The sequence below is a fragment of the Bradyrhizobium sp. WSM4874 genome, from assembly GCF_055811835.1.
Map to the genome: position 1 here is coordinate 1 of NZ_JBVVPR010000021.1, position 57,671 is coordinate 57,671.

Sequence of the window (57,671 nt, forward strand, 5' to 3'; positions counted from 1 at the left end):
CGGTCGCGCGCGACCACAGCGATCTGTGGTTGCCCCGCGAGCCAGGCCTGCGCAGTGGCTGGCTCTCTGTCGGGTAAGAGAGTGATCGGTCGTCGCCGCTCGAGGTCGCAGATGATAGTTCCATACCGCTGATTGCGCCGCCAGGCCCAATCGTCGATGCCGATAACGCTCGGCGCAGCAAAGGGTGGACACCCGCGCCTTCTAACCACCCGAAGCAACGTGTCGTTGCTCACGGGCAGCATAAGTCGACGGGCAAAACTCGCCGCTGGGCGGCCACCCAAGGCGAGGCCAAGGTGATGGACGATCAGATCGAGCCGGGTCGTTCGCCGCGCCCACGGTGCTAGAGCGCCGTCATCGAAGCGCTCGGTGAAAATACGCCGACCGCAGCGAGCAGTAACGCAGCGGAAGCGGCGCGCCACGACCACCAAGCGAACCTGCCGCCCCGCAAGCGGCAGATCGGTTAGGCGCCGCTGATATCGGCTATGGATCCGCCCAGAACTGGTCCCGCATCCGGGACAGAGACTCGTCCCGCTCGTGGGACGCACGGTGATCACGGTCGTAGCGCCATCACAAAAGGCGCTTTCCACGTCAAACCCGTGAGGGACCAGAGCCGACGGACGTAGGGCTCGCTGCATCATATTGATTCCTTTGTGAAACCAACACGAGCCGGCGCTTGAACTTCATCAAAAGTGAGTCAGAGCCAATATTGCAGGCCGAATGACAGTTCGAGGGGCCGACCGGCCAGGACGACACTGTATGCAACACCTTTTTTTCGGGGCTAGTGCCGCTCGAAAATATAGCTTTCGTTCTCGAGGATATGTCGAGCGATCTCACGACTGTTTGCCATCTTAAGCGCGGTGGGTGCCGGCCCGATGAAACCTGACTTCAAGCGACTGGGCGAGACGAAGAGGCTTTTAAGCGAAGCCAAGGATAACTCGAAAAGTGTCTGGCCGATTTGGAAAGAATCGGCTGACGCTCGCGAAAGCGAGGGCTCGAGGTGGTCGGCTGCCAGCCAGGCACCAGGCAAAACCACCTACTTCTTCGAATGGCAACGAGAGTGGTGGCACGTCGGCGACCTAAACTTTATACAAGAGGACGCCGCTTTCTGATCATACCTGAGGAGTCTCATGGTGCGGCTCGGATCTTCTTTGATGACGCCGAGAGGGAATATATCGGACCCAACTACAAGTGCCCGTTCATCGATCCGTATTGGGATCTTCAAAAATTGAAAACTACACTCAAGGCGCCACAGCAAACTAGAAGGAGGCCACTTCTTCAACGTCCAAGAGCTTGTAAATCCCCGTTCGCCCTTGGGGAACCAAGTCGATCATGTTGTTCAACTTGGCGCGAAGCCTTGGCACGAAGACGTCCAGTCGAACGTGCTTATCACCTTTCTCTCTACGCAGCACCTCGATGTTGAAGACTTCGCTATCGATAGCATGACCCTCCACCGCACAGAGATGGCGCAGGAAAATGTGTTCGGTTATCGAAAGCCGCTTGGAGATCCCCAAACGATCGGTAATCTGACGATCACCAATCGTGAACGTCCAATTCCCGATCCGAAACCTCCGGCCGGAATGCGATTGCTTGGAACGCCTCTCGGTATGCGTTCTTCGCCAGACCGACATTGCCCGGGGTGCGATTGCCATGAAGCCGTAGGATTTTTCGACGTAATCATCTGCTCCATACTCGATGAGAGGTGGCGCCTCCTCGTCAATCGGCAGATTAGAACATACGATGATGCCAGCATTCGTATTGTTGATTACAGCTTTCACGAAAGCTTTGCCCGTTTCCTTGTCGGTCGGCTTTCCCCAGTATTCCGAGATATCAAGGTCAAGGAAATACAAGTCGATATCATCTTTCTCGAGATATTGGCGAGCGCTTGCTACGTCGTTGACCCACTCTATCTTGCAATCAAGCTGCCCAATTTTCGTCAGGGGATTTTTTAACGCCGTTCCAATGCGATCTGCATCAGCCTTATCGTCATCGACGATTAGGATGCGGGGGGCGCGCATCACATCGGCCGGACCGGAAGGACTCTTGTCTGCGAGATCGGCAGGCTTTTTGGTCGAAGCCATCACTCGGTCAGCCGCCCCTGCATCAGCATCGACAACAGAAAGCACGGCACGATCGCGATCTCCGGCTTGTGCCCAGCGTGAAGCAAAACCGTGGAGAGCGTGATTACCGTCAAGAAGGCGATCAACATCTTCCAAGATGGCTCGTCCGCAGTCATAGCGACCTCCACAATTGGGGCACATAGCCCACATACCCTACATAACGCACAATTTCTTACCTGAGATTGGTAAACGAAACACTAAGCTGCCGGCGCATCGAGGACATGACCAAGCGGCAAGCGTGCGGCTATCGAAGTCGGTTGAGGATGTCGTCGTATGCGACACCGAGCGAGAAGCGCATCAAGGTCGGCAGGACGCTCGGAGTCGAAGCGAAATTTGCGCGTGCCACTCGAGTTTTGTCCGATGAACACCGCAATGGGGTTGTCGGTGAACTGATCCCCCGTGAAAGACGATGAGCGAACCGCGCCCGAGAAAACTGCTCATGGCGATACCCTAGATATAGGTGAAGTCGCCCGTGCCCTACTAGCGCTGCCGACTTGCTCCAGCGGTCTAGAAAAGTCGGAAGCCAGTAGGGCGGAACATTCGTACGCAAGGCCAGCGCGGCCCCACTCCTGTTCTGGACCCATCATCGAGAAGACGCCTCGCAAGTCCGACCGTAGCCCCGGCGCCCGGATATTTATCCAGCCGCCCTCCCGAGCATACGAAGAGCATGACGACGCCCGCTCCCTCGTATAGCGTTTCCAACTATTGAAATTCACGACTTGCTGCATGAAGTGGTGGTAAAGAATTCGCACTCGTGACTGCGGCAAAGTGCATTCCAGTCGGCACTTCGCTCGGCCGATCCCGATGCACGTCGATGATGATGACATGGCCGTTGGGGCGGCGGCAACGGCCTCACATTTCAAGGAAGGCTGCCATTCAACTCATTTCGAGAGAGCTTGAATCGTACATAGCGTCATATTGTACGCTTTCGATCGCAGTTGCGCCTCCGTGGTGCCATTGCGAAGACAGTTATCGCGGATGTGTCGGCTTATGGACAATACCGCCAATGGCATGAGTGATGCTTGTTGGAACAAGCGAGAGGTTAGATCGACGCCGTCGATGCATGTGCACTCGGCAGCCACCAGGTCCTGCTGGACTGGGGGCGCTAGGGTGAGTGAGCCGTCGGCGCTGTCTTCATCTATCGCGGCCGCGGCTTGCGACCGTGAAGTGTCGCGGTGATGGGCGACGAACCGAGGATGATGCATGAGCGAACCGACATGAGGGATGCAACGCGAGGGTACCCCCTCAAGATCTCCTTGTTCCCAATGGCGGAGCGCGGACGTGGATAATATACAATCGATGACTGCACAGGAGCTGCGCTCTGCAATTAGTGGCGGCAGGGTCTTGGAGGTAACCACGACAACGGGCTGTGTCGTCGGATGTTCTTATTGCCCGCAGGACAAGTTCGCCGAACGGCAAAGAGCTATATCCGACGTGAAGCATCTTTCTTTGCAAGATTTCAAGCGATGCCTGGCGCGCGTACCAGCAACTGTGGACATCAGCTTTTCCGGGTATTCGGAGCCTTGGCTCAATCCGGCTTGCACCGAAATGGTTGAGCATGCCTACGCGTGTGGCCATGGAATCCGGATTTTCACAACCCTCGTAGGAATGAATGGGCGGGATCTAAGACGCTTGCGTGCGTTGCAGTTCCGCGGTTTCCTGGTGCACGTTTTTGACGACGGCACGCATATGGACAGTGGTCTCGTCAGACGCAACTATGTCGATTTGATGCGCCAACTTGTTGATGCCGGCATTTCGTCACTGCTCTTCATAGTCATGGGCGAGGTGCATCCTGAACTACTCGACATAATACCTGACGAAGCGCTCGTTCGCTCGCGTCCCCCGCGCAGCAGGCCTGCGAGCGGCGAGCTTAGGATGGTTGAAGCACGACAGCCAATCCTTGGAGCGTTGAGATGTCCAGACGAACGGCAATATCGGAATGTTCTTCTGCCAAACGGCGACGTTACCTTCTGCTGCATGGATTTTGAGCGACGCCACGTTCTGGGCAACCTTCTCCGCGAGAGACACAAGGATCTCTTCGAAGGGGCGACATTTGGCAAGATTGCCAGTCGCATGAACGGCGCGGACGGTTTTCTGCTTTGTCGAACATGTGAATTCGCCGAGCCACTGAGGTCGGAATGCTCATCCTTGAGAGCAGTTGACCCTGACTGATCGAAACGAATCGGGAGCCCAGGCGAGGACGGCCTTGCCGCTCATCATCACATCAGCCGCGGGGACGACCCCGTCATGAACGGAGGGTCGCCATGGCCTGGAGCATTTTGTTGGTCGCCGGCCTCCTGGAAGTCGCCTGGGCAATTGGCCTCAAATACACCGAGGGCTTTACCAAGCTCGTTCCGTCCGTGCTCACGCTCGCGGCCATGGCGGGCAGCGTGATCCTGCTCGGCCTTGCTCTGAAGACGCTGCCCATTGGAACTGCCTATGCGGTCTGGACCGGCATCGGTGCAGTCGGCACTGCAGCGCTTGGCATCATCCTGTTCGGGGAGCCAGCCGCCGCGTTTCGCTTTGCCAGCATCGGACTGATCGTGGCCGGCATTGTCGGGCTGAAGCTCGTGTCCTGACGAAAACATCGAAGCATTGACCAACAGCAGGTCAGCGCCGCAACGATCGCAGAGACTGGCCGCCGTGTTTGTCGACCTGGGCGCGTTCCAGCGCACCGCCGAGGGGCGCGGCGCCGAGAAGGGAGCAGTGATGATGGCCGAAGAAAGTCGCCGTGAACGGGATGCCGATTCAGGCCCTCTGGGCCGAGACCTGTTGACCGCGAGCCTCAGTGTCGTAACGCGAACGCCCATGGTGAGGACGATACGCCCGTCGGCAATCGGCGTGCCCACGGCCATGGCGTCTGGCACGATGTAACACCCGGAGCGGCACAAACAATTCGCCACCGAACTCGCGAATACGAATAGAACAGTAATGGATCCCAGGTATGCCGCTGATGCTCCGGGGCGCCGGCCAAGAAAGGTCGCTTGCCCGAGTCATGCGATGTCTGCCCTACGGAGCTGCAGGGAGAAGATGCATCACAGAACGATATGATCGACAGAGCGTCTTCGTTTGCTCCGAACTGCTTCCGACCATCCCGCCCAAGAGTACGAGACCATCCTACTCGTTGAGCATGGTTGGGCGGCAGTGGTGAGCTTGACTCACTCCCGATCGAGCCAGCTCGCCCGTGACTGTCACCTCACGCGGAGCAACCGCGTATTCTGGTGTAGGGGTAGCCATCAAGGATGTGCGTTCGCGTCGTCAGAACAGCTGGCTGGTCGACCACCCAACCGAATGCACGCTCGATATAACCAAGGTACGGCAAAGCTGCCCGCCCATAAGCCCAGCCCGGCACGATCGGCCGCGCGTTGCGCAGCATAGTATCGTCCCCTGGAGTATTGCTTCCAATCGAGCACGAGACCGTTGCGCACCAACCATTCTCCAATATCGGTGCCACCAGCTGAACAGGTCGCTATCGTCCGTCCACACTCATCCTCCAGGACTGGAACGCAACTGACTTCGCGATCTTCAACGAAGCTTTCAAGATCGCGCGCGGCCCTGAGGCCACATTGATAGAGATTGCCCATGATATCTCGGCACATTTGGGTCTCATCCGGCGCGTCAATGCCCCAGAGTCGAACGCGTGTTCTGTTGATTTCAAGCGTGTCGGTGCTGATGACCTTTGCCGGCCCCGTCAGCCCGCCGGCCAGGACGATGCTGAACAGTGCGAGCATGGTCAACACCATGATCAATCCTGGCATGGCGATTTTCTTTGTCGGACCGCGACCATTCCCGATGAGCGCAGCAGAGCGCTGCCAAGTGGCCAAAGGCGCTCGATCGCAGTGCCCAGAAGGGTGCTAATGTTGAATAGGTAAGCTCGCTCGACAGATGAATGTCCCTGAATGAGCAGCGCAACACCTCCCTCGCGTCCAACCTCGCCCACGATGCTGTGTGACCCGCCTGCTGCGCTGACCGAATTAGGCCATTGTTCCACGTCATTGCGGCAGTCCGCCTCGACTGCAACGCGCGCCGGCAGGACGAAATCCGTCGTGCGCGTCCGCTGATTAGCGACGAAGCAGGCGCAGACGGCCAGCCGCAAGTCGGCGTGATAAGATTTCCCGGCCTTGTCCGAAATGAGCATAAGCTCGCCCGCCTTGCTGGCACCGATAGCGAGCACGCGCCGTGCGCGGTCGCTGCTCACGGCAACTATAAGGGAAAGCGTATGCATCGCTTGAGCAAAACGGGCGCTCCGACGAGCCGTCGTCGTTATCAACGGCAACATGCCTTCTACAGGCGGTTGGCGACAACTCCGCCCGCAGTCACGCCGCCCAACTTGTTTCGCGAGCGCCAGCACAGCCAGGTCAACCTCTAGTTGGACCAGGGCCACAAGTGCGTAGGAAACCGCGAACCATGCGATGTTATAGAGATTGGCGGCGCCGAAGCCCGCGCCGTAGAGGGCCCAAAACGTGACGCAGACAACGATACCAGACTGATACGCACTCGAGAGGGCAGGCGCCTTGCTGTACTGCAGATCGCGATGCGCGGTGTTGGACGGGACGAGCCGATTGGCGAGCGCCTGGATCGCAAACAGCGGCACTAGAAGCGTCGTGGCATTCATACCAAATTGCGGCAGGTCGGCCGGAACAAAGAGTATGTTTTGCAGCAACAGGCCGAGCGCGAGACCAAACGCAGCCGCCGCCGCGCCGAACAACAGAAACAGCATCGAGCCGGGGACGAAGCGCACCTCGGAGACCCCAACCGCAACGTGCGGCAGGATCTCGAAGAACATGAACACAAGCGTCGCAGCGATGGCTTGCAGGGCAAATGACAGAGCGCCCCGCTCGCGCATAGTCTCGACCAGAATCTTGGCGGCGACGCAGCACGTCGCAAGGCCTATCGCGTAGCTTAACACAAGCTTGGCGCCCGTTACTATTCCCGGTTCGATATGCATGGTCTCAGGTCCCTCTTGCCTTTGTACTCGGGCCTTGTGTGGTAGACCGCTCGAAACCGCATTTCAATTTCCGCACCTCGGTCCACCGCTAACGTCCTGCTTTCGCCATCTCGGACGGGTGTGCACTCAGCCTCCGCTCGGTCTGCGAGATTTCGATAGCAACAGCTATGCCAGCCCCGTCACCGCGCTTAAGCCTCTGATTGCGCCTTGAAACGTTCCGCCCCCGCAAGGCTCGCCGTGTGAGCTAGCTGACATACTCTGGATGAAATTGAACACACATGGGGACCCCGTCTTTGCTCAACCTGTGCCGTTTCGAACAATCGTTCTACCTCCCCTCTTGCATCGGAAATCCTGCGGCCGCCGGCGCGAAGAGACCCTTTGCACTTGAACTAGCCGAGCGCGGCCGACCGCGCGGGGGCCCAAGGGCATTCTCCAGCTGATCGGCGATGCGCTCCTGGTCCAGCAGCGTGTCGCGGGGAGCGCAGCCATTGCCGATAAGCCCGCGCACTCTGGGGTAAGCCGGAGCTGGAGCGGCTCTATTCGTGTCTGAAAGACGAATACGAATTGAAGGAGCGTCTTGAGATGCTCCAGCGCAAACTGCCGGCCATCTCCGGAACGGCCAACGCGCTGACGGGCATCATCGAGACACGGCGCTCGCTGCGTCTGGAGGGTTATAGTCGTGCTGATCGCGATAGAAGTTGCGATCGGATGCGGTCAGATTATTGCAGCAGCTCAGTGAAGTGCGGCTGAGTCACAGCACGCGAGGCGCTTTCCTGGCCTCTGAGCGGGCTTACGAACGTATCAGGCCCGGTAGTTGCGCGGAAACACGCTATTCGGCGCACGCAGCGGCGTGTTTTGACCAAGCCTTCGCCGTGCTCGTGCACGCGAGGTTCGACGAAATCCCTGTGCGGTTCGCGACCGAGCAAATAGGCGAGGCGACTTCCGGCGCAGTTCTCCGGAGATCGATCAACGATCATGCGTGTATGGCAGACGCGCGGCAGAGCGTCACCCCGACGATCCAGCGTGGCCCGAGAAGACCCTTTGTCAGGTTGCGGCGGACCGCAACTGAGCTTGTCCACTGTTGCCGAGTAGCTCGCGGAATACTTGCCTGGCCTTCCCCCGTCGTCCGCCGGCGCGCGGCCAGTGACGACCGGAAACAAGGACGGCCGATTTCACCAGAGCGCCTCGCTATGAGCGAACGCCTTTCGCCGCTTTGACACATTGCCGCGGCTCGCTCGACGTCACCTTCGGTGATTTCCCTTGCTTCGCTGTTAGCGAAAGGCTCCATGATCGACGAGCGCATCGCACCCCGCGGGCTACAACTGAACATGAAAGCTCCGAACCGCGGTTCTCGGGTTCACGAACGCGACGGTCGCCGAGCTATACGCGCTCGGGACTGCAATGGAGCGTGCATGGCAGCTCCGCGTCAGCGATAAACGGATGACAAGGAACTGCGCCGCGAATTTCAAGCGATTTTGACCTCGCAAGCAGGCGCCGAGATATCCGACGTCCCTGTTGCCTGTAGACATTCCATCTGCAGGGATTGTCCTCAGAGCGCCCTCGCCACTCAGGTGCCGTCGGCAGCTTCCCTCAAATCCACTTCTGAACCGATCCCGTCATGGCGATGCTTAGCTGGCTCGTTCAGAAGGCCGGCGAGCCTGAGGCCTTCAAGGACTCCTTCGAGCCGCTGTTCGCGAACGATTGCGGCGAGCAGCGAAACGGCCTCCTCCCGATGGACGGTGAAGCCGACGTCAGGCGCTCGCTGAACCAAGAGGTCCAGCAAGGTCGGAAGTTCAGCAACATGGTCGCGTAAGGTCGAGACCACATCATTGGCGAGATAGGTCGCCAAATCCCCTTTCGCCGGCGGACCAAAGTCCAACTCGACCGCGGCGCGCTTCTCGATTGCCTCTCGTATCAACTCGCGCTGGCTTCGTGCATTCATCGAGAGCATGAACGCCGCGTCCGCGAGCTTCTCGCGCGGCAAGCTTCTCAGTTCGACTATGCGAGCCTGGATGTCGCCAACCGAACTCTCACGCCCTGCATCTGCTCGCCGCGCGTTAGCGGCTGCCCTGCTCTTTTGCACCCGAACCATCGTCATGCTCTCCGGCGGACGATATATCCCGGCGATACAGCGGAATGGAAGTGCAAAATTGTGTGGTGCATGCGCGCAGTCCGCCTGACGAACGCGGAACCGGCGGTCGCGCGAAGGACTCAGAATGCGCTATTTTCGTGATGCGCTCGTGCTTTTCTAGTCTACAAGGCGCGGGATGGCATGTTGTCGGGTCGGTGGCTACGGCCGAGCGAAGGCCTACTTCCAACATTCCGTCAGTAGGTGATAGGCAGCGAGGTGGTGGCGGCGGGCGGATCACCGCCAGCCTTCCAGGGAGGACGAAACCGGCCAGATATTCCGGAAGACAACCAGACTGTGGACCAGATCCGAGACGGACGACGTTGCGTTTGCACCCTTGCTTCGGATCCGCTCGCTTTGGCTATCTTCGGGAATATTATAGCGGAAACCGGAAACTGCGTTTGTCCACCATGCAAGGGCCCGCCGGGTAGATGGAAAGACTGGGACACCGGTTGAACGTGCCCGGGTTAACCCCGATTTCATGCGTGATCTCGTTGGATCGCGAGAACGACGCAGCCGCCGTGGCAGGGCCATCACCCGAAGTTTTAACCGAACTTGAATAGGACACCGTAACCGCCGCGTGGGTAACTCCACTCGATATCACCACTTTCTTCGCAGATCACCCTGCAGGTGCCGCATTCGATACACCCGTCGACTGTCACCTCAACATGACCTTTATCGCTGAGCTCGTAGCACCGTGCAGGGCAGGCCTTCAACATCGACAAGAGCCGCGAGGATGGCGTGGTGTGCGGACGCACCTTGATATGGGCACGGCCGGAATCGACAAGATAACGGTTGTAGAAAAGTTTATCCTCGACACGTTGGGATGGCTCGCTCGGCATTGTTTCTGGCTCCGTCGTTCGTCGTTGTCTTAGGTTTGGATCACCGCCAGGCCCGGGCAATGCGCAGGGCATCGCTAAACAGCCCACTCCAAGACCGCGCCTTGATGAACGAGCTCAGCATCAGCTTCTCTTTCTCGAGCTTTGGTATGCCGTCGACGCGCACGTAATCCTGCATCGCCTTGGAGAAGAGCTGCGGATATGTGAGAAAGAAGTTCTGCGAGTGGGTATGCATGAGTGCCGGCATATCCTTGTACTTCTTCAGGTCCTTGATCACGAAAGAATCAGTTAGCATTTTCTTGTAAAGTGAAAGATTTTTGGCCGTCATCGGATCTTTTCGCGATCTGATAAGGCAGATCGCTTCCGCCGCGATACGGCCCGACGTCATCGCCAAATTGGACCCCTCGCGATGGATGGCGTTGTTAAGCTGAGCGGCGTCTCCGACGACCACCCAGCCCTCCCCGCAAAGCTGCGGGATCGCCCTGTACCCACCTTCGGGGATCAAGTGCGCAGAATATTCCTTGACTTCCGAACCCTCGATGAGCGGCGCGACGGACGGGTGACGCTTGAAACCCTCGAGCAGGCCGTAAGGCGTCTCGCCGGTACGCTGGAAGTCGGCAACAAGACAGCCAATACCGAGCGAGATGCATTCCTTATTGGAATAGATGAAGCCCATACCGGTCATGCCGCGGGAGATGGTTCCTGCCGCTTCGATGACGAGCCCCTCGTCCCCTTTGAGATTGAAGCGAGCATCGATTGTCTCACGTGACAAAAAATGCATCTCCTTAACCGCGAGTGCGACCTTGTCCGGTTTCGGCCGCCCTCTTAAGCCCGCACCCGTCCCGAGCACTCCGTTCACCCCCTCGGCCAGCACGACAACATCTGCATGGATTTCACCCCCATCGCGGTCTGTGCGCACCCCGACGACCCTGCCATGGGAATCCTGGAGGAGCTCGGTCACCGTGGTCTCGCACAGCACCGTAGCGCCGGCCTCGCGGACCTTCTGGGAGAACCATTTATCGAACTGGGCACGGATGATGGTGTAGCGGTTCGGCTTCTCCTCGTTGAAATCATCGGATCGATAGTGAATCCCGGTGTGCGAACGCTCGTCCACGAACCAGAAGCGTTGCTCGACTAGATGCCGCTCAAGCGGGGCATCTTCTCGGAAATTCGGGATCAGCTTCTCCAGCATATCGGCATAAAGGATGGCCCCTTGCACGTTCTTCGACCCGGAATACTCGCCGCGTTCCAGCTGCAGCACTTTCAGACCCCGCTCGGCCATTGTAAGCGCCGCCGCGTTCCCGCCCATGCCAGCACCGACGACGATGGCGTCGAATCTTTCCTGAATCATAACAAGCTCCCCTAGCCAGCGATGCGGTCGTGCGAGTGCGGCGATAGCTGCGCGCGGAATGCAGAGGTCAATGCTGGCAATAGTCGAATGGCGTCGGTGACGATGCCGATATGGGCAAAGTCGAAGATCGGAGCGTTCTTGTCAGTGTTGATGGCAACGATGAGGTCGCCGCCCTCCACGCCGACGCGATGCTGGATAGCGCCAGAAATGCCGGCCGCGATATAGAGCTTTGGCCGGATGGTTTTCCCGGTCTGGCCGATTTGTCGGTCCGAGGTGGCCCAGCCCTTCTGGACCAGCGGCCGCGAGCAGCCATATTCGGCGCCAAGCACGTCCGCGAGCTGGTGTACCAGTTGGAAATTTTCAGGCGATCCCAGACCGAGCCCTCCAGCGACGACAACGTCGGCATAGGCAAGGTTGGACTTTGTAGAATCGCGGTCTGGCAGGAAGGACAGGACCTTTGTGACGATATCTTCTTCTACAAGCCCGAGCGGATGCGAGATGACGCGCGAGACGGCGCCTGTCACGCGCTCGGGCATCGGCATCACGCGCGGACGGACGGTTGCCATCTGTGGACGATAGTTGAGTGTGTAGATCGTGCACAACAGTGAGCCGCCAAACGTCGGCCGGGTCGCTGCAAGCGAGCCGTCGGCATCGACATCGAGCTCGGTGCAGTCGGCAGTTAGGCCGGTGAGCAGTGTGGTGGCCAATGAGCCGGCGAGATCACGGCCGAGTGTTGTTGCCCCTAGGAGTAGGATTTCCGGCTTGTAAGTGTTGACCAGCTCTGACAGGGCCTTGGTATAGGACTGGTTGCGATAATCGGCCAAGAGATTGTCCGCGACGATATAGGCGAGGTCGGCGCCGTAGCAGAACGATTCGGCGACCGCCTGCTGCGTTGTCTCCCCGACCGGGCCGATGACAACCGCGGCGAGGTCAACATTGAGCTTGTCGGCGAGCCGGCGGCCGGCCCCCATCAGCTCCCATGAGACGGGGTGCACAACCCCGCGTTCCTGCTCGATGAAAACCCAGACGTGCTTATACGGCTTAAATCGCTCGGGCAGTTCCCTCTTGGTCGCCGCGCGACCACCACCCGCGGCCGGAGCTGCACTTTTCGGTGCGGTGCTCATCATCTGTACTCCCATTCGCATTCAGTAGCGGCTCGCCAGCGGCGCATGCTCCGCCTCCAGGTTGGAATTTGCGCTTGAAGATTTCTTCAGTTAAGCGTCGGGCCGGATGCCGGCCGGCATCGCGTCAGCACGGCCTGGCAGCCGCGTGGGGCCGATACAACCGTTGCTGGACCTTGACGACGAGCCCGGAAGCACGCGCTTCCGGTTCGTTCCGGATGCGGCATTCTGGGACGACGGTTTGGTTCCCGGCACTCCTAAGGCACCGACCGGGCCGGTCAGGCGTGCCGATCGATTGGTCCTCCTCATCTTAGAGATGCAACCGAGGTGCAACAGATCAAGGACCTGCGAGGGGCTCGGCTGGTACGATTGTCGGCCGCGTCGTTGCCGGTGGAAGCGCGATCTCATTGCTCCGAGTGCGCTTGTTTCTTGCCGATCATAGCGACAGGCCCGCAACTCCTGGCGAGGACAGGAGGGGCGGCGCTCAAGGCGCCCGGTCAACAGCGCCGCACGGCCGGCGCTGTTGAGCAACGGCTCTCCGCGCGAAACCTCGGCCAGGGATCGGCCAACGGGGGCGCACGAATCAAACGCACCTTTCAGCTCAGCCAGGTATGCGACCATCGCTTTGGCGCCGCGACGCATTATGGTGCCGGCAGGCAGCGCGCGCGAACCTGCGCGGCGTCAAAAATAAAATCGATGCGAACCAAGACGTGCATGCGCTGCTCCAAACTAGCTGAGCATATGTCAGCAATTGTCGTACCAATTGCGCAGGCGATGAAAATTGGCCGCTATTTCAAATCTTACTGAAGAAGTAAGTCGGATTGGCGGCCTCTCACGAGGTCGAAACATTCGAGACCGTACTGACCCGTGTCCGGAATGCGACAGAACACACTCATCTGAACCTTGCTGAGTTTTCCGCGCAACATGTGCGGTCCCGCTGCCGGCGCATGATTGCAGGAGATAGGCACACCTGCGTACCAGCTCGAAAGGATGGAAATATCGGCGGCGAGTCGTGATTGGCCCCTAAGGAGCCGTGGTGATGAACTGCGGATCCGCGAGGCCGCAACTGCAGCTTTCCGCTCGAATTCGAAGCCATGGCTTGCTGTCAGGCTCTCGGGACCTTCACGGTCCAGAGCACGACATATAAGCTCAATTCACTCCAACAAATCGAGCTGGACCAATGCGGGATGCATGTTCGCTTGTGGTGCGGTCGCATCCTTCAGCACCTTGAATACGCGCTGTTCGATCGGGGAGGACGTGACGAAGTCGGCATAGGCGCGCTCAAGCGTGGTCTTGCAACGCGCGGTGATCTCAGGATCAGATGCACCAGTCAACTCCTCGCCTGCGAGATATTGGCCCATGCGACGCAGGATGTGAAGCCGCGCCACATCGACGATTTTCGCATCGTACTCGACGCCGAGCAGTGCAAAAAAATCCTCTGCCGCCGAGGCCTTGTTCAATCGCGCAAGGATCCCATCCGTCGTCATTCTCAACCTCCATCTCGATCCGCGCCCAGAAACGACCAGGCTGGAATGTTTCAACCGATCGCGCGACGCGCGTGGCTGATTCGCTGTTGACGAGCGAGCTCTCGTGAATGTCGCGCCAAATCGCCACCACCGTTTCCTGCGCAACCAGACCTTGGTGCTCGATGGCATGCTTGCGGACGGGCGCGGGGATGGTTTCGCTTTGCTCGGCGCCGAAAGAAAGTTGCACGATAGCAGCAAGGTAATCGCGGCGAACCCTGAATGCTTGCCGATCATAATCCGGGGGGAGCGCTCGAGCAGCCCCGGGTCTAGCCCTTCGTAGCTGCGCCAGGTCCTTTAACAGCCCGTGGACGTGGATGCCGGATTCATTGGTAAAGACATGCTCGTCGACCATCGCCTTGTTGAGCGGGACGGTACGGGACGCAGCGGCTGCAACGACGACCGCGACTTTTTCCCAGTTCGGATAGCAGCACGCCGGTATCAACGCAACAGAGCTGTCTGAGTGCGACGGCAACTTCCTTCAGCGGCGCGTTGTCGGCTCCGCCAGATATCAACCCGCGATCATCAGACGCCGCCTCGGCCCGTGGGTCGGGTACGCGCAATCGTTTGCCCCGGTCTGTTTTCACCCCATGCGACAGGTGGCCGAAAGCTCGTAGGATATACCCGCAATGGCGCCAAAGAGGGGTATCAATAATGAACTCAGCCTTTCAAGCTTGGGACGGCTTGGACGGTGTCATCAAGGCGGCGCAGATGATCCCGCCGACGTCCGGCCATCCGGCTCTCCCCGCTCTCTTCGCCGAAGCAAAGATCAAAATCATTGCATTCCGTGCAGACCGGCGTGGTACACATCACCAGGCCGTCATCTTCGCATAGCATGCGATAGAAGAAGCGCTTCCAGCGCATGTTCTTCGTATTGCGAGCCGCCAGCGGCCTGAAATGGCGCATGAGGACACGGGACAATTCATCCCGCTTCCGCAGACCGAGATCTTCCCACAAGTGATTAGGCTCCATGGCGCGCCGCGCGATCATCGTCGCGAGCCAGCCGCCAACCTCGCCATGAGTGGAACGTTGCGCAAGCAGGAGGTCGCGTACCATAACTGTCTCGTCAGGCGCCGGTAAGGCGGACTGATCGCGCCAGGTACAGCTCCTGACCGGGGTGGATGGGAAGTATTGCACCAACAGCGCATTGAGCTCCTGGTTGGTCAAGCCAGCCCGCTCGGGAAGTTGGCCGCCATCCATGGCTGATGTGGCCAGAATGCAAGCGAGCACATGGTGATCGAAGTCATCATTGTCGCTGATGTCGACTTCTGCCGGATGGCGCCCGGTCAGAAGCTGGTAGAGCTCACTCGCGTCGCGCTGCTCGGCGGCGTGAGCTACCGATACGCGAGATGAGATCGTGTCGGCTGTTTTTCCTTGTGTGCCGATCATAACTTTCGCACAGCTTCTGAGTGGACGATGTCGGCCTTCCCGGATCGAGAAGGCCGACAACATGAACTATGCCGAAATAGCGGCGAGCTCGGCAGCGGTCTTGCCGACCTGGCTCTCGTCGACGGGCTTGATGATGCCGTGCTCCATGAGCATATCTTCGAGCTCGTCCATGCTGATTGGCGTCGGGATAGCGCCTTGTCCGGCATTATTGTGGATCTTGGTCGCGAGATTGCGATAGTGATCCGCCTGCTTCGAGTCCGGCGCGTATTCCAGCACCGTCATTCGGCGCAGCTCCGCGTGCTGCACGACATTGTCGCGCGGCACGAAGTAGATCAGCCGGCTACCGAGCTTCTTGGCAAGAGCATCGGCAAGCTCCAGCTCCTTGTCGGTCTGCCGCTCGTTGCAGATCAGCCCGCCGAGACGCACGCCGCCGGAATTCGCATACTTCAGAATACCCTTGGAGATGTTGTTGGCGGCATACATCGCCATCATCTCGCCGGACATCACGATGTAGATTTCCTGTGCCTTATTCTCACGGATAGGCATCGCGAAGCCGCCGCAGACGACGTCGCCGAGCACGTCGTAAGAGACGTAGTCGATGTCCTCATAAGCGCCATTCTCTTCCAGAAAGTTGATGGACGTTATCACGCCCCGTCCGGCGCAGCCGACCCCCGGCTCCGGACCACCGGACTCGACGCATCGAATGTCCCTGTAGCCGAGCTTGATGACGTCCTCGATTTCGAGGTCCTCGACGCTGCCGGCATTCGCCGCCAGGCTCAGAATGGTGTCTTGCGCTTTGGCGTGCAGGATGAGGCGAGTCGAGTCCGCTTTGGGATCGCAGCCGACGATCAGAATCCTTTGGCCCAGCTCAGCAAGGGCCGCCAGCGTATTTTGCGACGTCGTCGATTTGCCGATGCCACCCTTGCCATAAAACGCGATTTGTCTCAGCGAAGACATGTTGCTCTCCATCAACCGATTGCTAATTTTTTCGCGCCGAATGCGCGAGCCTGTTTCTCTCGTAGAAACCATGGGCACACGAGTTTCGGGAAGGAGGCCATCGCTCGCCATCAGCGTCGGCGTGCCCTCAGCCCTCGCTCGTTGTTGCTCCATCCAGTTAGCAACTGGCGTGCCATTTCCTTCGCACCTGCATTAAGCCTCTGATCACCCTCGACTAACAGCGTGGCCTCGGACGCCGGCATGCTGTGGCGGACCGGACAGCCGCAAGGGCTCTGACAGAAACCCGACAAAGCCTCGGCGCTCGGATTCCACTGCGAGCGCCGGCCAAGGAGCACAAACGGGAAATCCCGCGCCTTACGCCCGAGACAATTGAGGAGACGACATGTTGCAGATCGGGCTCGAGGACATCGCCACCATCAAAGGCGAATGTTCCACGACGGGCATGGCGGGCACTTGCCGCCAGATCGGGTGGCATATTGCTTGCTCAGTCGTGGAACGATGTTCCGTGTGACCCGATGTTGTGAGGACAATATGCTTGGAATTGGAAGTAAGTTGCCGCCGTTCGACATCATAGGCGTGAAGCCCGGCTTTCACCTGCAGGAGGAGAATGGGCAAAGCGCTTTCGAGACGCTGACTGAGAGAAGTTTCCCCGGCAAATGGAAAGTCATCTTCTTTTACCCGAAGGATTTCACATTCGTCTGCCCGACCGAAATCGCCGAGTTTGCCCGCCTGACGAAGGATTTCGCCGGTCGCGACGCAATCGTGCTTGGTGGGTCGACCGATAACGAGTTTTGCAAGCTCGCCTGGCGGCGTGACCATAAGGACCTGCACCGTCTATCCATCTGGCAGTTTGCCGACACCAAGGGCGCACTGGTCGATGGCCTTGGAGTGCGCTCGCGTGATGGCATCGCACATCGCTATACCTTCATCGTCGATCCTGAGAACACGATCCAGCATGTCTATGCGACTAGCCTCAATGTCGGCCGCAGCCCCACCGACACGTTACGCGTTCTGGATGCGATACAGACTGATGAGCTCTGCCCTTGCAACCGCGAAATCGGCGGCGACACGCTTAAAATTGCCTGAGGCAACATATCGATCGTGCAGTTGGACGAGCGTTCCGGCCGCGGGACGTCAGACGCAATCGTTCTTCGATGATGTCAGGTGAGACGATGCTGCCGCAAACACTGCTAGCGCGTGCGACCCGCAATTCAGGTCTCTTTACCGGTCATGAACTCTGACGCCGCCGCCGCGATATTCGCGCGGCAGTCGCGGCGGCGATATCCACGGTCTCGATCACGACGATGAACAGCGTTCACGGCCGCTTCGCTCACCTCACATCATCCCGAACACAAGCGGATGCCAGCGCGGCTGCCCATGAACATACAAACGCTTGTACGCTTCTGCGCCTGCCGGACGCACATCTCCCGCCGGAGTTCCTTATACTTCGTCGTAGGCCGGACCGCGGTTCTCTTTTGTCTGCGGCTTACCGGCATGCAACTTCAAGGGGGCGATCCAGCGCCCACGGGGTCGGAAACAGGGTACCAATCTCTCCCGCTTGGGGCATTCTAGGTTTCAGTCGCCGCGCCTTGAGAAGGATGGACGCAGCGGCAGATGGCTTAGCCGCGAACGACGTGTGCCTGCCGTCGATCGACGCGCTCGCACAACGTATTTTCCGGGCCCGGCAAATCTATATTCAGCGCCTAAGCAGCACGTTGCGACGAGCGATTCGGTTGAGTCGCTGATTGAACACGACAATCGGTCGGGTTTAGGTCAAGTAACCGGATCGACGGAGAAGCCGGTCAGCTCGTTCGCCGCGCGACCTAACCGTCGGCGCCGAGCCTGAGACGACCAACTGGCCAGTAATCGCACGCCGCCTGACGATCTCGATCATCACACCGGTCGATTTCCGAAGCTTGATCCCATCTCAGCGCTGGTGACCCAAGCCAATCCCCAAGGTGGACGCTTTCTGCCTTAGGGAGCCTTCGGATCGCTTCATAAGCTTTGAAACCCTAACTACCGGGGTGCGGGCCCTTGAGTGCGCCTTGAGCAGCTTGACCTCGTCCTTACTATATTCTTTGCGCTTGGTGCTTTTTGCCACGTCATGTTCTCCGATTTCGCGTTGCACATTTATCTGCAGCGCCTTGTTTTTGAAAAACGACGCAACCGCTTCCCATTACCATATCAATGACCATCGGCAACTATTCAAGCGGGCTTTTATCTTCCAGATAAGAACATGAACTACACGCGAATTTGTTCTCTGTCCTTCTGTATCTTTATCCGCGTGACCAACCCGATTCCCGACGCGCGCCAGGCGGTTCAACATGGAAGCAAGCTATCGAGACAGGGATGCTCGATTCGGTCCTTCAAACAACAACTCGAAAGCGCTCGCTGGATCGGCCAGGACGATCGTTGTGCTCCCGCGCATGATGAACCGGCCTTCACGAGTGTACGGCGTTACCGCGCGAAGAATAAACGTCCTCTCATACCTGCTCGGTTCTGCGGACATCCTGCGACGGATGAGGTTTTCTTCGTCAGCTGACCGAGCACGGCTTGCTCTTCCTCATTTGACCGCCGCAGTGTTCTTGATCGAAGGGGCCACGTAGAGATAGCCAGGAAATTCCATCCTCAGCGAACAAGATGCGAGACCATCGCCTGCCCCGTGTCATGGACCCGATGAACGAGCGAGCGACCTGATCGTGATATTTCGCCAGGCCGGGCACGACGGCATGGCAAAAAACCCGCGGGCCTAGCGCCCTGTGAGCCTGGCACCGGCAGCGATTGCTTGATCATGACATGGCAGAGCGCTTGGCCAGCACAATGCCGCTGGCGCGCCGCGGATCATTCGTGATCTGCGCACATTGATCTCCGCGGTGGAGTGAATGCAGGTCGAACTGGCCAAACCGGCGGAACGGAGTGTGCGTCATGTCGGAGGCGTCGCAACAAATCCAGGCAAGATGTGGAAATTTCTGCCGGAGCGTCAGGCAGGGCTGAGAGCCTGTGTCAATAGCGGCGAGCGTCTGCTCAATCATGGTCAATTCACCTTGGCACACCATCCACAAATCCTCATCGCCAGAATAAACGTTCAGGATCGGCATTCAGAACCGTTGTCGCCAAGCCAAGCCGTTGATGGGTCGAATGCCACTCCCAGACGCCCTTACCGTGATCTTTGCGGAACAGCTGCCATGCCGCCCCAGTCCTGTCGTGGCGCAGCAGCGCGATCTCGACCAGGCCGCCCTCCGCATTGATATTGCCTGAGCAACACGGGCTCTCGACCAGATAGCCGCCAGGAACCGCAGTCACCTCTGGCGAGACATATCGGTAGCGCTCGCGCTTCGTGAGTGCGCGCACGATTCGCCATCGGTCGAGCTCGTTGGGATGTGCAGGCAAGCCGGAATGATGTCTTCTGATGATTGCCGCGTTCATTGCGCAACCTCCTAGACTGCAGAAATTTCTGCCTCGATGCAGCCAACCACCAACTGCTTGCCGAAGTCGACCATATAAATGAATAGGTTCGCGTCCGTATGGCGACCGATCTGGACGATCTCACCAACGTGCCCGACGCTGACTAGACACTCTTCCGGCGACGCGTCCGGAAAGGAACCGTCATTGAGCAGATCTATCGCCGCCTTGACACGTTGGCCTGACTGGTATCTTGGCAGTCTTGGTTCGATCATCGGGATGCCGCTCCTGGCAAGGAAGGCTCCTCGCCTTCGCGGCTTCGCCTGACTAGGTCGAGCTCCTTGCCTTTCATGCCGACGCGATAGCCGGAGCCGAGGAATTCGACCCCATAGATATAAAATTGTTGTAGGAACGTGCCGATCGAGACGACATAGCCAAGCTCACCTTTCTTGACCAGAACCTCACCAATCTCCTTGCCCACATAAGTGCCGTCGTTGCGGATGGTGCGGTTGGCCCGCACCTTGTCGCCATAGTCAAACAAGGGGGCGTCCGTCAGCTCGACGATCTCACTATCGCGGGCGATGTTGCTCATGCTGTCGTCCCCGTTCCACAGTTCGATACAACGTCTCGCACAGCCGCGGCCGCCGCCTGTCAATGCGGAGCATCAACCGCCCGAGTTTCTGAACCGCTAGTGTCGTCATGACATCCATCGTGGCCCTCAAGCAGGCTCCTGGTGACGCGGCAGCGCCGCGTCGAGCACGCATGTATTGTCAACGGGGCAAACCGCCACGCATTGTGGCTCGTCAAAGTAGCCGGCGCACTCGGTGCATTTCTCAGGATCAATCAGGAAAACGCCGGCTCGCTCGGAAATAGCGAGGTTCGGGCATTGCGTTTCGCACGCCGAACAGCCCGTGCATTGCGACGCGATGATCTTGAACGGCATTACTTGAACCCATCCTCAGGCGGCGGAAGTCAGCGCGTTGGAGCGGGCCGCTGCATCGACCCTTTCAACGTGATGGATCTTCCCCTCATTGACTTTATCGAGATAGAGTTTGAACCAGGCGGTGACCGAGCCATCGATGAACTCGCAGGCGTACCGATCGACCGGCTCTATGCCGGCCTTGATCAATTCGGCCTTCGGGCAGCCGCCGATCTTTGACACGAATATGGCGTGGCAATCCTTGATGGCGCCGATGGCCATTTCGAGCTTGCTGTCCTCGCCATGACCACCTTGGCAATAGGAATGGATTGCTCGATGACCAACGTATTTTGCGCCTGAAGTCGAGAGCTCGTAAATCTGGAACTCCTTGGCATGGCCGAAGTGCTGGTTGATCAATCCCGAGCCCTTGGTTGCAACCGCCACCAACACCTTGATTTCGCTGGACGCGCTGGCGAGCCGCGCAAGCGCGTCCTGCTTGGCCGCAAGCTTCGCGGTGCGCGCCTTCTCGACCTTAGCCTGATACTCCTTCCGGGCCTGCTCGTCGTATTTGATGTCCATCACCATGATTTTTTCCATTGTGAACTCCGCGCCACGGTCCTCCCCGAGCAGTCCGACGGCGTCGGCCCGGCACTGGCGACAGTGACGCATCATGTTCATCTCGCTTTCGCAGCTATCCTGCAATGCTGTCACTTCCTGTGCAGTCGGGCCGCGTTGCCCCCTGAGGCCGAAGACGGTCCCATGCTCCGGCGACGATATCAGCGGCATCACGTTATGCAGGAAGGCGCCGCGCGACTTCACGGCCTTGTTAACCTCGACCAGATGCTGATCGTTAATCCCGGGGATCATCACCGAGTTGACCTTGCACAGGACGCCGCGCGCGGTGAGCATCTCCAGCCCTTGGAGCTGTCGATTGCTGAGTATTCTTGCGGCTTCAATGCCGGTGCAGCGCTTATGGCCGTAAAAGATCCACGGATGGATCTTTGCACCAATTTCGGGATCGATCATGTTGATCGTGATCGTCACGTGGTCGACCTTGAGTCTCGCGATTGTGTCGACATGATCGGGTAGCGCAAGGCCGTTCGTCGAGAGGCACAGCTTGAGATCTGGCGCGAGCCTATTGACGAGCTCGAATGTCCTGAATGTCTTGTCCGGGTTCGCGAGCGGATCGCCAGGACCGGCAACACCGACCACGCTCATCTGAGGGATCGCGGAAGCGACCGCCAGCACCTTCTTGGCGGCCTGCATCGGCGTCAACTTTTCGCTGACAATGCCAGGACGGGATTCGTTGGCGCAATCGTACTTACGATTGCAGTAATTGCATTGGATATTGCAGGCGGGTGCGACGGCGACATGCATGCGGGCATAATGGTGGTGCGCCTCCTCGCTGTAACACGGATGGTTCTTCACCTTTTCCCAGATCTCAATTGGCAGATTGGCGATGCCAGCCTGAGATCCGCAGCTTGACTTACCGCTGCCACCGATCGTACCGCAGCCCTTGTGCGTCGCCATGACTTGCATGGTCTCGCTGATCTCGCCGCCGCAGGATACCTGGTGTTGCGCTGAAGTACTCATTGTTCCAATTCTCTTCGCAAGCCGAACCCTTTCGGCAAGCATCCCCAGAGTCTTTCTGGAAAGCCAAGAGCAACTGGCGTGCCATTCCTGCAGGATGAATTTAAAACTTCGCTTTCAAGTACTTAGCTAAGCCCTGGTCGATTGTTAGCTTTATCAATTCATGTTGGAAAGCTGACAAGGGTTGCGATCACAACAGCGCTGACACCATTGTTTTGAGGCCCGGCAGGCAGCTTCAGCTATGGCTTCGGCAAACGGCAGGCGGGTGGCGTCGTTTGAAAGTTGATCTTCCGTCAGAACGTGACGCCTAGGCAAAGCACAATCCGCAAAAGACGTCCGGGGCGCTTTGAAGGACAGGTTGATAAGGCGAGCCTAGAAGCAGAGAAAGCAGTCTTGTGACTGACCTATGCCATGGAAGATCACGCGGACCCCTGCGTGATGCTCCGGAAGGGCATTGTCAACCAGGTGAAGAGAAACGCCCGCTCGCCAGGGTCAGGGATCATCACGAAGGTTGATACTTCTGAGCCTGCGATCTGGGCCGGCGCGCGACTCAACCATTCAAAGCTGAACCTTATGGAGTCCAGCCATTGGCCTGACGCTGTTAAGACGCGCGGAATGCAACGAGCGGCCTGGCGGCCGCCGAAAAGGGGAGGTCGCGAAGGCCTCCCCACCAATGCCATCCCGCTGGCCGGATGCCTCGATGCTGCGCCCCGGCCAAGATACTGCCTTTGGCAGCGCGCGGCAGCACGATCTTGGTTCCGAACAAGGCTGCATGGGCTGTCGCGTTGACCGGTACGCGCTCACCGCGCCCGCCAAGACTTCCCTGGACATCCCAGTTTGACGACGTCCATAGACACGGAGTTTCATTTTTCGGTTGCTTCGCCGCCGCGCTTCTTGGCGTTTATGGTGATTGGTAGGGTGGTGTCGCTCGCCATCGGCGGTAGGTCGAGCACCCAGCCGTTTGCGATTTTAATCCAACCACCCCACAGCGTCTCGTGCTCCCAGCCGACGATCGGCTCCTCAAGATCTTTCTTGGGTACATAAATCGAAAGGCCTGTCTCAGGCGAACGACGAATCATGACCTTCATAGGGGCTCTGCAGGTTGCGAACTCTCGCCCGCACGCTCCTGACACGCACGCAACAGGGCTCTCTGTTCGGAAGTAATGTGCGCCAGGACTTGCAGCACACGATCGATCTCATCCAGCGCCGTCTCTCGCGAGAGCGAGAAGCGAACCGCACCGCGCAAAAACGCCGGCGCTACTCTCATCGCGCGCAGGACATGGGACGGCTCCATCGAGCCGCACGCGCAGGCTGAACCGAGTGAGGTGGCAATTCCGTCACGATTCAGGTGGTGGACGATGGCCTCCGCTTCGAGACGCTCGAAGGCAATGTTAGAGGTATTTGGCAGGCGGTTTTTGATATCACCAAGCACGATGCAACCGCCGAGCGCGAGAATGCCGCGCTCCAGCCGGTCGCGAAAGGCGCAAATCTGGATCTGATCTTGTATGAGGTGTGCCGCCGCGAGTTCCGCCGCCTTGCCGAGGCCAACAATGCCTGGGACGTTTTCGGTGCCAGCGCGGCGACGCCGCTCTTGCACGCCGCCGAAGATCAGCGGCCGGAACTTAATGTCCTTGCGCACATACAGCGCGCCGACGCCCTTCGGACCATGGAGCTTGTGGCCGGAGAGCGACAGCATATCGATGTCCGTCGTCTTCAGGTCAATGGGAATCCGCCCGACGGCCTGGACTGCATCGGTGTGAAAGAGCGCGCCGACTGAGCGCGCCATCTTGGCGAGGGACTTCACCGGAAAAATCGTACCGGTCTCATTATTGGCCCACATGATCGAGGCGACTGACGTACGCTCCGACAAGGCATTGCCATAACTCTCGATGTCCAATCGACCGCTTGCATCGACCGGAATGACATGGATCTTGATTCCTCGTCGGCCTAGCTCCTCGGCAAGAGACAGCACGGCCGAATGCTCAACGGCGGTTGTGACGATCTCGTCGCGTCCTTCCTGCACGGCGAGCGCGGACAGGATTGCAGTGTTGTCAGATTCCGTCGCGCCGGAGGTGAAAACGATCTCGTGATCGAATGCCGCGCCAATAAGAGCCTGCACATTTCGGCGCGCCTGCGTCAATGCGGGTGCAACCTCAATGCCGAATGCATGCCCGGACGACGCATTGCCGAATTGCCCAGAGAAGAATGGAAGCATTGCGGCGACCACCAAGGGATGTGCAGGGGTCGTGGCGTTATTGTCTAGGTAAATCGGCTGCACGGAGAGTTCGCTCTGCATTTAAGCCCTCACTTTGGCAGCTCCGGGCAGCGGGATCAGGCGGACACACTGTCCGAGCCGCTCGCTCAGGCCCGCCTGAATGGCCGCGAGCGTCGTGCCCGGAAGCTTGCATACCATGCAAGCGCCAGCGAGCCCGACCATGATCTTGTTGCCGTCTATTGCGACGAGCTCACAATGTCCCCGACTCTCATCGAGCACGGCGCGGACAATCCGCTCGCGATCGAAAGGCTCGATAGTCGAAGACGGCTTCGTCCGTTCAGCCTTCACGCCCATGTTCGATGCTCATTCCATTGCCAAGCGTACCAAGGCGACTCAGCTGAACGATTTGCCGCATGAACAGCTCGATTTGGCATTTGGGTTATCGAAGCGGAATCCTGATCCTTCGAGCGACACCACGAAATCGATCGTGGTGCCGTTGAGATGCGCCCGGCTCGCGTTGTCGACAAAGACTTTAATCCCGCCTTGCTCGAACACGGTCTCATCGGAGCTTGGCTCATGAGCAAGACCCATTTTATATGTGAATCCCTGGCAGCCGCCGCCTTCGATCATGATCCGTAAACCGCTTGCCGGCTGCGCAGTCGAGGAGATTGCGGCCTTCAGTGCGTTGATAGCGCTATCCGTTAGGTTGATCATCTCTGGCTCGTTCTCAGTTCTCTCGCAAAGCACAAATGGCAAATCCCATGCCAGTCGAGATGCAGGTGAAACCAGCTTCTGTTGCAGAGGCCCACCACTCGATTTGCGACCTGTCGGGTTCGCGACAGGCGGTTTTCCGGCAGCAGGATGTCATGCGTGCGAGGCCTCGTGATGGTGGCAGCAGGTATCCACGCAAATCGCGCCAAGCCGCCGTTTACGCTCTACGTCGCTGCAGACATCGCGGACGGCAAACAACTTGCAGGAAGGTAGGGGCACGTCGCATTGGGCGACCCGTGCACACCACAAATTGATGAGGAGGCTTCCATGACCTCGATCGACAACACCGCTCTTGGCCCGCTGGACAAGGAGGGGCGATTGCTGAATGCGGTGCTTAAGAGTGAAACAACGAAGTCGGGGCGATTTGGATTTCGAGGCGACATCGCGCTGAAGTTCCAAGCCCAGTTCGCCGACGAAAAACGACCACCGGATTATTCCATCGAACAAGTTCTTGCAATCGCACAAGAAGGCGAACCAGCCATCCCAGTCCTTGCCGGATATCTGCATTCTTTCGCTTATCTACCCGAGGCCGCGAAGGTGCTGGATGGCAGGCTGAGCCCCAACGGCAGCTATTTCATCTTCTGCAACAACATTGATCTGCTTGCGAAGTACCGCACTAAAATAGGCGACATCACCTTCCGCATTCTGCCTTGCAATGAATCAACCGTATGGAAGGAGATGATGGACCTCGCCGGCATCGACAAGAACGACCTCAAGAAGCTCGGTACCGCCGCGAGGCTCGATTACTTGCTCGATGCTGCCAAGGAAATCGATGGATCATACACGGAGATCTCATACGAGGACGGCCTAGCCAAAATGGAGCCGGTGAAGAACAGAAGCGAAAATCGCCCAGTCTGAGGCATCGCCTTAGACCCCTTTCTCGCCAGCTCGACAGTCCGCCGCAAAGTGATTCACTGCAAACGCGTCGCCTGCGGCGGGCTCTTTCAAACCTTGACGATGCACTTCCGGCCCAGCTTTTCGGGAAGATGACATGCCCACTCTGCTGGTCGTGTGTTGGCCAAGAGCACTGTCGTCATCACGCTGAGGCCGGCTCACCGCGACGGTCCGACTGAGCGGGTCTATCGTGATTAGGACATTCTCAGTTTGACCGGTTCATGGTCGCGGTCACACTTCAAAGGCCGATCGACGGTTTGTGGATTGGCTTTGGCGTTGCGCTCCAGGCCTTTGCCGGCCTGAGCGGCGCTGAGATGTCGCGCGAGGAGCGATCACTATGCTGATGTTCACGGAGGGGCCGCCGGTGATCCGGACATTCCGGGGCTGCGCGATGTCTGTGCTGCGGAAGCCGGCGGCATCCGCGACTGCAGCGACCATACGTGGATGCAGAACTCGCGCCGACCCGGAAGCGCGGTAGCGTACGTGCGAAATCGCCCGACAGAATCCGCCGCTGGGAGTGTGGAGGACGGAGTGGTCGCCAAAGGGGTGGAGGTGCTGCCAACTGTGTAGGAGTGCCCGAGTACCCGTCGCGGTAATCAGCAGCACCCGCGAGGTCGAGCAGGCGGGTGGATTTCCCGTCAGCCTCGGCTTCGGCCACCCAGGCCTAGACCTATCGTCTCGGCGTGCGCCTGATGACAGGCCCAGCAACAGCCCTGCGATCTGCATGGCGTTCAGCGCCGCGCCTTTGAGCAGTTGATCCGCCGCAACGAATATCGAGATCGGATGCCCTGAGGGATCGCTGAGGTCCTTGTGGATGCGGCCGACCAGAACATCACCCTGGCCAGCGGCGGCGATTGGTATCGGATCTCGTTTTGGTGCGGTCGGACGACCTTCACGCCGGGCGCTTGCGCCATGATCGGGCGCACATGCTGCTGGGTGATCGGCTTCTCGCATTCGAAGTTGATGGGCGCGCAGCACGGGTACGCGGATGCAGGTCACACCAGTCACGATTGTCCCGTCCTCGAAGATCTTGAAAGTTGGCTATTGAGATTGACACGCGTGAATTTCAGGAACCTCTTCCATCGCAGCGGCGCCGGCCCCGCTGGCGGCCCGGTAAGTTGCGCTTATCACGCGCTTGGTGCGGTTCTTCTGGTGGATTGGCCAAAGCAGCACCAGCGCGGTGATCGCGGCGCACTTCGGGTTGGCGATGATGCCCTTGCGGTCGCGGACGCGGGCCGCATTGATCTCGAGGATCACCAGTGGCAGGTTCGGATCCATTCGGAAAGCGGAGGAGTTGTCGATCACGACAGCGCCTGCCCTGACCGCGATCGGCGCGTCCGTTCTGGAGATGCCGTTGCCATCCGAGAACAGGGCGATGTCGTCAGCTCCTCGATCACGACGCCCTTACTCCAGAACGACATCGTCTTGCCGGCCGAGCGGGAGCTGGCCAGCGCTTCAGCCCGCCGGGGCGAAAGCCGCGTTTGTCCGTGGAGGCGTGAATTCGGCGCCCCCCGCGCCTGTGACCGCCGACAATCGCGAGCACGGGTCGTTACTCACATTTTCCTCCATTTCGGTTTGAGCATGATCTGGTTGGAAACCCGGATTCCACTCTTCCGGACCATGCTGTGCAGACAACAAAAAGGTGCAGGACCAGTGGCAGCGTGGCTTCGGTAGAGCTGGTGCGTTCAGTGGACGAGTAGGCGCGCATGCGTCCCCGGGCCCCAAAGGCCGTGGTGGTCTTGGTCGCGTTCGGTCGTCGTGAACATGACCGCTACTTGTGCGGTATGCTTCGCAAGAATTGATGTTGAGGAGTCACGGATCGGTGGCTTGAAGCATTCGAGATCGGACATTCTTAACTCCCCTTCAGCATTTTCTGAACCGGCCACCTCCTTCTTTTAAGAACAACAAGTTCTGTTCATTATGCTAGCCCAATAAAGCATGGGATCCACGTCGGCGGCGGCGCAACCGGTAGAAGACTGCCAGATCGAACCTCGACGCTGCATAAGTGAACGACAACACGCACCTTCCGCGTGCGGAACGCTTTACGATCGGCAGGGATGTTTCGGAACTATCCTCAATACTGGGCCGGCCTTCGGCGGCCTCAACTGCTCTTCTTATATGGTGGTAGACAGGCTACTCACGAGCATTTCTGCCGCACTGATGGGCGGTGACCTGCCCATTATTTGGCACGTAAGCGTTGCATCGATCAGTTCGACCCAGCGCTCCCGTGTTATGCGGGTTGCCTTGGACGTGCGGTTCCGGACAATCTCAAATAGGGTGGCCGCGTACTGGCTGCTCCAACCTGGCTCGGGGGATGGTGGAGCAGAGTTGACCAGCGTACTCAATACAGTGAGAACGACGTGAAACTATGCAGAATGTCGCAACCAAAGTCATCTAGCCCATCAACTCCTTGCGCCGTGGTTACTGGAGTCCGCGAGCACGAGACGGCGCGGTCGTGTCATTTGACCGATCCCTCCCAAGGACAGCCAACAGTCCATGTTCGGGCACGGTCAGCTCAGGAAAGCTGGGTTGGCTCCAACAGCGCAGGTTGGATGTCGCACGTTGGCGAATAGCAAATGAATCTCCGACTGGGCTTCGATATTGAACATCGCACCGTAGATGTCGTCGGCTCGATACCGGATCTCCCGACTTGCCTTCGTTTCTGACAAGGCAGTCCTATTCATAGCGGCGAAAGTCGCTTCAAGCCCGTGGCGCGTGCGTCTGACAGTTTGTTGGACACACCCGCGCGCAGGCGCTGCAGCCGATGCAAGCGCCTTCGTCATTCAACACCATGACCTTTTTTTCGAGCTCATCGTCCTCCTCATCGAGATCGATGATTTGGCCACCCTCGCTTAGCCCCTTCAGCGTCATGACCTCGCGGCCGCAAACCTTATAGCAGCGGCCGCAGCCGATGCACTTCTTGAGATCGATAGAAACCAGGTAATCCGGTTCCCAACTGCGGCCGTCGCGGGTCCTAAATGACATGGCTTGAGATCCGCTATGCTTTGTCTAGCGCTTGGAGATTTTGCCGCTTGCTTTCTAGCTCGCTGAAGGCAGCGTGGGCCTTCTGCGCCACACTCAGGATCGAGCACCAGTTGACCGGCAGCTCCTCGGAGAGGTCGTGGAGGTCCATCTTGGCTTGGGTCGCCTTCGCCGACAGCTTCTTTATTTCCGCTTTCAGCGCCTCAACATCGTTCATGCTTGCCTCAATAATTCGCCACTTCCGGGAACTTACGGATCATCTCAACGCCACTGTTGACGAATTTGTCGCCTTGATCAGCGAGATCAGAGAAATGGTCGAAACCAAAGCGATGCACGTCGCGCAGCTGCTTGCTCACAACAACGAGCCGACCGCCGATCAACACGATCCGACCGAACCCTTCGTTGTGCATCTTCAGCATTGGCGAGATCATCACTCCGGTCGCCTTCTCGATCGAGAGCGCAACCGCGTTAAAGAACAGCTCCAGCCGCCATGTCGTCTTGGGGTCCGGATTGCCGACAATAGGCAGCGCACGGCGCTTGTGCTTGTCGAGGACGTAGGGTTCGAGCAAATCGAGATCCTTCTTGCCCTCCCAGGCACCGTGGGAGTCCTGGGCGCGCCAGATCTTGACGAGCTCTTTCAGAAATGGCCGCTCCGCCGCCGCGGCGGCTGGAGTGACTTCGGACGTATCTCCCATCCTCGTTCCTTCAGGTTTCGAAATCCACTGTACGTTCCGGGTCTTTGGCGAGCAGCTTCCGCAGCCAGGGCGGCGGCGAGCCCTTCAGCACGGTTTCGAGTTTGACGCAAAGTTCGTCGATGGGCTCTGGTTGCAGCACCTTCATCGGATGGATCTTGCTCGCGACGACTCGTGCAGCACCCGAGCCGCCGATCGCCGCAACATAGAGGATTGCGCAGTCCCTGATCGCCTCCATCTTGGGCGCTAGCTTATCCTCATTGCCGTCTTCCGTGAGGTCACCACCGAACTGGATCGCCTCAATAAACCGATGCCCCTCCGGGCCGACCTCGTAGATCGCGATGTTCTTGGCCCAGCCGAAGTGCGCATCGACATGCTTCAAGTCCTGAGTGGCAAATGCAACTTTCATCCGCGTTGTTTTCTCTCCCTGCTCAATGCAACCCAGGCGAATCGACCTGCAGGCCAGAGTTGGTGAATCGCCAGCTGTCAGGCGTCGGCCGATGGTTAATCTCTCGGTCGTTTATGATGAGATTGGCGATATCAAAGATCAGGTCGCGCGTGCCGCGATAACCAACGATTGTGAGGTGCGCAGCCCCAAGGCGATCGAACATGGGAAAGCCTACCCGGAAGAATGGAACATTGAGTCGCGAAGCCGCCTGGCGACCATGTGAATGGGACATCAAGAGGTCGCAGTCACGCGACCTGGCAAGCTCTTCAAGATCCTCCAGATCGCCGATTAGGACGTCCTCGGTCCTGACCCGCTGCAGCACCGGTGAGTTCGTCGTCGTCACCGCAGCAGTGACCTGCGCCCCCATCTCGTCGAGTGAGCTGGAGAGATCAAATAACAAGTCCGGCTCGGCGCCGATCGCGAGCTTGCGGCCGCCGATATGGAAATGAGCATCCAGCATGGCGTCTGCCAGCTGTCCACGCTGCCGGCGATACTTCGAGGGTACTGACCGGCCGGTGATCTGGCTCAAGAACGCCATAAATTCGTCGCTTGGGATAAGGCCACAGAGCCGCTCGAATAGACGGAACGGCACGCCTGTCCGCACCTGCATGGTCTCGGCCGCACCGCGCATTTGCGCGCCGATCGCGATCGTCCAGGCCACCTGCCCCATGGTCGCAATTTCGTCCACTCCAATCCCCCCGATCGTAGTCGGCGTGAATTCGTCGGGGATGTGGCCGTCCAGCGAACCTGCAAGGTCCGGCAGGAAGGAGGGCTTGAGACCGAAATCCTCAAAGATCGTGCGAAGCTCGTCGAGGTCGCCGGGCGTGAGGTGGCAACCAGGTAGCACGTTAACGCGGGACGCATCGCGCGGTCTGGCTGCGTCGAACGGTGCCACAAGCACCTCGATCATCCGCGCCACCGTCTTCCCCCAGCCATCCTGAAAGGCATCCTTGAAATCCGGAGTCGAGACGTAGACAAGGGGGAGCTTTTCGAGCTGCGGGTGCTTCTGTCGGATCAACCGGATGAAGGCTTCGACGTCATCGCCGTTGGTTTCGGTGACCCCAGTTGAATTGATGCCAATGATTTCGGGCTCGGCGCGATTGTAGATGTTGAGGATCGCCTGTTCGAGATTCTCGTGGCCGCCGAGCACGGTTGCGACCTCGCTCACGGCAGTCGTCTGCATCGGCACGGCTTCATTGAAATGGCGCACGAACAGCGTCAGCCCAAAGGAGGCGCAACCTTGAGGGCCGTGCAAAAGCGGCATCGCGCCGCGCAACCCCATGAAGGCAAATGAGCCGCCGATCGGCTGGCTCATCTTGAGCGGATTGACCGAACAGGCTTTCTTCGAGGTAGTGACGATCGCCATGTCCCCTACTCCGCCGCCTGCAGTGCAGCCGGCTGGAGATCGGAAGGAATGTCCTTACAAGCAATGCAACGCCCGATGGAACTGGTGCAGGGCTTGTTGGGCTCGCCGAGCTTCGGGCCATGCGGCGCAATCGCGCTCTCACTCTCGCTGGCCTCAGCTTGATTGGAGAAAGTTATCGTCCTGACGCCGTTCCTGCTCGGGTCCCGAACTGGATCCGCGGCTTGCGCATACATCTGCGCAGCCGTCTTTGCCTGAAGCTTCCGGTCGAAATCATCCCATGGCGCGGCTTGGCGGAGCTGATCCCATATCGGATTGTAGAGGGCCTTCTCGATCTCCTCCATGAGCTTGAGAATCCCGACATAGCCCATATAGGCGTGGCAGCGCTCCTGGTTGATATCGAGCCAAGGCATCGCCGCCTTCAGTGCGACGAATTGCGACTTGCCGCCCGAGAGCATGATATCGGCTTTTGCGTCCTTGAGCATCTTGTAGATCTCGCGAGGCGACATGTCCTCGATCATATGGGCGTCCTGGCCCATTAATTCCTTGATACGTTCCTTGTCCTTAATGGTCGATTTCTTCACGGACGTGCCGACGATCTCGAGCCCGGCCTCCTGCAAAGCGGCCACCATCGACCAGGATTTCACACCGCCGGTGATGAGAACAACCCTCTTGCCGGCAAAGCGCGGCTTGAAACGTTCAATCGCAGCCCAGGCCTTGGTCTCTTCGCGTGCGATCAGGGCTTGCGTGCGTTCCATCAGCTCAGCCGGCGCACCACTCTCGATCAGCATGCGCGCGATCTGGCGGAGTGAATCGCTGGTATCCTCAATACCGTAGAAGGAGCCTTCAAAAAACGGGATGCCGTAGCGCTGCCTCATCTTGCGTGCGACGTTGATCATTGCCCTTGAGCAAACCATCATCGCGGCTTTGGCTCGGTGCGAATAAGCGACCTCGCGATACTTGCCGTCCCCCGAGATGCACGACAGGATCCGGATTCCGAGCTCATCGAGCAGGGGCTTGATCTGCCAAAGCTCGCCGGACAGATTGTATTCACCGATGATGTTGATATCATACGATGTCGTGTAATCCGGCTCTCCGGTACCGATGACGTGCTCCAGCAGTGCTTCGCCAGCAAGCTTGTTACCAAGGTTCTTCGACCCGACAAATCCCGGTGAATTGATGGGAATGACCGGCTTGCCGAATTTGGCGGAGGCCGCCTTGCAGACCATATCGATGTCGTCACCGATCATTGCGGGCACGCATGTCTGGTAGACGAAGATGGCCTGCGGGTCGTATTTCTCTGTGATCTCCTTGACTGCCCTGTACAGCCGCTTCTCGCCGCCAAAGACGATATCGGTCTCGCTCATGTCTGTGGTGAAGCTTCTGCGCCACAGATCGGAGCCGGACGAGACCGAACCACGATTGTCCCAGGAATTGCCCTCACAGGCGATTGGACCATGCACAAGATGGGCGACATCGGTGAAGGGCTGCAGCGCGACTTTGGCGCCATCGAAGGCACATCCGCCGGCGGCGCCGCCCGGCTTGAGCTGCTTGGTGCAACCATTCTTACGCTCGACCTTCGACTTGCTCGCGTTCCTGGCGCAGCCCGGTTCGTTAAAGACGTCCTGTATGGTCGTGGGAAGCGAAGTCATGGTGTCTCTCTCGGGGATGTCAACACACCGCAGACCACAAGGATGGCCGGCGGAGAACCTGTGATCCCCGCCGCAGCGCCGCTGTTTCTGCGGACGATGAGGCGGGGAGCTCGCCTTAGCGTATGATGTCGAAGCTGTAGTCTGTCTTGCCAACCGAGCTGGTCTTTCGATCGATCTCATCGAAGATCTTGTCGAGAATCTTGACCAGCACATTCATGCTCCCCTGATAGCCCCACACTGGATAACGATGGTGATGATGGCGATCGAAGATGGGAAAGCCGATGCGGATTAGCGGCGTTCCGGTGTCACGCTCGAGATACTTGCCGTAGGTGTTACCGATCAGGAAATCGACCGGCTCTGTGAACAGGAGCGATCGCATGTGCCAGAGATCCTTGCCTGGGAAGGCGCGGCAGTTTTTACCGAAGGGCGAGCTCGCGAACAGCGCCTGCATCTTCAGCTCCCACGCCTTACTCGCGTTCGTCGACAGCACGTGGATCGGCTCAGCGCCGAGCTCCAGCAGGAATGCGGCCAGGCCATAGCAGAGGTCTGGATCGCCATAGATCGCGAACTTCTTGCCGTGAACATGCGCGCTGGAGTCAGCCATTGCGTCTACCAGACGCCCACGCTCCTGCTCCAGTGCATTTGGAATTGCCTTGTTGGTGACACGCGACAGCGTCATCAGGAAATCGTCCGTGGCGCTGACGCCCAGCGGGTGATTGAAAGCGACGACCTCCTGATCGTGCGCCTTGATGAAGGACAACGTCTTCTCCGTGCAATATTGCTGCATGGAAATGGTTGCCTTGGCGTGGACTGCGTTCGCGGCATCCTTTAATGTAGTGCCCCCATCATACATGCGGAACTCGCCGTCCGTGGGGGTATCGAACACGTCACTGTTATCCGCGAGGATGGTGTAGCCGATGCCCATCAGCTCGAAGATACGCTTTATCTCACGGACATTTCCGACAGTGTAGCCGTCGAAGCCACCGATGAAGTTGATCGTGTTGTTCGCTTTGCGCTCGAGTTTTGGGGCCGTGCCGGCTTTGCCATCCCAGAAATGCTCGAGGATGCCCTTGAGCGTGTTGTCGTAGCCAGTAACGTGGCTGCCGACGAACGCAGGAGTGTGAGCGAATGGTACGTCGTAGTCCGCTGGGACTGAACCTTTTTCCTTTGATGTTTTGATGAAGGCATTGAGGTCGTCGCCGATGACTTCCGCCATGCAGGTCGTGGCGACCGCGATCATCTTCGGCTTGTACATGTTATAGCTGTTGGCAAGCCCGTCGGTAAGATTGTTAAGCCCGCCGAACACGGCCGCGTCTTCCGTCATGGACGAGGAGACGCACGAGGTCGGCTCCTTGAAGTGCCGTGACAGATGGCTGCGATAATACGCGACGCAGCCCTGTGAGCCGTGGACGAACGGCAGTGTGCGCTCAAACCCAAGGGCGGCGAACACCGCACCCAGCGGCTGGCAAGCCTTCGCCGGATTAACGGTTAGCGCCTCGCGGGCGAAGTTCTTCTCGCGGTACTCGGATGTCTTGGACCATTCTTTGATGCGATCGACGTCGGCGGGATCATGCGGATTCTCAAATAGCGCCTTCTTCTTGGCCAGCATCTGCTGGTATTCGTCTCCCCGGAAAAGCTCAGAGTGGTCGAGTATGTGTTCGGCGTTCTGTGTCATCATGGCACTCTTTGGGTTCTTGCGTTCGTTCTCCTGCCCTTCCCCTCCTCTGCGGAAAGAAACGGCCCGGGGTCGGCCTTCCTATTCCGCTGCCATGAGGCTCGGCTGCGGAGCGTCCTTCCAAGGCGCGGTGGTCTTCCCCCAGATCGGGGAGTTAATCGCCATGTCCATGTCGCGGGCGAAGATCGCGAAGCCGTCATAGCCGTGGTAAGGACCCGAGTAGTCCCAGGAATGCATTTGGCGGAACGGCACGCCCATTTTTTGGAAGACGTATTTTTCCTTGATACCGGAGCCGACCAGGTCTGGCCGGATCTTTTCGACGAAGCGCTCGAATTCGTAGCCGGTGACATCGTCGTAGATCAGCGTGCCATCTTTGACGTAGTGCTGGGCGGTGCGTTGGTAGTCATCGTTATGCCCGAACTCATAGCCCGTGCCGACAACATCCATGCCGAGGTCCTCATAGGCGCCGATGACGTGGCGAGGACGTAAGCCGCCGACGAACAGCATTACCGTCTTGCCTTCAAGCCGCGGCCGGTATTTCGCGGTCACAGCATCGACAAGCGGTTGATATTTCGCGATGACGCGTTCGGCGCCTTGCTTGATCTTGTCATCGAAGAAGCTTGCAATTTTTCGCAGCGACTCCGCGATTTTGGAAGGACCGAAGAAGTTGTACTCGCACCAGGGAATCCCGAATTTTTCCTCCATGTGCCGTGAGATGTAATTCATCGAGCGATAGCAATGCAGTATGTTGAGCTTTGCCTTCGGCGTCGCCTCCAATTCAGCGAGAGATCCATCCCCGGACCACTGGGCGATGACGCGTAGGCCCATTTCTTCCAGCAGGATTCGTGACGACCATGCGTCGCCGCCGATGTTGTAGTCGCCGATGATCGCAACATCATATGGCGTAGGTTCAAATTTAGGGCTGGTCTCTGGGGCGCTCTTGTCAAAGATCCAATCCCGAACGGCGTCGTTCGCGATGTGGTGGCCGAGCGATTGCGACACGCCACGGAAGCCCTCGCACCGCACAGGCACGATGGTTTTGCCGCCATATTCCTTCGACTTTTCTCGGGAGACCGCCTCGATATCGTCACCGATCAAGCCAATCGGACATTCGGACTGAATGGTGATGCCCCTGTTGAGAGGAAATAGCTCCTGGAGCTCATCGATGAGTTTCGTGACCTTTTTATCGCCGCCGAACACGATGTCCTTCTCCTGAAAATCGGAGGTGAACTGCAGTGTCACGAACGTGTCGATGCCGGTCGTCCCGACGTAGTAGTTGCGCCGCGAGCCCCACGAGTACTGACCGCAGCCGACCGGACCGTGGCTGATGTGGATCATGTCCTTGATGGGTCCCCAGACCACGCCCTTGGAGCCCGCATAGGCGCAGCCGCGGATGGTCATCACGCCGGGAATGGACTTGATATTCGACTTGACGCCACAATCCGACTTCCCCGCCTCGTGAACACTGAGATGCTTGGCGCGCCTTTTGGCGGTCTTCTCGGGGTAGACCGTCAACACCTCATCGATTAGCTGCTTGTTGCGCGCCTTGATCTCTCCAACGCTTTGGGTAGGTGCTCGGCTCATACAGGTTTCCTTTTCGATTGTGGTCTCAACAAGAAGCGACGCGTTTGCGGTAGACCGACGGATTTTCCGATCCGGCGTTCAGGTAAGCGTGCAATCTGCGTGGGCGGTCCTACCGATCGCAACTTCGCGACGTTCATGCAGCAGCGGTCGTTCACGATCTTGTAGCTCATCTCGGCTGAGCGGTTAGGAGCGCCATGTGTGACGCTGTCTATCGATGACCAAGACGCTTCTCGGTGAAGTCATGCCTGCTCTCCAGCGGTTGGTCATATCGGCTTCTTTATTCACTCGCGTGCGATCACGGGGCATGTCCCTGTGCATGGGATGCAAAGGACTAACAGCCGCCTCCTGTGCAGGGGTCTGCAACGAGTGTGCCAGCGCCGGTTGAATAGAAAAAGCAACGTTTATAGAGCTAGATAGCTGCCGGATGCGGATTGTTGTAAACCTGACCCTGTCTGCCACCAACAAGCGTAGCCGCAACGCCCTGTCTGAAACAAAACAATCGGTTACGCTCTCCACCAGCGGGGAGTCTGGCCGCGCCGACGTCACTCGGATGCGCAGCCTTGCTTCGTACGCGCCGATCCAGCGATCGCAAACACCATCCGTTCGAAGCGGATTTCAGCGCGGTTAGATGTGCCCATCGTGCTCGCGATCCCACCCCGAGCAAGAACGCATCGAGCGCTCCACCACCTGCTGCAGATGTCTCCACAAGAACTCAGTTGCCCAGCAGCAGTCCTCTTCCATTTCCGCATGGTCTCTCGCTCCGGCGTTCTTTTACTTGATACTGTGGAGAGGCGCGCTCGGAGGAGCGAACAGCTGACGCCGTGGAGAGCACGTAAGCTGATCAATTCCCAAGCAGCGCGGTAGCTTAAAATCCGCAAACGGTCACCTTGGGCTTGCCCGGATTTGAATTTGCCGGCTACGACACGGGGCGCTTCCGCATCAAACAATCTGCAGGTTTTTGCGTTCGGCGTAGTTCGACAAAGGGGAAGATCGGATTCTGGCGCGTCAGACAGTTTGAGCGGATTCACGGAAAGGCCAGCAGCTTCGCAAGTGTCGGCAGTCGAGATAGGGCAGGTCGAATGCGAACCACTGGTCGATTTCTCCTTTCTCGCTCCAGGACAGGATCGATTCCTTACGCTTACCTCCGTTGCGTGGTGTATCAATCGCCATTGAAACCAGTTTTGCTAACGCGCTCCGCCAGCATTTTTGCAGAACAGCGTGCCGATGGTCCACTTGAACGGTATTTTTCTTGCCCAGGTAATTTATGGGAAAAAGGGCCAAGATCTCGGAGCGAAGTGCTCAGGTGCGGATTTCACGCATTGCAACGTTTGTAAATTGGTGCATCACCACTGTTACGGCGGTAATAGCGCTTGGGTTCGTGGGACTTGCGCTCGAGGACATACCCATCACGGCGCTGTCGAATGCAAATCCTGAAATTATCCAGGTTGCCATTCTGAGGGTTTATATTTCGTGCTGGGCTTACGGGACCAAAAATCCAGGGTGGAATCTATGCGGACGACCCACAGGGAGGACGTGTCCGGACCGGATCAATTGCTGCTGTCGCCTTTCTCGCGGTTGTTTCAGTCATTTTGCGTCCTGAATGAGATGGAGGAGAAGTTCACGTTAGAACCGGCCATCGGGCGTGAGCGGTCCCGAAAGCCCAGGGGTCGGCGCCGGCGTTCTTCAAGATGATCAGCTTCGGCTTCCGTGACGGACCCTGTTCGTCGATGCCGCGCTTCGCGAGGAGTATGAACGGCTCCACTTCGAAAATCGACGCCGCCAAGGATCGGTTACTTGCCGCATTGAAGCTCGAGGGAGGACGAAGAAAGTATCGCCCAATCGCTCACCTTGAACATCACCGAGCACCGGCAGTTCGGGATCGGACTCATCGCTGCCATCGTCGCGCTTTCCGCTTTGATCAGCATGTCCGTTGGACTGGTTGGAATGATCCCACTTGGTACCTTCTGCCAACCATCATCGCCTTCTAGGTTCGGCTTCACTACGCCTGGGGCCATCCTGAACGTCGTCTTTGGCTTGACCGCGCTCAGCTAAATTGACTCTCCGTGACAGTCCCGATTGTCCTCGAAATCCGCATTGGACGCCATGTCACGGCATTCGGTACTTGGGCTGGCGAAGACTCCAGCCGGGATCCCGCTCTAACGATGTCTGCCCTCTGGATGGACGATGCCCGTCGTGCAAGCGGAGATCATCTCCTCCGAATCGATCGCTCTGCCTCGCGCGCCTTTCGCTTCTGTAGGGACGAGTTGGCTGCTGCACTAAACCGCCGCGTCGGTTCACGACCTAGCGTTCGACCCGTTAATCTTCCCTTTTGAGCTTCTCGCGCTCCTGCTGGAGCGCTTCGGTCTCTCGGGCGACCTCGCGTCCTTCGCCCAGTTGTTCCTGGAAACGCTGGCGGGTCTCGGCGAGAACAGCGGGGGCGAAGGATTCAGTCAGCCGAACCCCGATTGCCGATCGGGCACTGCAGGGTGAGTTCATGAGCGCTTTTGCCGCCGTATGGTTAGATATCACCCTTTCGGCAGCTCTTAGGCCCGAATAAACGTGATCCGGCCCCCTTCGCCACGCTTTGTGGCTTTACCTTTACTTCGACGTCCTGATCGAACGCCGCCAGCATGCGCAGCGGCTTTCCGTGAACTGCCCTCGAAGCAGCTTGGAGATGTTGGGCTGCTTCACGCCGACGAGCTTCGCGGCTTCGGTCTGAGTGATCCCCGCTCCGCCATCAACCGCTTCAGTTGTACAATGAGGGCTGCCTTGAGTTGGTACTCGTCGGCGTTCGGCAGGCGGTTGGCCGGCAACTTCTTCTTCGTGCTCATGATCGAGCTGCGTTTATTCCGTGTTGATAGCTTCCGTGTCGCGCAGGCGCTGCCATGCGAGGCCAGATCGTCCCATATGCGGATCGGCAGCCAAAAGAGCTGCTGATCGGACCGCGTGAAGGTCAATTTGAACGCTCTACCGCGCTCGAGTGCCTTCGGAGTTTTGGCTTAACCTGTTGCAGGTGTGCTCGTCTTGGGGGACGGCATATATTGGCCGGGGAGCACATATGTGTGTACTTAAGAGTATGGACAGTATTCCTGTGCGCGCGCCTGCGGAATTCAGCGTAAGACACGCGTCACTTCCATAGAAGAGATTCTGGCCAGTCTGTGAACTCCAACTCGAAGCTACGTAGGCCGGTGGGTTTTGTCGTGAATTTAAGGGTCTTCCCTGAAAGGTCGGCCAATGAACCAGATGCGAATGTGAAAACTGTCGTGCCGGAAGTTGCGACCCCAATGCCTTGCTCGCCTTCCATGCTAGAGAAGTCGGTCGCCTCGGAGAGTTGCCCAAGTGCAACTCCCTCCAGCGCGTGGTGAAATTCCATGGAGGCCAAGTATGTCCTTTTGTCAGCAGCCCACTCGCTGACCGACACTGCTGTGATCCCCGCGTCGGTCAAGAGACCACCTGCGATCCGGCAGCCATATTGAACGGTGAGAATAACCCGCTCATTCCGAACTCCGGCCGGCTCTCGATCGGCGGCAGTGATCGTGCACGCGTACCGCCTTGTTTCCGCAACCGCCCCCATACCTAGCCCGATCCACTCGAGAGCGGAACATAGTACAAAAGCGAGAGCGGGTCTTATCATTCGACTGCACCTGAACTGAAACATCGTTCTCTGCTCTGTACAATCTGACGCTACGGGCGATTCAAGCTCCTTCGATCGCTCTGCCGGATCAACGTTACTCAGGTGACTGCGGTGTCGCAGAAGCCAGGCGAGCGGTATCCCCCGGCAGTGCCCTTGGACGGGGCCGGCCGATTTCATTATCGGTGCGCAGCGGGCAGCACGTCGGTGAACCAAGGCTATGGGCCGAGCTTTTCAGGTCGGCGGCGGCCATGAGAGGCGCGACGGCCCGCGGCGCCGGAGCGCTACATTCCTGACCCAGGCGCAGGCGCTCTGTGAGCGGACGCTATTTAACGCGGAATGCTCCCGCGGCACAGGTCCCGAAATTTTGCTTCACAATCTCAATGTAAAAGGAAACGTGGCCGAGACGAGCCGTTCAAAGGCAGACTGCCGCTCAAGCAGACGCTCTTCGAGCATCTTACGCTGGAGATCATCTAGCTCGCTTTGAAGCCTTCTGCGACAACGCCAAATGTCATTCCGTACGGATCTGATCTCATTCAAGCGCTCGTCAATCGACGTCATCACGGATACCGTATCCAACTTGAACCAGCCATGGACAAGTGCTCAATCACGTTCTTCCTCGCTAACACGCCGATAAATCTCAGGACTTGGGCCATCTGCGGACTGATGTCACGGTCTCCTCCCAGCGTGTCCTCTTGTATCGGCATCATTCAACGCAAGAGCACGAAGTAGCGGTTGCTCCTGCAGAAGTTCAGCTTATTTTGCCCCAGCGCGCAGGATTTCAAAAGCTAGCAGCAGCCCGTGAGTGGGCCGACTAGGTAATCCAACCAACACCCGCCGGATCAGGGGTCAGGCTGGTCACCTGTCGAATTGGAGTAGCGATCAATCAGACGGTCGCACTGTCAAACTCTGGGCAGCCGCGCCTTTCAGAGTTGGGCACGGCAATTGCCATGCCAGCGAACCTCAGGTGGAATTGAATCAAGCCATGTTCGGTTCGGAGACTCGTCCTTTACGAACGAGCCGGGCTTCGCGGCGGCGGCGCGCCAGAGCGGCCGGGATATGAGTCGGAGAGGCTTCAGTCGGCAGGGCTCGGCGAAATCGTGAACGATGCGCACTGCCGGGCGCCTCGGCTCAGTGTCTCGCCCAGCTGCGTAGGTCTTGTTACCGCCGTTCCCGCGTGCGGCCGGCAAGCTGGCAAGCGAACCTCACCACAAAGGTATCTGCTATCACTCTAGCCGGGCCTGGCGCTTGTGGCATCTGTGACACTGAATGTAGTGATCAAACCAAGACATCCGACTTTGTTTGTTCGTCCGGACCCGTTCTACAACTAAATCAGCAACTTGCATCTCGGACGCAACTGGCATCGCAGTTGCTAATTGGCCAATGACACCGTGAGCGCTGAGCGCGGCCATTGGTGTAAGACGGATACATCAACTTTGCGGGAGCGTATTGGCCACCCAATCGCTCGATGGAGCACCGATGCGGCCACCGGACAGCTTACTACTTGCGCCACACTTGTTGTTGTCAGACCGACCATCAGGCCGAAGTTGAGGCGCTAGTCTGATCGACCAACAGAAAGGCCGCGATCTAAGCTCAAAGCGAACTCGCGAATCACATGAGCCCCTCAAGTCCGTGCGTGAACGCCGCGGCGAGCTCCTCAAAGTCGTACATTTTGATGCAGCCTCGCTTCGGAGGATCCGCTGCATGCTGCGCCGGACCGTCGAGGAACGCGTGGCATCGCTTTCGACTGTTTCCTTTCCTTGTTTAACAATCAGAACTAATGAGGCGGTGTATGAACATGTCGATCCCGGAGCTTCGGCTTGTCGCTGAAGCATCTATTTTCGCTATTGGGCTGCTGATGTCGTCAGGAGCTAACGCCGACGATGATCTGATGAGAAACGCCAAGCAGATCTTCCATCCAATCCCCTCGGTGATTCCTGCGGTAAAAAACAATCCGGTGACGCATGGAAAGGTCGAGCTTGGCAAGATGCTGTTCTTCGATCCGCGGCTATCGGCGAGCGGGATCATTAGCTGCAATACGTGCCACAATCTCGGCACCGGCGGAGTCGATGCCGGTCCGACCTCCGTTGGTCACGGCTGGAAGGTCGGCCTACGTCGGGCCCCAACCGTCTACAACGCAGTGTTCAATGTGGCGCAATTCTGGGACGGACGCGCCGCGGACCTCAAGGCGCAAGCCACCGGCCCGGTGCAGGCGAGTGCCGAAATGAATGCGACTCCGGATCATGTGCTCGGTATCTTGAACTCAATGCCCAGCTACGTCGCCTTGTTCAAGAACGCTTTTCCGAACGAAGCGAGATCGGTCACCTTTGAAAATTTTGCGAAGGCGATCGAGGCTTTTGAAGCGACTCTCATTACACCTGCGGCTCCATTCGATCAGTATCTGGAGGGCAATACACTTGCTCTCGATGATCAGCAGAAGTCAGGGTTGGCACTGTTTATGGCGAAGGGATGTTCCTCTTGCCACAATGGAATTAATCTCGGTGGGCAGGCCTACTTCCCGTTCGGCGTGATGAAAAAGCCGGACGCAAGCGTGCTTCCGGACGCCGATAAGGGCCGGTTCGCGGTTACCAGGGCGGCTGGCGACGAATATGTCTTCCGCGCTGCGCCATTGCGGAACGTCGCGTTGCGAGCCCCTTACTTCCATTCGGGCCAGGTTTGGAGCCTGAAGCAAGCTGTTGCCCTGATGAGTGAAATCCAGCTCGGCACCAAGCTTAGCGATAGGGAGGAAAACGACATTGTCTCATTTCTGAATTCGCTGACCGGTCGGCTGCCTAAGATCGAATATCCGATACTGCCGACGCGCACCAACACGACACCAAAGCCTTCAATAGACAGATAGCCTTAGCAGCACCGGCCTCATTCCCTGACGAAGAGCAACAGAGGCGACGCAAGAAACCGGCCTCCCCGCAATGACGTCTAAATGAATGATGCTGTGCTGTCACTCATCACCACGCATACATAAAAATGCCCGGCCTCGACGGGAGGCCGGGCAGAAGTCACGCAGGAGCGACGCTGCTTTCCGCATCGCACCAGCTTTCGTCGGTAGGGAGGACTACCGGCGACCGATTTACGGCGAGGGCACTCGCCGTCAAACAACAAGAAGCGGATATCGCTCCGCGCAACTTAGCGAGCCGCTTGCTTTCCACTCCTGTCGGAAAGTTCAAGACTTGCCACCACTTGCCAGCTGTCCGGTTGGCAAGGGGAGCCTTGATGGAGCTGGGATCCATCCCGCAGGCGGTTTGGCTGCCGTGTCCTGGAACTCAAGCGTCAGTTTGCCGTCACGCGGCACCATGTGGCAGCGCCCCAACGCCAGCAAATCTTCCCGAAGCCCGCGCCAACGCGCCAATTACGTATGAAATTCCGGAAGGGCGGTAAAATAGATTGTTGTGATGGGACGCATCCACGCGATGGATAAATGAAAAGATAGGGCCGTGGTTCGCGTCGAGCGGTAGTGAGTTGGAATATGTCACCTGATCGGTATGACCGGCATGCTGTCGTCCGCCGGATTCGAGCTTGTCGCCGGGTGTATGCGATCACCTCCGCCGAAGCAGACCGGCATTCGCAAGCGCTGGAAGGTTTAGGAAGCTCGCAAGATATCGCGACCTCCCAAAGCGCGTGCATCTTATTCACAATACGTTGGTGACGCGCTCCGTACGATCATGCCTCACCCCGCAACTCGCGTGCGGCGGCCACCATATTGACGAGCGCGGGACGCACCTCCTCCCATCTTCGAGTTTTCAGTCCGCAGTCGGGATTGATCCAGAGCTGCCGATCGGAAACCCGCTGCCGCGCCAACACAATCAGCTGCTTGATCTCGGCTGCTGCGGGAATGCGCGGTGAATGAATGTCATAGACGCCTGGCCCGATTTCATTAGGATATTTGTAGCTCTTGAAAGCGTCGAGCAATTCCATTTTGGAGCGCGACGCCTCGATTGAAATGACGTCGGCATCCATTGCTGCGATCGCATCGATGATTTCGTTGAACTCGGAATAGCACATGTGCGTATGGATCTGAGTTCCGTCAGCGACAGCGGAGGAGCAAACGCGGAAACTGTCCACTGCCCAATCGAGATAGTCCTTCCACTGCGATTTGCGCAGCGGCAATCCCTCCCGCAACGCAGCCTCGTCGATCTGGATCATGGTCGCTCCAGCCGCCTCAAGGTCGATGACTTCGTCTCGGATCGCGAGAGCGATCTGTCGGCATGTCTCGCTCCGCGGGATGTCGTCACGGACAAACGACCAGTTCAGGATCGTCACCGGTCCGGTCAGCATAGCCTTGACGGGTTTTTTGGTCAGAGACTGCGCATGTCGCCACCATTTAACGGTCATGGGCTTCGGGCGGGAGACATCTCCAAACAGGATAGGAGGGCGAACGCACCGCGAGCCATAAGACTGAACCCAGCCGTGCTTGGTGAATGCGAAACCCAACAGCTGCTCGCCAAAGTATTGAACCATGTCATTGCGCTCGAACTCACCGTGTACGAGCACGTCCAGGCCGATATCTTCCTGCCAATGCACGGTATGGGCTGTCTCCGCTTTCAGAAGCTGCTCGTACTGCGTGTCATTCAGCGCTCCCCGCGCATGAGCTGCACGCGCATTGCGGACGTCCGCCGTTTGCGGGAAGGATCCGATGGTTGTGGTTGGAAACATCGGCAATGCGAAGGCGACGCGCTGGACGTCGGCGCGCTGGGTGAACGCACTGCGACGGCGGCGCATGCTATCGTCGATCGCGGCCATTCGTCCGGCGACGTTCGCACTGTGGATCTTCGGCGATGTTTCGCGGGTGACGGATGCATCCTCTGAGAGCGTGAGTTCATCGGCCACGTCGGCAGCAAGGCCAGCCAGCGCTTTGCCCAATATCGAAAGTTCCTTGATCTTCTGCACTGAGAACGCCAACCACGTCTTCAGATTGGGATCGAGATCGATCTCTAGCTCAATGTCGGTCGGAACATGAAGCAGCGAGCAGGAGGGGGCAATCTGAACACGGTCCCTGCCCAGTTTTTTGACCATAGGAGCAAGTTGGTCGAGTAGCGCCGGCAGATTAGAGCGCCACACGTTGCGACCATCAACGACGCCGAGCGAGACCACGAGATCTCTACGGGCTCTGGCGACAATCGCGTCCAACTGGTCAGGTGCACGAACCAGGTCGACATGAAGCCCGGCAACGGGCAAGGCCAATACTGTTTCAAGATTGTCGCCGACAGCCCCGAAGTATGTGGCCAGCATGATTTTAAGGGCCGGCACGGCCTTAGCGAAATGAGCATAGGCCCGGCGGACAGCCGCCCGAGATGCTTTGTCGACGTCCATCACTAGGCATGGCTCGTCGAGCTGAACCCATTCAGCGCCGCGCGCGGCTAGTTCGCGGAGAACATCGACGTAGACGGGGAGGAGTCGATCAAGCAGCGACAGCGGATTGAATGCGGGATTTACGCTTTTGCCGAGCTTCAGGAAAGTGACTGGGCCCACTAGGACGGGCCGCGTCTGATAACCGAGGCTTCTTGCCTCCTCATATTCCTCGATCGGCTTCCGAGAGGCATACCTAAAGATCTGATCCTGGTGAAATTCCGGCACCATGTAGTGGTAGTTCGTATCGAACCACTTCGTCATCTCCTGTGCGGCTACGCCGGGCCCATGCTGAGCGTGACCACCGTCCTGAGCGCCACGCGCCATGGTGAAGTAGGTTTTGAGCGACACAGGACCTTCGGTCCAGCCGTAAACGTCGGGAATGGCGCCGACCATTAGGCTGGTATCGAGCACATGGTCGTAGAGCGAGAAGTCATTCGAAGGAATGACGGTCGCACCGCGGGATTTCTGCCGTGCCCAATTAGCGGCACGAAGTCCACTCCCCGCCTCGAGGAGCTCGGCTTCGCTGGACTTTCCCGCCCAGTAGCTCTCGAGCGCGAATTTGAGTTCGCGTCGTGGGCCGATGCGTGACGTCCCCAGTGTTGCAACGGGAAGCGAAAGGATAGACATAGCTTAGACCCCATGTTGGGGCAAAGGCCACGGCGGACGCAGACAGCGAACATCGCCTGAGCGACAACTGCTTGGCGCACACCGGGACGCCCCGCCCGTGGACGATATCTTGTCGAGGCAGGTCTCCTGGCTCACGGGTCGTTGCTGCTGTCCGGCCTTCCCGAAGCCGCATGGCGTCAGTGACTTCATTGGACAGCGGCTCGCCGCTTACAGTTGCGGGGGCAGCGCCGGCATTGCACCGGCTTCCCTCTTAGCTCCGGATCAAACGAAATCCGGAGACCGCGACGGCTTGAATTATGCGCACGAGGATCGATGCGTCAACCTACCGATTCTCGCTGCGATATTGCCCAAGCGATTACGAGCGCACTAGGCGGGCACGACGGTCTTGCTCGCGGCCTGGTGAACACGCCCGGATCTGTGGAGGCTCCGCTTGTGAAATGCATTCGCTCCTTGCTCGCGTAACGGTGAGCTCCACCACCGGAACGAACCCGGGCCGCTTTCGGTATCTGTGTGATCGCGAGGAGGCGGCTTTTTCCGTCGGCAACTTTTCGAACCTGCGCGTCAGGAAGGTGCGATCATCCTGGGCCGGCATCCGTTTGGCCACAGCCCATAAGGCTCCCTAGAAATTTCGAAAGCCGGATCGCTCCAGGACCGCACGGATGATCAGGTCGGCTCCTTGGTGTTCGGCGGGCCCGCGACCAGGCACGAGGTCGTCCGCCTCCGTGAGGTTGGTCAAGACGATCTTCTCGGTGCACTAGGTGTTCACGTGCTGAGCGACTTTTGCGCCGGCTTCGATGCGTCCGTGGCCGCTCGACGCCGGTCTGCCTCGCCTTGTCCTTGTTCGTGACAAATTCGACGGTGTCCTCCGACAGAGCCCTTTGAGGGGGTCCTCGGAGTCGCTCAGCGCCTTAAGCTCATAACGATGTTAATCGACCTCGATGCGCCCCATGCGGTCGTGGTCTCCTCAAGGCCCCACATCTACAACTTCGTTCGCGAAATCGAGCGATGAGGCCTTTTGGTCGCGGGCTGCCTATCCTGTCTTGGACGGGACACAGGTGTCAGGGACCGGACAGACCACCGCGCATTGCGGTGTGTCGCAATGGCCCTCGCACTCCGTACATTTTTTGGCATCGATAACGTAAATGTCGCGCTTCAGACTGATCGCCGCGTTGGGACACTCGAACTCACATGCGCCACAAACGGTGCATTGCGAAGCGACGATCTTGTAAGCCATGCCTTCCGACTCCTTAGGCGAGCGATGCCATGCGCGATCCCTTTCAAATGCCGTGCCAAACGCAGACGCGCTCAATGTTGGGCAATTTGCCCAATTCGGCTGTCCCGGGTCTGAGACCATGTTGCATCTGCGACAGCAACAGGTCGCTTCAATTTCAGGCTACGAGCCGTCTGGCCCTCTTGCGAGAGTCAGTCGCGACTTGACGCTGGAAGCGTCCGTCGGTTTGCTTGGCACGTCAGCGCGGGGGCAAGCGAGGCTGACGCTTCCTCAACCGGCGGCGACAAAAAACCGCCAGCGGACGCAGGTCTACGTCGGATCTCGGCAAACCTCCGGTCACACACCCCGACTGGAGGTTTGTGCAAGCCTCGCTCATGGCTGCAACGCTAGCTGCGCGGAGGACTCGCTGGAGGCTTGCCAAAACGGGCTTGTCGTATAACAAGCTTCGGAGGGAAACATGAAGTGGCGGCGGGACGAGCGACACTGGCCTTGCAGACCGACTGAATTGCACTCAGCCTCATGCCTGGTGCCGAGTAGGCATGGCGGTGCTCGTGAGCGTCACTTGGCCGCACTCAGCCACTCGCAACTATTTTGGACGAGCTGGAGCGGGGTTGAAAGATGACTGTGCAAATTGCTTCAGTGGCATGGCTTTTCCGAACAGATGGCCCTGCGCAAGGTCGAAGCCGAGTTCGGCCACAGCGATTAGGTCGGCCTGGCTCTCCACACCTTCGGCGACGGTGCGCACATTGTACTCTTTGGCTAGATCAACGATATGGCGGCACACCCTTCGCTTGAGGGGCCCATTCGCGCAGCCGCCTACGAACTGACGATCCACTTTCAATTTCACGAACGGGAATTTTGTCATCCCCATCAGCTGCGGCCAATTGGCACCGACATTGTCGATTGCAAGGCCAATGTTGTGAAAGCGAACCTCACGCGCAACCTCGACCAGGAGATCTAGGTTCTGGATCGCTTCAACGCTCTCGATTTCAATCGTCAAACCGCCGAAAGCGGCGTGCGACGGCATGCGCCGACAGAGATCGCGTACCTCCTGCGGGTCAATCAGGAATGCTGCCGGGAGATTGATGGAGAGATCGATCGAAGTTTGCTGCTCCAGAAGATACTGCCAATCCTTGATCGCGCGGTCGATCACGAACTGCGACAAGTTCCTAAAATGCGGATCGTGAGGTTCCGGGATGAAATAGGCCGGTGGAACAACGCCCCAGGTCGGGTGCCGCATTCGCACATGCGCCTCGGCGCCGCGGCGGCTAAGGGTACACGCGTCAAACTTCGGCTCATACCAGAGCTCAAGCCAGCCAGCGTGTAAGGCTTCTCCGACATGGACCGCGGGACGGGGCGCCGGCTCTCTTGGCAAGAGCATGCCGATCCGATCGCGCAACGTCTCGGCTGCAAACGGCGCCCTGAGCGGCGGCAGCATAGCAAGTCCATATTCACTACCGACCTGCTGCACTGCCGCCATGATGATCGACTCGCGCGCCCCGAACGCCAGCACTCGGCCTGCAAATTCTTCGCGTACCAGTATCTCGAGCAATCGTCCAGGCTCGATGCGGTCCGAGCCAATGCCGAGCAGGATCAGATCAGGGAACTCCGTGCGGAGTACGTGCGGCAACTCGTCAGCAGTCCTGCATTCGCTGATAACAAATCCCATATCCTCCAGCACATCCCGTAGAAAGGCGCGCAGATGCCGCTTGCCGACGGCCAGGCACGCCCGCGGCCGCACCTTACGTTGCCCGAAGATTACAGGTTTCCCTCCGACCAGTTCGGCCTGCCCATGTTCCATCGCAACCACTCCCGTTCAGTGACGGTGCCTTAAACGAGGAGAGAAGGTCGAAACAAGCTGTGCTTCCCGATATCTTTCTGATTGTTCGAGATAAGCTTAAGATAGTGCATTAGTGTGCAAAATCTTTCGCGATCTTGCTCAGACGATTTTATCGGGCGCACGCGTATGATACCTGTCGCGCTTCGCGCAAGTACGAGTGACGCACGCGAGGTGGGAATCTCTCCTTCGGACGCACCGAGCTGACGCTCTATGGCGCTGCGATCGTCGTGGCGCACGATTTATTGAAGCGAGTAATTCGTGAGCGACGATCGGCAATCACTCTTACGAATGTTTGATCGGGCATGACCGGCGTGTGCCGTGATATGTTTTCCAATAGAAGGCAGTCCATCATGAGTTCGCAGCTGCTCAAGCCGCAGTCGATTCTGAGAACGGCAATGGCTTGCAATTACCTCAGCTCTGTTGCGTATAGCGAGTGTGGACGTGCTGCTTCCTACCGAGCCTGATAGTTGCTCTCAATTGCGTTTTCTGTATCCTCCTGAGCATGAATTTCCTCCGGAGGGCTGGGTCGGGTGTTCGTGTTGGCGCTGAAGGGCAAGGTACGTCCAGCGCGGGCACGGCTTTGCGCAAGAGCGTGCCAGGAGATGAGAACGCGGTCGCAAAAGCGGTCGAAGAGCTACTTTCCGAGTTAGGTGGCCCCGGACCGGAGTTCAGCCTTCAAGGCGCGAAGCAGGCGGCGTTGCGCCTGATTCAGGATCCCGAACAGGGCTTCATTTTTGTCGTCGAGGAACAAGGCACCGGGCAGATTGTAGGGGTAGCTAGCATCTCGGCCGTACAGGCCGTGAGAGCAGCCGGAGCGTACGGCGTGCTTCAGGAGCTATGGATTTCTCGTGACTTCCGGAGCTCTGACTCCGGTCGGCATCTGCTCGAGGCGGTAGATTGGGAGGCGAAGCGACGCGGCTGGCACATGATTGAGGTTGCGTTGCCTCCGGATGGCTATCCGGCCCTAGAACGGGTACGCCACTTGTACGAGGAGAGGGGATATCGGGTTGGAGGATTGCGCGCGCAAGAGGCTCTGACAGTGGTACGACCTCTGCGCCACACACTTAAAGCGCTCCTGGGCTAGCGTGCTATCGGTAAAGTCCTTCACGCAGTCAATCCTGGGCTTGTTGCTTCTCAAAACGAACGCTTCACGCGTGCGTCGCGGCCGAGCATGATCGAGAACCTTTGACGCTGATGCGGTGCTGACTCCCACCGCGAGCGGTTACCTCTTCGGCCTTCTTGGCGAGAACGTTCGAAGATATCAGCGATCAATCATTCTGCATTGTGGGAAGCGATACCGCGACCCGCCCGACCAAAAGGCGACAGGTCGGCGGCGGCCCGTCGCGGGCGAAGCCCGACCAGCCTTACGAATCGTTCTTTTGCGCTTCCCATGCAGTGCGATTTACTGGCTCTGGTTTGAGATCACCCACACAAACGCCATCCATCCGTCACCAATTACATTCTCTCGGCAACTGGCCAGCCAGTCGTCTACCAGACTCATTTCCTGCATCTTGGTGCGGCGGACCGGCGCGTGAAAGGATTCCGCACAACCTTGCCACTCCTACTGGCGAATTTCGAGGAAGGTGCGCGAGATCAGCCATCACACTGATCCGGTAGAGGATTCCGTAATGAGCAATGTGCCGAGTGCCGCGTCCAATACGACATTCGTGCAGCTCCCCCCTGCGCAGGACTGGATGCAAGCGGACCGCTTCGCCGTTTGGCGCCAATACGAAAACGTGGCCGAGGGAATCATGCGCGACAAAGAGCCGCCCTTTTTTGATCGACCGTCAGTCCGTCAGGACCGCTCGTCGCGAAGAACCAGCTGAATCGTCCGACTTTCCCCACGCCATCACGCATCAGCGGTACGCGCCAGATGCTATTGTCGCGCGTCATTGCAACGAACAATACGGTCTCGTCCGGACTGAGCACCAGGCCATTCGGGCCCGGGCCATTAGAAATCAAGCAATGATCCGGCCGTCAGGGCACAGTCGAAATGCCCGGCCGGTCCGATCGTGCAATCCAGTCTGGCCCTGATCGGTGAAATAGATGTCGCCTTTGGTCGCGATACGCAGGTCGTTGCAGCCTCTGAAGGACTCGGAATTGCGGTGGCCCAGCGACGGTCGGATGGTCCCTCTCTGTGGATCGAGCTCCAGGAGACCGTTGATATAGTCGGACACGAGCACCCGGCCGTCCGGAGCAACCTTCAGACGTTCGGCCAGCCGTCGTATTCGATGATCAAAGACCAGACGCCCTCCGGTGAAATTCGGAAATGCGGCCGAAGGCGATGTCGACGACATAGAGATTCCCGGACTGGTCGAACGACGGTCCCTCGATGAAACCATCTACTGGATATGCCCCGCGGTTCGCGTCTGCCCATTCCGAAGAAACAGCCGGGCGACAAAACTCCGCCGGCATCGACGAGAACACGCTGGCCTCCATCAGCTTGGGCGGGTTTTCGAGATGCTCATGATACGCCTTCGAGCCTGCGACGCGGCTGGCCATCGTATTTGTAGCCGAACTGCTTGGGCATTGGGCCCTTGTTGCGATCGTTGCGCCCAGTTTGCTCCCAGGCGTGAGCCAGGATTCCGACCGCGCGCGACAAGCAGAAGACCCCCCGCGCGAGCGGAGAGGCGAAGCCCAGTTCGCCGTAAATGACCGCGGTCGCGCCATCGATGTTCATCGGAATGAGCTTGCTCTTGCGCTGTTGCATCACCCGCTCGATCGCGCGAGCGGCCTTGGCATAATCGCCGCCGACACTGCCCTCGTCAGCTGCGGCATCCACCAGCGCCAATAGCGGGGCCGCGCGCGGGTCGACTGGATGAAACCGGTGGCCGAAGCCCGGCAGATATTTGCTGCGGGTTGCGGTGAAATGGTCGATTGCAGCGCCAGCGGCCTGCTCGATCTCTCGCCCTTGGCGCCGTCGCAGCACATCCTCGTAGAGTTCGATAGCCTGCTCCCCTGCTCCGCCATGCACGTCATCGAGCGTGTTGATTGCCGAGGCCATTGCGCCATTCAGGGGCAGGCCGCAGCTCACCGCCATTTGGGCAATTGCAATGGAGGGCGCGTGCGGACCGTGGTCAACGGATCCAACCAGCGCAGCTTGCAGCAGCTGCTCCTGTGCTGGCGTCGGCAGATTGCCACGCAACATCAGCCAGATCATGGCGGGAAAGGAAACGCGGCCTATCAAATCTTCAATTGGATAACCCCGATAGGCGATGCGACCTGGCGCGATATCGCAAATGGAGGTTCGCCACCAACTGGCCGCTTGCTGTCTCAGTTCTTCTTCGCTCATTTCCAGTTCCGTCCTTTCAACCTGCCGATTGCCAACCGACGCAAGCCGTCGGATGTCATGATATCGGTCCGTCCGTGGCTACGCGGACGGACAGGAAATCAGCCTCTCCTTGCTTTGGCGTCCCGACGGCTCGGCTTGAGACCAGTTGCTCAACCTCCGCATACGAATAGCCGAGCCGCTGCAGCCATCGCTCAGTGTCTGCTCCGAGCGTCGCAGGTGGTGAAGGCAGCGAAAACTCCTCATCCAGCCGGAACCCCGGCCGCGTGATTCGTAACGGCTGCGCACCGTCTTGTTCTGGCGCCAAAGTCTCGACGAATCCGCGCTCAAGGACCTGTGGCTGCTGCAACACTTGCGAGACCGTCAGCACACGGCCGGCAGGGACACCAGCCAGATTCATTTTGGCCTCCCATTCCTCAGCGGGCTTGCAACTCAATGCCTTGTTCAACTCCGCGCTCAGCGCAGCGCGGTTGACCTTCCGCATCTCGCGTCCAGCAAAGCGTGGATCCGCCTTCAGGTCCGGTCGGTCGATCAGGTCGCATAGGGCTTGGTACTGCTTCTGCTCGTTGGCGGAAATGTTCAGCGGGCCCGTTGCGGTGCGAAACGTGCCGGAGGGAGCCGCGGTAAAGTTCTCGTTGCCGATGGGCTGCGGCTCGACCCCGGCGTTCAGGTGGTTGGAGACGACCCATCCCATCGCCGCAACGGTGGCCTCGAGCAGGGACACGTCGATGAACCGACCCCGTTGCCTATGCCGCTGGTCGACCAGAGCCGCGGCGATGGCAAACGCAGCAGTCAGTCCCGCAATCGTGTCCGAGATCGGAAAGCCCGTGCGCAGGGGAGCCGAGGCTATATCGCCGGTGACGCTCATGGCTCCGGAGAGACCCTGGACGATCTGGTCATAGGCCGGACGGGCGGACCACGGACCGCTCTGCCCAAAGCCAGAGATCGCGCAGTAGACCAGACGCGGGTTCAGCCTGACAAGCACATCAAAGCCGAGGCCAAGGCGTTCCATCACCTTCGGCCGGAAGTTTTCGAGCACCACGTCGGCTTCCTTGACCAGTCGCAAGAACACCTCGCGGCCCGCTTCCGATTTCAGGTCCAGTGCAATCGATTGCTTGCCGGCGTTCACGGCGACAAACGAGAGTCCCTGCAGGCGCTCCGCTCTTTGCGAATCCGCGCCGAGGCGCCGCGCCAGGTCGCCGCCGTTCGGATTTTCCACCTTAATGACCTCCGCGCCAAGGCGCGCAAGATGGTAACCGCAGAACGGACCCGCCAACACGTTTGACAGGTCGAGAACGCGGATACCGGTTAGCGGCAGAGACATCTGAAGAGCCTTCTTGTAGGTGATCCGATAGCGGGCGCTTAGTACGCAACTTATTTCAGTTGCTGCGCAGCACGTTCCGCGAATCGATTCGTGAAGGTCTTGATGAGGTCGATCTTTGCGGCTGCGATCTTCGGATCAAAGTCGCCTAGGACAGCCAGCGGGACCTTGGCCGCGTCGATGTCCATCTGACCGGTTGGCGAGAACAGCGCTTTCGACGCGTTGATGATCTCGATGTTCACCTCGCGATTGTCGGTCTTGTATGCAGGAGGCATCGCGTCGACGAGCTGCTCCGCCGAAACCGTGTTGATCCAGCGATGAGTTTTGAACAAGGCGTTGACGAGGCGCTGGACCGTTTCCGGATTTTTGTCGATGAAGGACTGCTGAAGGTAAAGGCACGCGGTCGGATAGATTCCGCCAAAGGCCTGCCTTGAGCCTTCGACCGTGCGCGCGTCGAACAGCGGTGTCGCACTCTTCTTGCGCGCGAGAAGGGTCGCAATCGGATCGAAATAGACGAGCGCGTCGATATTCTTGGCCTCGAGCGCCACCATGCCGGGTGCACCACTGCCAACCGCGATGATGCTTACATCGCGCGAGCCCAATCCCGATTTCTTGATGTAGTAGCGCGCCATGGTATCGGTCGAGGACCCCGGCGCCGTGATCCCGAGCTTCAGGCCCTTCAGACCGGCACCCGTCTTGACCTTGTCAGCGAGGTCGCCGCGGACACCGAGCAACACGCCGGGAATGTCATTGAGCAGGAACACGCAGGAAATTTGCTTGCCTTGGGCCTGCATCTGAATGGTGTGATCATAAAAGCCGACGGTCCCGTCCACCGAGCCGCCGATCAACGCCTGCAAAGCCTTCGAGCCACCGGCCTGGAAGTTCTCGACGGTCACGTCAACCCCTTCTTCCTTGAAGGCGCCCAGCTTCACGCCAAGTTCGAGAGGCATATAGTTGAGGATCTGTGACCCCACTGCGATCTTCAATTTTGTCTTCTCGGGCTCGGCGGCATAAGTCGAGATGACCGGGAATGCGGCTATCGCGATGACCAGCATCAGTCGTGGAAAAGCGTGCATGGGAAACTCCATGAGAATGGGAGAGCGGTACAATCAGGCTTCGTGGGCAGGTGCGGGCCGCCAGACCAGGAGCCGTTTTTCCGCGCCGTCGACAATGGCATCGAGAGCAACGACGAAGGCGGAGAGGACGATGATTCCTGCGAACACTCCGGTCGCGTCGAGGACGCCCTCGGCCTGCGCAATCAGGTGCCCCAATCCCGCGGACGAACCGAGATATTCGGCGACCACTGCTCCCATCACAGCCATGCCGACCGACACCCGCAGGCTCGACAGGATCCACGTGGTGGCGGACGGTAGGTAGACATGGCGCAGCAGGGAGGACTTCGATGCACGTAGCAGGCGCGCATTCGCGAGCACGACCGGATTGACCTCGCGAACGCCCTGAAAGGTGTTGAAAAAAGCGACGAAGAGAACCAGCGTCACGCCCAGCGCGACCTTGGAGGTGAGGCCCAATCCGAACCAGATGACAAAAATGGGCCCCAGCAAGATGCGCGGGATCGCATTGAACATCTTGATGAAGGGCTGAAGGACCTCGGCCGCAAACGGGCTTAAGCCCAACCAGATACCAAGCGCCGTGCCGATCCCGATACCAGCCAGGAAAGACAGGACCGTCTCCAGCAGTGTTATGCTGACATCGGTCCAGAAGTCGGCCGTTGACATCCACTCTCCGATCCTTGCGATGAGTGTCGACGGGGCCGGAAAGAAGAACGGGTCGATCAATCCGGCCCGCACGCCCAATTCCCAGATCAGGATCAGCCCAAGCACGATGGCGAACTGCGTGAGAGCGACCTTACCCCTGCGTGGCATAGCTTTTCTCCACTTCGGCGCCGAGCAGCGACCAGATTTCACGGTAAAGCGCGACGAACTCGTCGGTGGTCTGTAGCGCCGAGAGGTCGCGGGGACGAGGCAGCGTGATCCTGACATCGCCAACCATGCGGCTCGCGGGACCGGCAGACATCACAACGACGCGGTCCGCCAGCGTGATCGCCTCATCGAGGTCATGGGTGATGAAAACCAGTGAGCGCCGGTCCGCCTGCCAGAGGTCGAGCAGGATACGGTGCATGAGGCGACGGGTGTGAACGTCCAGCGCTGAGAAAGGCTCATCCATCAGGACGATCTTCGGCTGCATGATCAGGGTCTGCGTCATGGTGACCCGCTTGCGCTGGCCGCCGGACAATTGGTGCGGATAGCGCTCCTCGAACCCTTTCAAGCCAACCTTGGCGAGCCAGGGCCGCGCCTGCTCGCGCGCTTTCGCGATCGAGCTTCCCTGAAACACCAGCCCGAGGCCGACATTGTCCTGGGCTGTTTTCCAGGGCAGCAGCCCTTCCTGTTGCAGCATGTAGCCGGACTGACCGTTCAGGCCCCTAAGCGATTTGCCGAAAATGCGAACCTCGCCGGCGGCCGGCTTCAGCAGTCCGGTGACAGTATTGAGAATGGTCGATTTTCCGCAGCCCGTCGGCCCGACCACTGCAACGAATTCGGTTTCGCCGACCTGGAGATTCATGCTTTTCACGGCGGTGAAGTCGCCGAAGCGAATCATCACGTCGCGCAGATCGACGGCAAGTGCCGGCTGCCCTTCCATTGTTTCGCTCCGCAGAACCTGTTCTAAGCCTCAAAACAGGTAACTGGCGCTACATCCGGAGTCAATTGCATTCTGAAACATAGAACCCAGATGAGCATTGAATACTGGACTTTCTATCCATTCCGGATATCTGTTCTGCACGACAGAACACGAGGACTGTATCAATGGCAAAGACAGGGGTTGATGCGGTCGGGCGCGCCCTGGCGATCCTCAAGGCCTTCGGCGCTGAGCGCGCAGCCCTGACGCTGACCGAGATTGCCGAGGCGACCGACTTCTACAAGAGCACGATCCTTCGCCTTGCCGCATCCCTGGAAGCGGACGGATTCCTGGTGCGGGGGACCGACCGGCTATTTCGACCCGGACCGGAGCTATGGCGCCTTGGGGCGCTCTATCAGCGTGGGCTGGACCTCGGTGACCTGATCAGACCCTCGCTCCATCGTCTGGTCGAAGCAACCGGAGAGACCGCATCCTTCTACATCGCGGAGGGCGACGAGCGCATTTGCCTTTATCGCGTTAATTCTCCGCGTTCCGTCCGGCATCACCTCGAAGAAGGACAACGATTGCCGATTGATCGCGGCGCTGCGGGCCGCGTTCTTACCGCTTACCGCGATTTTGCATTAGCTGATGGAAAGAAGATCAGAGATCGTGGCTTCTACGTCTCGATCGGCGAGCGTGATCCTGAGGTTGCGGCCGCAGCGGTGCCCGTAATCGATGTCTATGGCAAATTGCGGGGCGCGCTCTCAGTCTCCGCCATTCGCACTCGCTTTGATGCAGATGCTCGGAAATCTGCCGTTGAAGTGCTGAAGTCCGAGGCTAAAGCGCTGATTGGTTTGCTGCCTGCAAGTGAGCGCTGAGCTACAATGGCAGCGTTCTGTTTATAACGCACAGCTCAGCGGGTGCCGCAATGGCCTCTCCTGAGCGTAGCGCGCATTTCTCGCATTGTTGAGGCCTGCAGATCATCCTCGATCTCGACGCCACCCATCCCTACACGGACATCAGGAGGGAGGCTTCTTCAAGGCTATTACGCTGCTCGTGTGATGTGTGCTGGTGCGCGTGTTCTGGAGCGTCATGGCCTGACGGCCAAGCTGCGGCGCGCCGACATCGATGCAAGCGCGGTTAGGACGTTTCGCGGATTGTGCGACCTAAA

General features: G+C 58.6%; 46 protein-coding genes, 3 pseudogenes and 1 riboswitch. Of the genes and pseudogenes, 7 read left to right on the forward strand and 42 right to left on the reverse strand.

The window, feature by feature from the left end; all coding sequences use genetic code 11:
- Together AC0L3P_RS21560 and AC0L3P_RS21565 are read right to left on the reverse strand one after the other, a co-directional pair.
- The coding region (locus tag AC0L3P_RS21560; RefSeq protein ID WP_473304827.1) for an ISL3 family transposase at positions 1 to 635 on the reverse strand (635 nt) is incomplete at its 3' end.
- A 621-nt stretch (positions 636 to 1,256) separates the two neighbouring features.
- The gene (locus AC0L3P_RS21565) at positions 1,257 to 2,213 is read right to left on the reverse strand and encodes a response regulator (RefSeq protein WP_473304830.1); all 957 of its coding nucleotides are present in this window, start codon (positions 2,211 to 2,213) and stop codon (positions 1,257 to 1,259) included.
- Positions 2,214 to 3,416: 1,203 nt separating this feature from the next.
- Between AC0L3P_RS21565 and AC0L3P_RS21570 the strand changes: the two genes are divergently transcribed.
- Complete coding sequence (locus AC0L3P_RS21570) at positions 3,417 to 4,289, forward strand: radical SAM/SPASM domain-containing protein (RefSeq protein ID WP_473304832.1); 873 nt, start codon at positions 3,417 to 3,419, stop codon at positions 4,287 to 4,289.
- A gap of 92 nt (positions 4,290 to 4,381) precedes the next feature.
- On the forward strand, positions 4,382 to 4,696 hold the full coding sequence (gene sugE / locus AC0L3P_RS21575) for a quaternary ammonium compound efflux SMR transporter SugE (protein WP_148744154.1): 315 nt from the start codon (positions 4,382 to 4,384) through the stop codon (positions 4,694 to 4,696).
- A 657-nt stretch (positions 4,697 to 5,353) separates the two neighbouring features.
- Here the strand turns inward: sugE and AC0L3P_RS21580 are convergent.
- The 10 genes and pseudogenes from AC0L3P_RS21580 to nifH form a co-directional block, all read right to left on the reverse strand.
- Entirely contained in the window at positions 5,354 to 5,875 is a 522-nt protein-coding gene (locus AC0L3P_RS21580) for a thermonuclease family protein (RefSeq protein ID WP_473304835.1), read from the reverse strand.
- A complete protein-coding gene (locus AC0L3P_RS21585; protein WP_473304839.1) occupies positions 5,863 to 7,065 on the reverse strand; it encodes an energy-coupling factor ABC transporter permease in 1,203 nt (400 codons plus the stop codon). The genes AC0L3P_RS21580 and AC0L3P_RS21585 overlap by 13 nt, the downstream gene beginning before the upstream one ends.
- Before the next feature lie 1,567 nt (positions 7,066 to 8,632).
- Positions 8,633 to 9,157 (reverse strand): hypothetical protein, encoded by a 525-nt coding sequence (locus tag AC0L3P_RS21590; protein ID WP_473304843.1) that lies wholly within the window; start codon positions 9,155 to 9,157, stop codon positions 8,633 to 8,635.
- 581 nt (positions 9,158 to 9,738) lie between these two features.
- On the reverse strand, positions 9,739 to 10,035 hold the full coding sequence (locus AC0L3P_RS21595; RefSeq protein ID WP_007600062.1) for a ferredoxin family protein: 297 nt from the start codon (positions 10,033 to 10,035) through the stop codon (positions 9,739 to 9,741).
- Between the two features lie 40 nt (positions 10,036 to 10,075).
- Positions 10,076 to 11,383 carry an FAD-binding protein gene (locus AC0L3P_RS21600; RefSeq protein ID WP_473304847.1) on the reverse strand — a complete coding sequence of 436 codons (1,308 nt, stop codon included), beginning with the start codon at positions 11,381 to 11,383 and terminating at the stop codon, positions 10,076 to 10,078.
- 11 nt (positions 11,384 to 11,394) lie between these two features.
- Positions 11,395 to 12,510 carry an electron transfer flavoprotein subunit alpha/FixB family protein gene (locus tag AC0L3P_RS21605; RefSeq protein ID WP_473304850.1) on the reverse strand — a complete coding sequence of 372 codons (1,116 nt, stop codon included), beginning with the start codon at positions 12,508 to 12,510 and terminating at the stop codon, positions 11,395 to 11,397.
- 1,148 nt (positions 12,511 to 13,658) lie between these two features.
- Positions 13,659 to 13,991 (reverse strand): nitrogenase stabilizing/protective protein NifW, encoded by a 333-nt coding sequence (nifW, locus tag AC0L3P_RS21610; protein WP_317245383.1) that lies wholly within the window; start codon positions 13,989 to 13,991, stop codon positions 13,659 to 13,661.
- Between the two features lie 106 nt (positions 13,992 to 14,097).
- Positions 14,098 to 14,527, reverse strand: a pseudogene (locus tag AC0L3P_RS21615) (homocitrate synthase/isopropylmalate synthase family protein); the annotation flags it as partial.
- Between the two features lie 160 nt (positions 14,528 to 14,687).
- Positions 14,688 to 15,416, reverse strand: a complete 729-nt coding sequence (locus AC0L3P_RS21620; RefSeq protein WP_473304855.1) for a nitrogen fixation protein NifQ — start codon at positions 15,414 to 15,416, stop codon at positions 14,688 to 14,690.
- Between the two features lie 66 nt (positions 15,417 to 15,482).
- Positions 15,483 to 16,373, reverse strand: coding sequence for a nitrogenase iron protein (nifH, locus tag AC0L3P_RS21625; RefSeq protein ID WP_007600043.1), 891 nt, complete (start codon positions 16,371 to 16,373; stop codon positions 15,483 to 15,485).
- 531 nt (positions 16,374 to 16,904) lie between these two features.
- On the opposite strand from nifH, the gene AC0L3P_RS21630 reads away from it, so the two are divergent.
- Positions 16,905 to 17,459, forward strand: a complete 555-nt coding sequence (locus tag AC0L3P_RS21630; RefSeq protein ID WP_473304858.1) for a peroxiredoxin — start codon at positions 16,905 to 16,907, stop codon at positions 17,457 to 17,459.
- A gap of 1,703 nt (positions 17,460 to 19,162) precedes the next feature.
- Here the strand turns inward: AC0L3P_RS21630 and AC0L3P_RS21635 are convergent.
- The 10 genes from AC0L3P_RS21635 to AC0L3P_RS21680 form a co-directional block, all read right to left on the reverse strand.
- Complete coding sequence (locus tag AC0L3P_RS21635; protein WP_473304860.1) at positions 19,163 to 19,471, reverse strand: hypothetical protein; 309 nt, start codon at positions 19,469 to 19,471, stop codon at positions 19,163 to 19,165.
- A complete protein-coding gene (locus tag AC0L3P_RS21640) occupies positions 19,440 to 19,799 on the reverse strand; it encodes a DUF3024 domain-containing protein (protein WP_456766230.1) in 360 nt (119 codons plus the stop codon). Before AC0L3P_RS21640 ends, AC0L3P_RS21635 begins: the two co-directional genes overlap by 32 nt.
- Before the next feature lie 11 nt (positions 19,800 to 19,810).
- Positions 19,811 to 20,050, reverse strand: a complete 240-nt coding sequence (locus tag AC0L3P_RS21645) for a nitrogen fixation protein NifZ (protein ID WP_456766231.1) — start codon at positions 20,048 to 20,050, stop codon at positions 19,811 to 19,813.
- Positions 20,047 to 20,367: a nitrogen fixation protein NifZ gene (locus tag AC0L3P_RS21650; RefSeq protein WP_007600033.1), complete on the reverse strand. Its 321-nt coding sequence runs from the start codon at positions 20,365 to 20,367 to the stop codon at positions 20,047 to 20,049. Before AC0L3P_RS21650 ends, AC0L3P_RS21645 begins: the two co-directional genes overlap by 4 nt.
- A gap of 126 nt (positions 20,368 to 20,493) precedes the next feature.
- Complete coding sequence (locus tag AC0L3P_RS21655) at positions 20,494 to 20,718, reverse strand: 4Fe-4S binding protein (RefSeq protein ID WP_007600032.1); 225 nt, start codon at positions 20,716 to 20,718, stop codon at positions 20,494 to 20,496.
- A 15-nt stretch (positions 20,719 to 20,733) separates the two neighbouring features.
- Complete coding sequence (gene nifB, locus AC0L3P_RS21660; protein ID WP_473304863.1) at positions 20,734 to 22,287, reverse strand: nitrogenase cofactor biosynthesis protein NifB; 1,554 nt, start codon at positions 22,285 to 22,287, stop codon at positions 20,734 to 20,736.
- A gap of 860 nt (positions 22,288 to 23,147) precedes the next feature.
- Complete coding sequence (gene nifT, locus AC0L3P_RS21665) at positions 23,148 to 23,372, reverse strand: putative nitrogen fixation protein NifT (RefSeq protein WP_473304865.1); 225 nt, start codon at positions 23,370 to 23,372, stop codon at positions 23,148 to 23,150.
- A complete protein-coding gene (gene nifS, locus AC0L3P_RS21670) occupies positions 23,369 to 24,580 on the reverse strand; it encodes a cysteine desulfurase NifS (protein WP_473304870.1) in 1,212 nt (403 codons plus the stop codon). Before nifS ends, nifT begins: the two co-directional genes overlap by 4 nt.
- Positions 24,581 to 24,853 (reverse strand): NifU family protein, encoded by a 273-nt coding sequence (locus AC0L3P_RS21675; protein WP_473304874.1) that lies wholly within the window; start codon positions 24,851 to 24,853, stop codon positions 24,581 to 24,583.
- Between the two features lie 39 nt (positions 24,854 to 24,892).
- A complete protein-coding gene (locus AC0L3P_RS21680) occupies positions 24,893 to 25,213 on the reverse strand; it encodes an iron-sulfur cluster assembly accessory protein (RefSeq protein WP_473265628.1) in 321 nt (106 codons plus the stop codon).
- A gap of 324 nt (positions 25,214 to 25,537) precedes the next feature.
- Between AC0L3P_RS21680 and AC0L3P_RS21685 the strand changes: the two genes are divergently transcribed.
- Complete coding sequence (locus tag AC0L3P_RS21685; RefSeq protein ID WP_473255564.1) at positions 25,538 to 26,128, forward strand: hypothetical protein; 591 nt, start codon at positions 25,538 to 25,540, stop codon at positions 26,126 to 26,128.
- A gap of 741 nt (positions 26,129 to 26,869) precedes the next feature.
- Here the strand turns inward: AC0L3P_RS21685 and AC0L3P_RS21690 are convergent.
- The 11 genes and pseudogenes from AC0L3P_RS21690 to AC0L3P_RS21740 all read right to left on the reverse strand — a co-directional run.
- Positions 26,870 to 27,733: pseudogene (locus AC0L3P_RS21690) on the reverse strand (aspartate-semialdehyde dehydrogenase); the annotation flags it as partial.
- A 1,131-nt stretch (positions 27,734 to 28,864) separates the two neighbouring features.
- Complete coding sequence (fdxB, locus tag AC0L3P_RS21695) at positions 28,865 to 29,149, reverse strand: ferredoxin III, nif-specific (protein WP_473255563.1); 285 nt, start codon at positions 29,147 to 29,149, stop codon at positions 28,865 to 28,867.
- A 13-nt stretch (positions 29,150 to 29,162) separates the two neighbouring features.
- Entirely contained in the window at positions 29,163 to 29,363 is a 201-nt protein-coding gene (locus AC0L3P_RS21700; protein WP_369726381.1) for a CCE_0567 family metalloprotein, read from the reverse strand.
- A gap of 7 nt (positions 29,364 to 29,370) precedes the next feature.
- A complete protein-coding gene (locus AC0L3P_RS21705) occupies positions 29,371 to 29,841 on the reverse strand; it encodes a NifX-associated nitrogen fixation protein (RefSeq protein ID WP_473255562.1) in 471 nt (156 codons plus the stop codon).
- A gap of 10 nt (positions 29,842 to 29,851) precedes the next feature.
- Positions 29,852 to 30,247 carry a nitrogen fixation protein NifX gene (nifX, locus tag AC0L3P_RS21710; protein ID WP_473304876.1) on the reverse strand — a complete coding sequence of 132 codons (396 nt, stop codon included), beginning with the start codon at positions 30,245 to 30,247 and terminating at the stop codon, positions 29,852 to 29,854.
- Positions 30,248 to 30,269: 22 nt separating this feature from the next.
- A complete protein-coding gene (gene nifN / locus AC0L3P_RS21715; RefSeq protein ID WP_473304878.1) occupies positions 30,270 to 31,652 on the reverse strand; it encodes a nitrogenase iron-molybdenum cofactor biosynthesis protein NifN in 1,383 nt (460 codons plus the stop codon).
- 5 nt (positions 31,653 to 31,657) lie between these two features.
- Complete coding sequence (nifE, locus tag AC0L3P_RS21720; RefSeq protein WP_473304880.1) at positions 31,658 to 33,301, reverse strand: nitrogenase iron-molybdenum cofactor biosynthesis protein NifE; 1,644 nt, start codon at positions 33,299 to 33,301, stop codon at positions 31,658 to 31,660.
- A 115-nt stretch (positions 33,302 to 33,416) separates the two neighbouring features.
- On the reverse strand, positions 33,417 to 34,976 hold the full coding sequence (gene nifK, locus AC0L3P_RS21725; RefSeq protein WP_473255578.1) for a nitrogenase molybdenum-iron protein subunit beta: 1,560 nt from the start codon (positions 34,974 to 34,976) through the stop codon (positions 33,417 to 33,419).
- Positions 34,977 to 35,057: 81 nt separating this feature from the next.
- The gene (nifD, locus tag AC0L3P_RS21730) at positions 35,058 to 36,560 is read right to left on the reverse strand and encodes a nitrogenase molybdenum-iron protein alpha chain (RefSeq protein WP_473304883.1); all 1,503 of its coding nucleotides are present in this window, start codon (positions 36,558 to 36,560) and stop codon (positions 35,058 to 35,060) included.
- Positions 36,561 to 39,247: 2,687 nt separating this feature from the next.
- Entirely contained in the window at positions 39,248 to 39,517 is a 270-nt protein-coding gene (locus AC0L3P_RS21735; protein ID WP_473304885.1) for a hypothetical protein, read from the reverse strand.
- Positions 39,518 to 39,687: 170 nt separating this feature from the next.
- Positions 39,688 to 40,005 carry a hypothetical protein gene (locus AC0L3P_RS21740; protein ID WP_240544085.1) on the reverse strand — a complete coding sequence of 106 codons (318 nt, stop codon included), beginning with the start codon at positions 40,003 to 40,005 and terminating at the stop codon, positions 39,688 to 39,690.
- Positions 40,006 to 41,983: 1,978 nt separating this feature from the next.
- On the opposite strand from AC0L3P_RS21740, the gene AC0L3P_RS21745 reads away from it, so the two are divergent.
- Positions 41,984 to 43,051: a cytochrome-c peroxidase gene (locus tag AC0L3P_RS21745; protein WP_473304887.1), complete on the forward strand. Its 1,068-nt coding sequence runs from the start codon at positions 41,984 to 41,986 to the stop codon at positions 43,049 to 43,051.
- 818 nt (positions 43,052 to 43,869) lie between these two features.
- Here the strand turns inward: AC0L3P_RS21745 and metE are convergent.
- The 3 genes from metE to AC0L3P_RS21760 form a co-directional block, all read right to left on the reverse strand.
- On the reverse strand, positions 43,870 to 46,185 hold the full coding sequence (metE, locus tag AC0L3P_RS21750; protein WP_473304890.1) for a 5-methyltetrahydropteroyltriglutamate--homocysteine S-methyltransferase: 2,316 nt from the start codon (positions 46,183 to 46,185) through the stop codon (positions 43,870 to 43,872).
- A gap of 99 nt (positions 46,186 to 46,284) precedes the next feature.
- A riboswitch (cobalamin riboswitch) is annotated at positions 46,285 to 46,484 on the reverse strand.
- A gap of 731 nt (positions 46,485 to 47,215) precedes the next feature.
- Positions 47,216 to 47,419 (reverse strand): 4Fe-4S binding protein, encoded by a 204-nt coding sequence (locus AC0L3P_RS21755; protein WP_007600001.1) that lies wholly within the window; start codon positions 47,417 to 47,419, stop codon positions 47,216 to 47,218.
- A gap of 583 nt (positions 47,420 to 48,002) precedes the next feature.
- Positions 48,003 to 49,217 carry an EAL domain-containing response regulator gene (locus AC0L3P_RS21760; protein WP_473304892.1) on the reverse strand — a complete coding sequence of 405 codons (1,215 nt, stop codon included), beginning with the start codon at positions 49,215 to 49,217 and terminating at the stop codon, positions 48,003 to 48,005.
- Positions 49,218 to 49,836: 619 nt separating this feature from the next.
- On the opposite strand from AC0L3P_RS21760, the gene AC0L3P_RS21765 reads away from it, so the two are divergent.
- Entirely contained in the window at positions 49,837 to 50,340 is a 504-nt protein-coding gene (locus AC0L3P_RS21765) for a GNAT family N-acetyltransferase (RefSeq protein ID WP_473304894.1), read from the forward strand.
- Between the two features lie 516 nt (positions 50,341 to 50,856).
- On the opposite strand, the pseudogene AC0L3P_RS21770 reads toward AC0L3P_RS21765, so the two are convergent.
- The 6 genes and pseudogenes from AC0L3P_RS21770 to AC0L3P_RS21795 form a co-directional block, all read right to left on the reverse strand.
- Positions 50,857 to 51,758, reverse strand: a pseudogene (locus tag AC0L3P_RS21770) (SMP-30/gluconolactonase/LRE family protein).
- Positions 51,721 to 52,548, reverse strand: coding sequence for a citryl-CoA lyase (locus tag AC0L3P_RS21775; RefSeq protein WP_473304897.1), 828 nt, complete (start codon positions 52,546 to 52,548; stop codon positions 51,721 to 51,723). The pseudogene AC0L3P_RS21770 and the gene AC0L3P_RS21775 overlap by 38 nt, the downstream one beginning before the upstream one ends.
- Before the next feature lie 55 nt (positions 52,549 to 52,603).
- Positions 52,604 to 53,869, reverse strand: coding sequence for a CaiB/BaiF CoA transferase family protein (locus tag AC0L3P_RS21780; RefSeq protein WP_473304899.1), 1,266 nt, complete (start codon positions 53,867 to 53,869; stop codon positions 52,604 to 52,606).
- Between the two features lie 50 nt (positions 53,870 to 53,919).
- A complete protein-coding gene (locus tag AC0L3P_RS21785) occupies positions 53,920 to 54,942 on the reverse strand; it encodes an ABC transporter substrate-binding protein (RefSeq protein ID WP_219682854.1) in 1,023 nt (340 codons plus the stop codon).
- A gap of 33 nt (positions 54,943 to 54,975) precedes the next feature.
- Positions 54,976 to 55,749 carry an ABC transporter permease gene (locus AC0L3P_RS21790; RefSeq protein ID WP_473304987.1) on the reverse strand — a complete coding sequence of 258 codons (774 nt, stop codon included), beginning with the start codon at positions 55,747 to 55,749 and terminating at the stop codon, positions 54,976 to 54,978.
- Positions 55,733 to 56,524 (reverse strand): ABC transporter ATP-binding protein, encoded by a 792-nt coding sequence (locus AC0L3P_RS21795; protein WP_473304901.1) that lies wholly within the window; start codon positions 56,522 to 56,524, stop codon positions 55,733 to 55,735. The genes AC0L3P_RS21790 and AC0L3P_RS21795 overlap by 17 nt, the downstream gene beginning before the upstream one ends.
- Before the next feature lie 164 nt (positions 56,525 to 56,688).
- Here AC0L3P_RS21795 and AC0L3P_RS21800 point away from each other — a divergent pair, with 164 nt between their 5' ends.
- Positions 56,689 to 57,378, forward strand: a complete 690-nt coding sequence (locus AC0L3P_RS21800; protein ID WP_473304903.1) for an IclR family transcriptional regulator — start codon at positions 56,689 to 56,691, stop codon at positions 57,376 to 57,378.
- Positions 57,379 to 57,671: the final 293 nt, after the last annotated feature.

What these genes read in the sequence shown, in the direction of transcription:
- nifX (WP_473304876.1), bottom strand. Translation starts at nt 30,247, where the DNA reads ATGAAAGTTGCATTTGCCACTCAGGACTTGAAGCATGTCGATGCGCAC.
- AC0L3P_RS21755 (WP_007600001.1), bottom strand. Translation starts at nt 47,419, where the DNA reads ATGGCTTACAAGATCGTCGCTTCGCAATGCACCGTTTGTGGCGCATGT.
- AC0L3P_RS21585 (WP_473304839.1), bottom strand. Translation starts at nt 7,065, where the DNA reads ATGCATATCGAACCGGGAATAGTAACGGGCGCCAAGCTTGTGTTAAGC.
- AC0L3P_RS21745 (WP_473304887.1), top strand. Translation starts at nt 41,984, where the DNA reads ATGAACATGTCGATCCCGGAGCTTCGGCTTGTCGCTGAAGCATCTATT.
- AC0L3P_RS21595 (WP_007600062.1), bottom strand. Translation starts at nt 10,035, where the DNA reads ATGCCGAGCGAGCCATCCCAACGTGTCGAGGATAAACTTTTCTACAAC.
- fdxB (WP_473255563.1), bottom strand. Translation starts at nt 29,149, where the DNA reads ATGTCATTTAGGACCCGCGACGGCCGCAGTTGGGAACCGGATTACCTG.
- AC0L3P_RS21630 (WP_473304858.1), top strand. Translation starts at nt 16,905, where the DNA reads ATGCTTGGAATTGGAAGTAAGTTGCCGCCGTTCGACATCATAGGCGTG.
- AC0L3P_RS21680 (WP_473265628.1), bottom strand. Translation starts at nt 25,213, where the DNA reads ATGATCAACCTAACGGATAGCGCTATCAACGCACTGAAGGCCGCAATC.
- AC0L3P_RS21640 (WP_456766230.1), bottom strand. Translation starts at nt 19,799, where the DNA reads ATGAACGCGGCAATCATCAGAAGACATCATTCCGGCTTGCCTGCACAT.
- AC0L3P_RS21760 (WP_473304892.1), bottom strand. Translation starts at nt 49,217, where the DNA reads ATGGAACATGGGCAGGCCGAACTGGTCGGAGGGAAACCTGTAATCTTC.
- AC0L3P_RS21800 (WP_473304903.1), top strand. Translation starts at nt 56,689, where the DNA reads ATGGCAAAGACAGGGGTTGATGCGGTCGGGCGCGCCCTGGCGATCCTC.
- nifB (WP_473304863.1), bottom strand. Translation starts at nt 22,287, where the DNA reads ATGAGTACTTCAGCGCAACACCAGGTATCCTGCGGCGGCGAGATCAGC.
- nifD (WP_473304883.1), bottom strand. Translation starts at nt 36,560, where the DNA reads ATGAGCCGAGCACCTACCCAAAGCGTTGGAGAGATCAAGGCGCGCAAC.
- nifW (WP_317245383.1), bottom strand. Translation starts at nt 13,991, where the DNA reads ATGACGACGGATGGGATCCTTGCGCGATTGAACAAGGCCTCGGCGGCA.
- AC0L3P_RS21645 (WP_456766231.1), bottom strand. Translation starts at nt 20,050, where the DNA reads ATGATCGAACCAAGACTGCCAAGATACCAGTCAGGCCAACGTGTCAAG.
- AC0L3P_RS21700 (WP_369726381.1), bottom strand. Translation starts at nt 29,363, where the DNA reads ATGAACGATGTTGAGGCGCTGAAAGCGGAAATAAAGAAGCTGTCGGCG.
- sugE (WP_148744154.1), top strand. Translation starts at nt 4,382, where the DNA reads ATGGCCTGGAGCATTTTGTTGGTCGCCGGCCTCCTGGAAGTCGCCTGG.
- nifT (WP_473304865.1), bottom strand. Translation starts at nt 23,372, where the DNA reads ATGAAGGTCATGATTCGTCGTTCGCCTGAGACAGGCCTTTCGATTTAT.
- AC0L3P_RS21605 (WP_473304850.1), bottom strand. Translation starts at nt 12,510, where the DNA reads ATGATGAGCACCGCACCGAAAAGTGCAGCTCCGGCCGCGGGTGGTGGT.
- nifH (WP_007600043.1), bottom strand. Translation starts at nt 16,373, where the DNA reads ATGTCTTCGCTGAGACAAATCGCGTTTTATGGCAAGGGTGGCATCGGC.
- nifN (WP_473304878.1), bottom strand. Translation starts at nt 31,652, where the DNA reads ATGGCGATCGTCACTACCTCGAAGAAAGCCTGTTCGGTCAATCCGCTC.
- AC0L3P_RS21785 (WP_219682854.1), bottom strand. Translation starts at nt 54,942, where the DNA reads ATGCACGCTTTTCCACGACTGATGCTGGTCATCGCGATAGCCGCATTC.
- AC0L3P_RS21600 (WP_473304847.1), bottom strand. Translation starts at nt 11,383, where the DNA reads ATGATTCAGGAAAGATTCGACGCCATCGTCGTCGGTGCTGGCATGGGC.
- AC0L3P_RS21790 (WP_473304987.1), bottom strand. Translation starts at nt 55,749, where the DNA reads ATGCCACGCAGGGGTAAGGTCGCTCTCACGCAGTTCGCCATCGTGCTT.
- metE (WP_473304890.1), bottom strand. Translation starts at nt 46,185, where the DNA reads ATGTCTATCCTTTCGCTTCCCGTTGCAACACTGGGGACGTCACGCATC.
- AC0L3P_RS21780 (WP_473304899.1), bottom strand. Translation starts at nt 53,869, where the DNA reads ATGTCTCTGCCGCTAACCGGTATCCGCGTTCTCGACCTGTCAAACGTG.
- AC0L3P_RS21675 (WP_473304874.1), bottom strand. Translation starts at nt 24,853, where the DNA reads ATGGGCGTGAAGGCTGAACGGACGAAGCCGTCTTCGACTATCGAGCCT.
- AC0L3P_RS21655 (WP_007600032.1), bottom strand. Translation starts at nt 20,718, where the DNA reads ATGCCGTTCAAGATCATCGCGTCGCAATGCACGGGCTGTTCGGCGTGC.
- nifE (WP_473304880.1), bottom strand. Translation starts at nt 33,301, where the DNA reads ATGACTTCGCTTCCCACGACCATACAGGACGTCTTTAACGAACCGGGC.
- AC0L3P_RS21775 (WP_473304897.1), bottom strand. Translation starts at nt 52,548, where the DNA reads ATGAGCGAAGAAGAACTGAGACAGCAAGCGGCCAGTTGGTGGCGAACC.
- AC0L3P_RS21570 (WP_473304832.1), top strand. Translation starts at nt 3,417, where the DNA reads ATGACTGCACAGGAGCTGCGCTCTGCAATTAGTGGCGGCAGGGTCTTG.
- AC0L3P_RS21685 (WP_473255564.1), top strand. Translation starts at nt 25,538, where the DNA reads ATGACCTCGATCGACAACACCGCTCTTGGCCCGCTGGACAAGGAGGGG.
- AC0L3P_RS21795 (WP_473304901.1), bottom strand. Translation starts at nt 56,524, where the DNA reads ATGGAAGGGCAGCCGGCACTTGCCGTCGATCTGCGCGACGTGATGATT.
- AC0L3P_RS21650 (WP_007600033.1), bottom strand. Translation starts at nt 20,367, where the DNA reads ATGAGCAACATCGCCCGCGATAGTGAGATCGTCGAGCTGACGGACGCC.
- AC0L3P_RS21590 (WP_473304843.1), bottom strand. Translation starts at nt 9,157, where the DNA reads ATGGTTCGGGTGCAAAAGAGCAGGGCAGCCGCTAACGCGCGGCGAGCA.
- nifK (WP_473255578.1), bottom strand. Translation starts at nt 34,976, where the DNA reads ATGACACAGAACGCCGAACACATACTCGACCACTCTGAGCTTTTCCGG.
- AC0L3P_RS21620 (WP_473304855.1), bottom strand. Translation starts at nt 15,416, where the DNA reads ATGATCGGCACACAAGGAAAAACAGCCGACACGATCTCATCTCGCGTA.
- AC0L3P_RS21705 (WP_473255562.1), bottom strand. Translation starts at nt 29,841, where the DNA reads ATGGGAGATACGTCCGAAGTCACTCCAGCCGCCGCGGCGGCGGAGCGG.
- nifS (WP_473304870.1), bottom strand. Translation starts at nt 24,580, where the DNA reads ATGCAGAGCGAACTCTCCGTGCAGCCGATTTACCTAGACAATAACGCC.
- AC0L3P_RS21635 (WP_473304860.1), bottom strand. Translation starts at nt 19,471, where the DNA reads ATGCCGATCCTGAACGTTTATTCTGGCGATGAGGATTTGTGGATGGTG.
- AC0L3P_RS21580 (WP_473304835.1), bottom strand. Translation starts at nt 5,875, where the DNA reads ATGCCAGGATTGATCATGGTGTTGACCATGCTCGCACTGTTCAGCATC.